General features: G+C 71.6%; 44 protein-coding genes (1 of these 44 only partly in view). 30 read left to right on the top strand and 14 right to left on the bottom strand.

Annotated elements, in window-relative coordinates; translation table 11 throughout:
* On the bottom strand, positions 1-1150 hold a 1150-nt coding region (locus tag G472_RS33720; protein WP_281173344.1), incomplete at its 3' end, for a calcium-binding protein.
* 447 nt (positions 1151-1597) lie between these two features.
* Here G472_RS33720 and G472_RS0116810 point away from each other — a divergent pair.
* Positions 1598-2383 carry an MlaA family lipoprotein gene (locus G472_RS0116810; protein ID WP_029009339.1) on the top strand — a complete coding sequence of 262 codons (786 nt, stop codon included), beginning with the start codon at positions 1598-1600 and terminating at the stop codon, positions 2381-2383.
* Here the strand turns inward: G472_RS0116810 and G472_RS0116805 are convergent.
* From G472_RS0116805 to G472_RS0116795, 3 genes are read right to left on the bottom strand one after another with little or no spacing between them, the layout of a single operon-like run.
* On the bottom strand, positions 2305-3651 hold the full coding sequence (locus G472_RS0116805) for a sensor histidine kinase (protein ID WP_029009338.1): 1347 nt from the start codon (positions 3649-3651) through the stop codon (positions 2305-2307). The two genes, G472_RS0116810 and G472_RS0116805, sit on opposite strands and share 79 nt — an antisense overlap.
* Positions 3648-4307 (bottom strand): response regulator transcription factor, encoded by a 660-nt coding sequence (locus G472_RS0116800; protein WP_029009337.1) that lies wholly within the window; start codon positions 4305-4307, stop codon positions 3648-3650. Before G472_RS0116800 ends, G472_RS0116805 begins: the two co-directional genes overlap by 4 nt.
* A gap of 4 nt (positions 4308-4311) precedes the next feature.
* Entirely contained in the window at positions 4312-4668 is a 357-nt protein-coding gene (locus G472_RS0116795; RefSeq protein WP_035692715.1) for a PepSY domain-containing protein, read from the bottom strand.
* Positions 4669-4788: 120 nt separating this feature from the next.
* Between G472_RS0116795 and G472_RS38870 the strand changes: the two genes are divergently transcribed.
* From G472_RS38870 to G472_RS0116745, 10 genes are all read left to right on the top strand, one after another.
* Positions 4789-4932 carry a hypothetical protein gene (locus G472_RS38870; protein WP_156927145.1) on the top strand — a complete coding sequence of 48 codons (144 nt, stop codon included), beginning with the start codon at positions 4789-4791 and terminating at the stop codon, positions 4930-4932.
* A 23-nt stretch (positions 4933-4955) separates the two neighbouring features.
* A complete protein-coding gene (locus tag G472_RS0116785) occupies positions 4956-5459 on the top strand; it encodes a hypothetical protein (protein WP_029009335.1) in 504 nt (167 codons plus the stop codon).
* On the top strand, positions 5456-5875 hold the full coding sequence (locus tag G472_RS0116780) for a DUF1924 domain-containing protein (RefSeq protein ID WP_029009334.1): 420 nt from the start codon (positions 5456-5458) through the stop codon (positions 5873-5875). The genes G472_RS0116785 and G472_RS0116780 overlap by 4 nt, the downstream gene beginning before the upstream one ends.
* An 11-nt stretch (positions 5876-5886) precedes the next feature.
* On the top strand, positions 5887-6309 hold the full coding sequence (locus G472_RS0116775) for a diheme cytochrome c (RefSeq protein WP_211100205.1): 423 nt from the start codon (positions 5887-5889) through the stop codon (positions 6307-6309).
* Between the two features lie 113 nt (positions 6310-6422).
* Positions 6423-7154 (top strand): ArsR/SmtB family transcription factor, encoded by a 732-nt coding sequence (locus G472_RS0116770; RefSeq protein ID WP_245593514.1) that lies wholly within the window; start codon positions 6423-6425, stop codon positions 7152-7154.
* A gap of 85 nt (positions 7155-7239) precedes the next feature.
* Positions 7240-8178 carry a DMT family transporter gene (locus tag G472_RS0116765; protein WP_029009331.1) on the top strand — a complete coding sequence of 313 codons (939 nt, stop codon included), beginning with the start codon at positions 7240-7242 and terminating at the stop codon, positions 8176-8178.
* Positions 8179-8285: 107 nt separating this feature from the next.
* The gene (locus tag G472_RS0116760) at positions 8286-9404 is read left to right on the top strand and encodes an ABC transporter ATP-binding protein (protein ID WP_029009330.1); all 1119 of its coding nucleotides are present in this window, start codon (positions 8286-8288) and stop codon (positions 9402-9404) included.
* 55 nt (positions 9405-9459) lie between these two features.
* Positions 9460-10614 (top strand): extracellular solute-binding protein, encoded by a 1155-nt coding sequence (locus tag G472_RS0116755; RefSeq protein WP_035692714.1) that lies wholly within the window; start codon positions 9460-9462, stop codon positions 10612-10614.
* Positions 10592-11479: an ABC transporter permease gene (locus tag G472_RS0116750; RefSeq protein WP_084536704.1), complete on the top strand. Its 888-nt coding sequence runs from the start codon at positions 10592-10594 to the stop codon at positions 11477-11479. The genes G472_RS0116755 and G472_RS0116750 overlap by 23 nt, the downstream gene beginning before the upstream one ends.
* Positions 11476-12285 (top strand): ABC transporter permease, encoded by an 810-nt coding sequence (locus G472_RS0116745; protein WP_051340917.1) that lies wholly within the window; start codon positions 11476-11478, stop codon positions 12283-12285. The genes G472_RS0116750 and G472_RS0116745 overlap by 4 nt, the downstream gene beginning before the upstream one ends.
* A 67-nt stretch (positions 12286-12352) precedes the next feature.
* On the opposite strand, the gene G472_RS0116740 is transcribed toward G472_RS0116745, so the two are convergent.
* From G472_RS0116740 to G472_RS0116730, 3 genes are all read right to left on the bottom strand, one after another.
* Entirely contained in the window at positions 12353-13057 is a 705-nt protein-coding gene (locus G472_RS0116740) for a glutathione S-transferase N-terminal domain-containing protein (protein ID WP_029009326.1), read from the bottom strand.
* A gap of 93 nt (positions 13058-13150) precedes the next feature.
* Positions 13151-14071 (bottom strand): DUF389 domain-containing protein, encoded by a 921-nt coding sequence (locus tag G472_RS0116735; protein WP_029009325.1) that lies wholly within the window; start codon positions 14069-14071, stop codon positions 13151-13153.
* Positions 14072-14167: 96 nt separating this feature from the next.
* A complete protein-coding gene (locus G472_RS0116730) occupies positions 14168-15613 on the bottom strand; it encodes a pyridoxal phosphate-dependent decarboxylase family protein (RefSeq protein WP_029009324.1) in 1446 nt (481 codons plus the stop codon).
* A 133-nt stretch (positions 15614-15746) separates the two neighbouring features.
* Between G472_RS0116730 and G472_RS0116725 the strand changes: the two genes are divergently transcribed.
* The 12 genes from G472_RS0116725 (at position 15747) to G472_RS33715 (ending at position 30078) form a co-directional block, all read left to right on the top strand.
* Entirely contained in the window at positions 15747-16235 is a 489-nt protein-coding gene (locus G472_RS0116725) for an Lrp/AsnC family transcriptional regulator (RefSeq protein ID WP_029009323.1), read from the top strand.
* 85 nt (positions 16236-16320) lie between these two features.
* Positions 16321-16914: a PadR family transcriptional regulator gene (locus G472_RS0116720; RefSeq protein WP_156927144.1), complete on the top strand. Its 594-nt coding sequence runs from the start codon at positions 16321-16323 to the stop codon at positions 16912-16914.
* 96 nt (positions 16915-17010) lie between these two features.
* Positions 17011-17748, top strand: coding sequence for an ABC transporter ATP-binding protein (locus tag G472_RS0116715; protein ID WP_029009321.1), 738 nt, complete (start codon positions 17011-17013; stop codon positions 17746-17748).
* Between the two features lie 7 nt (positions 17749-17755).
* Positions 17756-20119, top strand: coding sequence for an ABC transporter permease (locus G472_RS0116710; protein ID WP_029009320.1), 2364 nt, complete (start codon positions 17756-17758; stop codon positions 20117-20119).
* Between the two features lie 3 nt (positions 20120-20122).
* Entirely contained in the window at positions 20123-21346 is a 1224-nt protein-coding gene (locus G472_RS0116705) for an efflux RND transporter periplasmic adaptor subunit (RefSeq protein WP_029009319.1), read from the top strand.
* 163 nt (positions 21347-21509) lie between these two features.
* The gene (locus G472_RS0116700; protein WP_029009318.1) at positions 21510-22451 is read left to right on the top strand and encodes a hydroxymethylglutaryl-CoA lyase; all 942 of its coding nucleotides are present in this window, start codon (positions 21510-21512) and stop codon (positions 22449-22451) included.
* A 14-nt stretch (positions 22452-22465) separates the two neighbouring features.
* On the top strand, positions 22466-23683 hold the full coding sequence (locus G472_RS0116695) for a CaiB/BaiF CoA transferase family protein (RefSeq protein WP_029009317.1): 1218 nt from the start codon (positions 22466-22468) through the stop codon (positions 23681-23683).
* 43 nt (positions 23684-23726) lie between these two features.
* The gene (locus tag G472_RS0116690) at positions 23727-24734 is read left to right on the top strand and encodes a TAXI family TRAP transporter solute-binding subunit (RefSeq protein ID WP_029009316.1); all 1008 of its coding nucleotides are present in this window, start codon (positions 23727-23729) and stop codon (positions 24732-24734) included.
* A 27-nt stretch (positions 24735-24761) separates the two neighbouring features.
* Positions 24762-26672 (top strand): TRAP transporter permease, encoded by a 1911-nt coding sequence (locus G472_RS0116685; RefSeq protein WP_029009315.1) that lies wholly within the window; start codon positions 24762-24764, stop codon positions 26670-26672.
* The gene (locus G472_RS0116680; protein WP_029009314.1) at positions 26669-27598 is read left to right on the top strand and encodes an SMP-30/gluconolactonase/LRE family protein; all 930 of its coding nucleotides are present in this window, start codon (positions 26669-26671) and stop codon (positions 27596-27598) included. The genes G472_RS0116685 and G472_RS0116680 overlap by 4 nt, the downstream gene beginning before the upstream one ends.
* Positions 27599-28075: 477 nt before the next feature.
* On the top strand, positions 28076-29233 hold the full coding sequence (locus tag G472_RS0116675; RefSeq protein ID WP_029009313.1) for a homocitrate synthase: 1158 nt from the start codon (positions 28076-28078) through the stop codon (positions 29231-29233).
* The gene (locus G472_RS33715; protein WP_084536703.1) at positions 29230-30078 is read left to right on the top strand and encodes a DEAD/DEAH box helicase family protein; all 849 of its coding nucleotides are present in this window, start codon (positions 29230-29232) and stop codon (positions 30076-30078) included. The genes G472_RS0116675 and G472_RS33715 overlap by 4 nt, the downstream gene beginning before the upstream one ends.
* Positions 30079-30114: 36 nt before the next feature.
* Here G472_RS33715 and G472_RS0116665 read toward each other — a convergent pair whose 3' ends face one another.
* Positions 30115-31488, bottom strand: coding sequence for a hypothetical protein (locus G472_RS0116665; RefSeq protein WP_156927143.1), 1374 nt, complete (start codon positions 31486-31488; stop codon positions 30115-30117).
* Between the two features lie 262 nt (positions 31489-31750).
* On the opposite strand from G472_RS0116665, the gene G472_RS0116660 reads away from it, so the two are divergent.
* From G472_RS0116660 to G472_RS0116640, 5 genes are all read left to right on the top strand, one after another.
* Positions 31751-32524, top strand: coding sequence for a substrate-binding periplasmic protein (locus tag G472_RS0116660; RefSeq protein WP_029009311.1), 774 nt, complete (start codon positions 31751-31753; stop codon positions 32522-32524).
* A gap of 222 nt (positions 32525-32746) precedes the next feature.
* Positions 32747-34369 (top strand): methyl-accepting chemotaxis protein, encoded by a 1623-nt coding sequence (locus G472_RS33710; RefSeq protein ID WP_169732822.1) that lies wholly within the window; start codon positions 32747-32749, stop codon positions 34367-34369.
* Between the two features lie 185 nt (positions 34370-34554).
* A complete protein-coding gene (locus G472_RS33705; RefSeq protein WP_245593513.1) occupies positions 34555-35763 on the top strand; it encodes a hypothetical protein in 1209 nt (402 codons plus the stop codon).
* A gap of 95 nt (positions 35764-35858) precedes the next feature.
* A complete protein-coding gene (locus tag G472_RS0116645) occupies positions 35859-36212 on the top strand; it encodes a DUF1428 domain-containing protein (RefSeq protein ID WP_029009310.1) in 354 nt (117 codons plus the stop codon).
* A gap of 229 nt (positions 36213-36441) precedes the next feature.
* A complete protein-coding gene (locus G472_RS0116640; RefSeq protein ID WP_029009309.1) occupies positions 36442-36780 on the top strand; it encodes a hypothetical protein in 339 nt (112 codons plus the stop codon).
* Positions 36781-36793: 13 nt separating this feature from the next.
* Here the strand turns inward: G472_RS0116640 and G472_RS0116635 are convergent, their stop codons facing one another.
* Positions 36794-37486 carry a response regulator transcription factor gene (locus G472_RS0116635; RefSeq protein WP_029009308.1) on the bottom strand — a complete coding sequence of 231 codons (693 nt, stop codon included), beginning with the start codon at positions 37484-37486 and terminating at the stop codon, positions 36794-36796.
* A 184-nt stretch (positions 37487-37670) separates the two neighbouring features.
* Between G472_RS0116635 and G472_RS37290 the strand changes: the two genes are divergently transcribed.
* A complete protein-coding gene (locus tag G472_RS37290) occupies positions 37671-39641 on the top strand; it encodes a sensor histidine kinase (RefSeq protein WP_029009307.1) in 1971 nt (656 codons plus the stop codon).
* Positions 39642-40113: 472 nt separating this feature from the next.
* On the opposite strand, the gene G472_RS0116625 is transcribed toward G472_RS37290, so the two are convergent.
* Genes G472_RS0116625 through G472_RS0116615 form a run of 3 tightly spaced genes read right to left on the bottom strand, consistent with a single transcriptional unit; the run spans position 40114 to position 41548 of the window.
* Positions 40114-40554 carry a periplasmic heavy metal sensor gene (locus G472_RS0116625; RefSeq protein ID WP_029009306.1) on the bottom strand — a complete coding sequence of 147 codons (441 nt, stop codon included), beginning with the start codon at positions 40552-40554 and terminating at the stop codon, positions 40114-40116.
* A complete protein-coding gene (locus G472_RS33695) occupies positions 40551-40979 on the bottom strand; it encodes a hypothetical protein (protein ID WP_035692712.1) in 429 nt (142 codons plus the stop codon). Before G472_RS33695 ends, G472_RS0116625 begins: the two co-directional genes overlap by 4 nt.
* A complete protein-coding gene (locus G472_RS0116615) occupies positions 40976-41548 on the bottom strand; it encodes an RNA polymerase sigma factor (RefSeq protein ID WP_029009305.1) in 573 nt (190 codons plus the stop codon). The genes G472_RS33695 and G472_RS0116615 overlap by 4 nt, the downstream gene beginning before the upstream one ends.
* Before the next feature lie 286 nt (positions 41549-41834).
* Between G472_RS0116615 and G472_RS0116610 the strand changes: the two genes are divergently transcribed.
* Entirely contained in the window at positions 41835-42866 is a 1032-nt protein-coding gene (locus G472_RS0116610) for a hypothetical protein (RefSeq protein WP_029009304.1), read from the top strand.
* Between the two features lie 8 nt (positions 42867-42874).
* Here the strand turns inward: G472_RS0116610 and G472_RS0116605 are convergent, their stop codons facing one another.
* Both G472_RS0116605 and G472_RS33690 read right to left on the bottom strand, forming a co-directional pair.
* Entirely contained in the window at positions 42875-43156 is a 282-nt protein-coding gene (locus G472_RS0116605) for a hypothetical protein (RefSeq protein WP_029009303.1), read from the bottom strand.
* Positions 43146-43423, bottom strand: partial view of a sigma-70 family RNA polymerase sigma factor gene (locus G472_RS33690; protein WP_245593512.1) — the end only. 349 nt of this gene lie beyond the right edge of the window; the window shows 278 of its 627 coding nt (coding positions 350-627); the start codon falls outside the window, past its right edge — the gene reads right to left on this strand; it ends in the stop codon at positions 43146-43148. Before G472_RS33690 ends, G472_RS0116605 begins: the two co-directional genes overlap by 11 nt.

Genomic DNA, 43423 nt, shown 5'->3' with positions numbered 1-43423 from the left:
TGCCGCCGACCAGGGTGTCGAAGCCGTCGCCGCCCACCAGGGTGTCGTTTCCGGCCCCGCCATAGAGGATGTCGTGGCCGCCGAGCCCGCTGATGAGGTCGTGGCCGTCGCCGCCGAGAATGCTGTCGTTGTTTGCGGTACCGGTCACGGTCACGGCATCGCCGGTGGCCACGACGATGGACTCGATGCCGGTCATGCCGACGTTGGTCAGGTTGTAGGAGCCGCCGCTGTCGATGCGCAGCGTGTCGTTGCCGGCACCGCCGTTGTACACCTGAAACGCGCCGCCATAGAGATCGCCGGCCGACGCGAGGACCAGCACGTCGTCGCCATCGCCGCCGAACAGGCTGTCGATGCCGGTGCCTGCGTACAGGATGTCGTTGCCGGCGCCGCCGTAGATCAGATCGTTGCCGCTGCCGCCGAAGATCGTGTCGTTCCCCTCGAGCCCCTCCAGCCGGCCGTCGCCGCCGTAACCGTAGATGAGATCATTGCCGGCACCGCCAAACAGGACGTCAGTCAGTTCGCTGCCCCGGATGGTGTAACCGGCAGCATTCAGCCCGAGTATCCATACTCCCATGATCGACGAGAAGGCCGATCCCACCCGGATCTCCTCGATGCCGGACACGGTGGCCATCGAAAAGTCGAACTGTCCACCCGACAACTCGATGATGTCATGTCCATCGCCGCCGCTGATGGTGTCGTCATTCACCTCCAGCGGAGTCAGGTTGAAGATGTCGTCACCGTCGCCGCCGTGCATCAGGTCGGCGCCGTTGCCCCCCAACAGCGTGTCGTCGCCGGCGCCACCCGAAAGGATGTCGTTGCCGTTGCCGCCGATAAGCAAATCGTTTCCGCTGCCACCGATGATCGTATCGGCGTACCCATGCCCGCCCGTAAGAGTGTAGTTTCCGGTGAAGCCCGTTAGATCAAAAAGAAAAGATACGTCAGGATTGGTGAAAGCAAGTGATTCAGCGGAAAGCAAAGCTAGATTGGGAGGGGTTTGTGAAAAAATCCAAATCCCGCTGTCAAGAAGTATGCTGAAGGAAGTGTTGGTATTCAGGGTGTTTGCCAGCAGCGTGCTGCCCGTTCCGATGCGGACGTCGCCGGACCCATTAACGCCATTAAGGCCCTTGAAATACTGAAACACGCCGGGCATGATCGTAGATCCTCTCTGAATACCTTTGGAAAATCTCGACAAGCGGTCGCATTGCATGGATTGAATGCGACTGGATAGCGGCCGTACTGCACTGCGGACATGGGTTGTCCGTTGATGACGCTCTTGTTTAAAAGAGTGTCATTGATCTTTGACTCATTCGGCTGGTGCATTGACCTAATAAAGGTTTTGGCAGATCCAACCTTTGATCGTCAATGTGGGAAATGTAACAATTATAAACGCATCCATGACGGCGGATGCCTGAACGATCGGTCCCGCTCCCCGGTTGGATCGACCGCAGCCGGGTGATCGCCGCCGGCGGCTCCGGCTTCCCGGGGATGGACCCGGACACCGGCACCGTCCCCGCGTTCATCAGCCGTTCAGCCGTGCCGTCGTAAACGTAAGCGCCGCCGCCGTCGTGGCCGGCCGGCAAGGAAAGGAACGCACGCCATGCCGGGGATCCGCGCGATCGTTGCGGCGGCCATCATGACGGTCGCGATGGTGGCCCCGCTGCCGATCCATGCCGAAGAATCGTGGCTCGACCGGTTCAACGGCGCCATGTTCTCCTTCAACGCCGGTGTTGCCGGGGCCCTGGAGGGCGCCGCCGCGGTCCTGCCGCCCGTCCCGCCCGAGGTCGGGGAGGGCGCCCGGAATGTCGCGCTGACCTGGATCGGCGAGCCGTTGAACGCCGGCGCGTTCCTGGTGGCGGGGCGGACGGATCTCGCGGGCACGGCGCTGAACCGGATGTACGTGAACATCACCCGGGGCTGGCTCGGCGTCGTGGACCGCGCTGCCGGCGAAGGGATGCCGACCCGTTCCGTCGATTACGGCCTGGCCCTGTGCACCCGAGGCGTTCCGGCCGGCCCGTTCATCGTCGTCCCCTTCACCGGTGTCCGGACGGTGCGGGACTTCACGGCGGATTGGGTCGCCGCCCATGTGGTGCTGTACGCCGCCGTGTTCGGGGTCGCCGGTCTGCCGGTGTCGCTGGAGACGCTGGCCGCCGTGGAGGTGGTGGAGGAGGTGATCACCCTGTCCCTGGCCGGGCACCTCGGCGATGTGCCGCCCGATGCGAGGGTCGACCAACTCTCCGTGGCGCAGGAACGGTATCTGGCCGGGCGCGAGCGCCTGTGTTCGGAACTGGCCGGAACGGCGGGCGATCAGTCCGCCGCCGGCAGCCTCACCGTGGCCTTCAGCCCGCCGAGCGCCGAGTCCTCCAGCGCCAGCGTCCCGCCGTAAAGGCCGGCCACGTCGGTCACGACGGCCAGACCGAGGCCGGAGCCCGGCACCGCTTCGTCGAGCCGGACACCGGGGGCCAGCACCGCCGCCCGCTGTCCGGGCGCCAGACCGGGGCCGTCGTCCTCGACCGTCACCACCAGCCCGGCGGCGGGATCGGGCGCCACCGTGACCCGCACCCGCGTGTCGGCCCACTTGCAGGCGTTGTCCAGCAGATTGCCCAGCATCTCCTCCAGGTCCTGCCGTTCGCCCGCGAAGACGAGGCCGGGAGCGCAATCGACCGCAAAGGCGAGGACCCGTCCGGCGTGCAGGCGGGACAATGTGCGCACCAGCCGCTCGATCACCGGGGTCACCTCGGTCCGCACGCCGGGGACGCCATGGGCCGCCGCCGCGCGGGCGCGGGCCATGTGGTGGTCGATGGCGCGCGTCATCCGCTCCAACCGGCGGACGATCCGCTCCCCCCCGCCCGATGCCGGGTCGCGGGCGTCGTTGGCCAGCACGGCCAGGTCGGTCTTCAGCGCGTGCGCGAGATTTCCCGCCTGGACGCGGGCGCGCGCCACCACCTCCTCACCGTGGTCGAGCACGGCGTTGAGGTCTTCGGCCAGCGGCCGCACCTCCTCCGGCACATCACCCGACAGCCGGCGTCGCTGCCCCGCGCGGATGGCGGCCAGTTCGCGCCGCAGCCGGGCCAGCGGCCGCAACCCCACCGCGACCTGCACCAGGACCGCCCCGATCAGGGCGACGCCCAGCACCGCCAGCGATAGGGCCAGCGTGCGGTCGAAGGACGCCCGTGCCGCGGCCGTCTCCGCCTCGTCGCCGGCCACGGCGATGCGCACGGGCTCCGCCGCATCGGGCAGGAACACCATCCGCTCCAGCGCCAGAAGGGACTGCCCGTCCGGTCCGGCGATCCGGTGGCGGTGGATCTCCCCGTCGGCCAGCGCGTCGGGAGGCAGGGCCAGCGTCACGTCCCACAGGGAGCGCGAGCGCAGAACCGGTCGGCCGCCGTCCTCCACCTGCCAGTACAGGCCCGACAGCGGGCGGCGGAAGCGCGGATCGCTCAACGGGCGCGGCAGGGCCGGTGCCCCGTCCGCCCCCGTTTCCAGCGCGGCGGCGAGCTGGTCCAGATGGGTGGTCAGTTCCGCGGCGAAGCGGGTCTGCACGTGCTCGCGGAACAGGTCGGACAGGATGCCGCCGGCCAGCGTCAGGGCCAGCGCGATCCACACCGCCGCCCCGGCCAGCAGCCGGAAGCGGAGCGAACGGGACCATCTCATGGGTCCTCGCAACGGTATCCCTGGCCGCGCACCGTCCGGATGATGTCCGTCCCCAGCTTGCGGCGCAGCCGGCCGACGAACACCTCGATGGTGTTGCTGTCGCGGTCGAAGTCCTGAGCGTAGACGTGTTCGGTCAGTTCGGTGCGCGACACCACCTGCCCCTTGCGGTGCATCAGGTACGACAGGACGCGGAACTCGTACCCCGTCAGTTCCACCTCCCGCCCGGCGACGGTGACGCGGGCCGACCGGGTGTCGAGGACCACCGGACCGCAGGCGATCTCGGCCGAGGCGAACCCCTTGGCCCGGCGGATCAGCGCGCGGACGCGGGCCAGCAACTCCTCCGGGCTGAACGGCTTGGCCAGGTAGTCGTCGGCTCCGGCGTCGATGCCCTCCACCTTGTCGTGCCAGTGGCCGCGGGCCGTCAGGATCAGCACCGGAACGCTCACCCCTTCGCGCCGCCACCCGCGCAGCACCGTCAGCCCGTCCACCCTGGGCAGACCGAGATCGAGGATCACGGCATCGTAGGGCTCGGTGCTGCCGAGAAACCCGCCGTCCTCACCGTCCGCGGCATGGTCGACGGCGTAGCCCTCCCGTTCCAGCCGGCGGACGAGCTGGGCGCTCAGGTCGGGATCGTCCTCCACCACGAGCACGCGCATGGGATCACCTGTCCTTCCGGCGGGCCGGGCGGCCCCGGCTGGCCAGCAGATCACCGGTCCCGGCGTCGTAGATCAGCGTCACGATGTGCCCGCCCGGCACCAGCATCTTCACCTCGTAGACCAGCCGCCGGTCCCGGCCACGGCGGGATCCATGGTCGTCGTCTTCGATCTCCACGTCCAGCACCGTGCCGCCGAAGGCATCGGTGGCGCGGGCGACGATGGCTTCCAGCGGCAGCACCCGGCCGTCGCGCAGGGCCTGCCGGGCGCGGTCGTGGTCGTCGTCACGGCCGTCGTCGGCCCGGCCGGATGCCGGCAGCACGGCGAGGGCGATCGCAAGGGCGGATGGAACAAGGGCAAGCATGCCCAACCATGGGCTTCGCCGTCTGAACGGCGGATGAACGGCCGGCTCAGGCTCCGTTCAGCCGGCGCGGGTCACACTGCCCGTCATCGACCATCATCATTCCCGAAGAGGTATCCGCCCATGCTCCGCACGATGGTGCTGCACACGCTGGCCGCCGCGCTGCTGGTCGCCGCCACCGCCTTCTCCTGGCAGGCGCATGTCCACGGCGAGGGAGGCGCCGCCACCGTGCAATCGCTTGTGGCCGCCCTGGCCGACGATGATTGACGCTCCCCCCGAGGACCCCGACCATGCCCCCGCGCAAGCCGACCCCCGCCGAAACGGCGCTTCTCCTGACCTTCCACGCGCTGCTGTCGGGCGCGTTCATCGTCGCCCACCTGACCGGTGACGAGGACACCTATGGCATGCACGTCTTCTCCGGCTACGCCGTGCTGACCGTTCTGGCGGTGCGGCTTGGCGCCGGGCTGTTCGCCCCGGCCGGAACCCCGCTGGCCCTGCCGCGCCCGCGGGTCCGCCCCCCGGGGGGCTGGCTGGGTCGTGTGCCGGTCGGCGACGCCGCCGCCCGGCGCGAGCGCAGCCCGCTGGTCGCCTGGATGGCCGCGGTGCTGCTGGCCGGCCTGTCCGCCGCGGCGGTCAGCGGGGCGGTCGCGGATGCCGTCGTCTCCCTGGAAAAGCTGCACGAGGCCCTGGCCGAAGCCACGCTGCCCCTGATCATCGGCCACATCGTCGTGGTGCTCGGCCTGCACGGGCTGAAGCACCGGTCCGCACCCCGCCCGAAGGGAGTCATGCCGTGAAGACCGTCATCCCGCTCGCCGCACTGGCCGCCGTGTCCTTTGCCCATCCGGCCCCGGCCGAAGGGCCGCGCGATGCCATTCTCGCCGCCTACGCCGCTGCGGCCGCGGCAGAAAGCCCGTCCTTCGCCGGCTTCTCCGCCGAGCGCGGCCGGGCGCTCTACCTGGGACCGCACACCGGCGGCAAGCCGGAAACGCCGGCCTGCGCCACCTGCCACACCCCGGACCCGCGCGCCCGCGGCCGCCACGTCGGCACGGGCCGCGGCATCGAGCCGATGGCGGTGTCCGCCTCTCCCACCCGATTCACCGATGCCGCGGACGTGGAGAAGCGCTTTTCCCGCGACTGTCCCGCCGTGCTGGGCCGCCCCTGCAGCGCCGCCGAGAAGGGCGATGTCATCACCTGGCTTGCTCAACAATGAGGACCGAACCGATGCTTCCGATCCTTGCCGCACTTGCCCTGACCCTGACGGTTTCCCCCGCCCTGGCCGGCGAGAACGAACGGGTGCCGCCCGTCACCCACGCCGCGACGCTGAAGGAATGCGGCGAATGCCACATGGCCTTCCAGCCGGCCCTGCTGCCGGCCGAGAGCTGGTCGCGCATCATGGACGGCCTGCGGGATCATTTCGGTGACGACGCCGGCTTGCCCGACGACGTCGCCGCCGACATCCGCGCCTATCTCGTCGGTCACGCCGGCCGCGGCGACGGGCGGCTGATGCGCATCACCGAACAGCGCTGGTTCGAGCGTGAACACCGGTTCCGCGACGACGTCCGGAAAAATCCGGACATTCGCTCCAAGGCCAACTGCGAAGCCTGCCACCGCGACGCCGCCCGCGGCCGGTACGAGGACGATTGATACGGCCGCAACATGCTCGGATGCCGCCGGAATGATACGGCCGCGGCCGAAGCATCGCCCCCGTGCGCGCCGCCGCCGCCCGGTGTAGGCTCGGTCCCATGACGACGACCCCCATGACGACCGCCCCCATGACGACCATGGTGTCCGGAACCACGCTGGCGGCGGTGGCCGCGGTGATCGGGGACACCGCGCGGGCGAACATGCTGGTGGCGCTGATGGGCGGGCGCGCCCTGACGGCGGGGGAGCTGGCGTGGCACGCCGGCGTCAGCCCGCAGACGACCAGCGGTCATCTGACCAGGCTGCGCGACGCCGGGCTGATCGCGCAGATCCGCCAGGGCCGCCACCGCTACCACCGGCTGGCCGGGCCGGAAGTGGCGCAGGCGATCGAGGGATTGATGGCGCTGGCGGCCGTCGGGCCGCCGCGGCACCGGCCGGTCGGCCCGCGCGACGCGGCGCTGCGGGCGGCGCGCACCTGCTACGACCATCTGGCCGGGCGGCTGGGCACCGGGCTGGCCGATGCGCTCGCCGCTGCCGGCCATGTGGTCCCCGGCGACGGGGTGGCCCACGTCAGCGATGCCGGCCGGCGGTTCCTCGCCGACGCGCTGGCCATCGACCTGCCGGCCATCGGTTCGCCGGCGGAGAGCGGCCGGCGTCCGCTGTGCCGCACCTGTCTGGACTGGAGCGAGCGGCGGCCCCATCTGGCGGGTCGGCTGGGGGCGGCACTGCTCGACCGCTCCCTGGAGCGGGGCTGGATTCTGCGCTGCCGCGACAGCCGCGCCGTGACCGTCACGGCAGCGGGCGAGAGGGCCTACGCCGAGCTGTTCGGGCTGGCCCCGCAGGGATGATCGGTGCCGGAGCAAGAATCGGGCTGCGCCGCCGCGCCGGCCGGTCTATGCCGGAGAGGTGCGACCATCCGCGACCGGGGCCGTCATGACCGTACCGACCATCCACCGCGCCATGACGCCCCGGGAATGGGCGCTGTTGCTGACGCTCTCGATCCTGTGGGGCGGGTCCTTCTTCTTCGTCGGCGTCGCCGTGCGGGAGCTGCCGCCGCTGACCATCGTCGCGGCGCGGGTGGGACTCGCGGCGGTGGCCCTGCACGCGGCGGTGCGGTTTGTCGGCGCCGGCATGCCGACGGGACGGGCGGCGTGGCTGGCCTTCCTCGCCATGGGGGTGCTCAACAACGTCGTGCCCTTCACCCTGATCACATGGGCGCAGGGGCACATCAGCAGCGGCCTTGCCTCCATTCTCAACGCCACCACCCCGCTGCTCACCGCCCTGGTGGCGCACCGGGCGGTGCGTGACGAACCGATGAGCGCCGGCCGCCTGGCCGGTGTGCTGGTCGGGCTTGCCGGGGTTGCCGCGATGGTGGGCGGTGCGATACCCGGCGGCACCGGCACGCAAACGGCGGCGCAGCTCGCCTGCCTGGCCGCAGCACTCTCCTACGCCGTCGCCGGCGTCTTCGGTCGGCGGTTCCGCGCCATGGGAATCACGCCGTTGCAGACGGCGACCGGCCAGATCACCGCATCGGCGCTGCTGCTGTTGCCGGTGATGCTGCTGGTCGACCAACCCCGGGCGCTGCCGCTGCCGTCGGCGGGTGCGGTGGCGGCGGTGGTCGGCCTGGCGTTGCTGTCCACCGCACTCGCCTACATCCTGTTCTTCCGCATCCTCGCCACGGCCGGTGCCACCAACATCGCGCTTGTCACCTTCCTGATCCCGGTGACCGCGACGCTGCCGGGGATCGCGGTGCTGGGCGAGGTGGCGGAGCCCCGGTACCTTCTCGGCCTGGCGACGATCGGCCTCGGCCTGGCGGCCATCGACGGCCGGCCGTTCCGGGCGCTCCGCCGGCTGCGGCGTCCCGCCGCCTGACCGGCGGCGACCGTAGTTCACGCAAGCGTCACCGATCTCTCATCGCCGCGTCATGGTTCGCATCCTAAGGAAACTCCCGCTGGATCATCGGGGGATACCGCTGCGCCATGGCTTTTCTGTCGATCGACCGTCTGACCGTCGGCTACGGCGCGGCACCGGTGCTGGACGGGGTGTCGCTGAGCGTGGCCCGTGGCGCGTTCGTGGCACTGCTGGGCTCCTCGGGGTGCGGCAAGACCACGCTGCTGCGCGCCGTGTCCGGCTTTGTGCCGGTGCGGCAGGGGCGCATCGTCGTGGACGGGCGCGACGTCACCGCCGTTCCGCCGGAGCGGCGCAACACCGCCATGGTCTTCCAATCCTACGCCCTGTGGCCGCACATGACCACGGCCCGCAACATGGCCTATGGGCTGAAGCTGCGGGGCTGGTCGCGGGACCGCGCCGCGGCGCGGGTGGAGGAGCTGCTGACGCTGCTGAAGCTGGAGGGGCTGGGCGGGCGCAACGTCACCCAGCTTTCCGGCGGGCAGCGGCAGCGGGTGGCGCTGGGCCGGGCGCTGGCCGTCGATCCCGAAATCCTCTTGCTGGACGAGCCGCTGTCCAACCTGGACGCCCGCATCCGGCTGGAACTGCGCCACGAGATCCGCGCGCTGCAGCAGCGCCTGGGCATCACCGCCGTGCACGTCACCCACGACCGGGAGGAGGCCATGGTAATGGCCGACCGCATCGTCGTGCTGGACGCCGGCCGCATCGCCCAGGAAGGAACCCCGGAGGAGGTGTACCATCGCCCGGCCTCCGCCTTCGTCGCCAGCTTCATGGGCGCCGACAACGTGGTCGCCCTGGACGCCGCGCCGGAGATCGCGGCGCCGGGGATCACCGCACCGGGAGCCGGCGTGCTGGACGTCGCCGCAGGTCCCGACCACGACGCGGTGCGCCTGCCGCTGGGTGAGGGCGGGGTGCACCTGCCGGGCGGCCGCGGCGGCCGCATCCACGCCCATTTCCGCAGCGAGGCGGCGCGCCTCGCCGACCCCGGCGCGCCGGCGGACGGCGCCCTGTGCCTGCGCGGCCGCATCGTCCAGGCGTCCTATCCCGGCGGGGTGTGGCGCTACGCCGTCGACGCCGGCGGGCGCCGCTTCCTGGTCGACGACGCCGCCCGCCGCAGCCCCGGCGACGCCGTCGTCATCGCCATCCCGCCGTCGGCCCTGCACGCCTACCCCGCCGCCGGGGCGGCGTGAGGCCGCCCGCCATGCACCGTCATCACCGCCAGCCAGCAGGAAGAGGGAAAGACCGATGAAGCCGAGCCTCCTCACCGCCAGCGTCGCCGCCCTGGCGCTTGCCGCCGGCCTCGCTGCCGCGCCGCTCCGGGCCCAGACCGTGCTGAACGTCGTCACCGCCGGCGACCAGAACATGGTGGACTACATCAACGAGTTCCTGGCCCCGCGCTTCGAGACGCTGGCGCCGGGCGTCACCGTGCGCGCCGCCGGCACCGGGCCGGGCGACGCCGGGTCGCAGAAGATCTACGAGAAGTTGGACGCCCAGGCCAAGGCCGGGGCCGCCACCCGCGACATGGACGTGGCCGTCATCCACCAGAAGATGGCCGGCCAGATGGTGAAGGAAGGGCTGCTGGACGCCTATGTCGCCGACGTGGCGACGGGCGGGCTGGCCACCCGCGACAGCGTGCGCAACGCGCTCGGCGCCGACGTCACCGGCTACGTCCTGCCCATGTTCCACAGCCAGATCGCGCTGGCCTACAACCCCGACCTGGTGACGGCGCCGCCCAAGTCCTTCGCCGACCTGACGCAGTGGGTGAAGGATCACCCGAAAGCGTTCGGCTACAACGGCATCAAGGGCGGCATGTCCGGCGTCGGCTTCGTCACCGCCTGGGCCGCCGCCCACATGGACGACGCCGCGGTGCTGGAGAAGGGCCCCTACGACGCGGCCATGAAGCCGGCCATCGAGAAGGCTCTGTCCGGTCTGAAGGCGTTCAACACCGACGTCACCCTGACGCCCGGCAACGCCGGCACGCTGGACATGCTGAACCGCGGCGAGATCGCCATGGGCCCGGTGTGGGTGGACATGTTCTACACCTGGCAGGCCGACGGCCGCCTGAACCCCAACCTGAAGCTGGCCCTGATCGAGCCGGGGCTGCCCGGCCAGCCCATGTACTACGTCATCCCCGCCGGGGCGGCCGGTGCCGACCTCGCCCGCCGGTTCGTCGAACTGGCGACCGGCGCCGAGGTGCAGGCCGAGGGCATCGTGAAGCGCTTCAACTGGTACCCCGGCATCGACGCGCAGCACGTCCGTGCCAAGCTGGACGACGCCACCTGGAACCGCCTGTTCACCGACGTCTCGCCCGAAGACCTCGCGGCCAAGGGCAAGCCGTTCCCGCTGGCGCCGTACTTCACCGACATCCTGGAAGCCTATGAGCGCACTGTCGCAAACTGAACCGGCCATCGGGGGTGCGGCGCCGCCGCGCCCCCTGCCGCCCGCGCTGTGGGGCGTGCTCCTGGTCCTGCCCGCCCTGGCGATGGTGGCGCTGTTCTTCCTGTACCCGCTGGGGTTCTCGGTGGTCAGTGCCTTCCGGGACGGCGACGGGGCGTGGTCGGTCGCCAACTTCACCAAGGCGTTCGCGTTCTACGGGCGCGACATCCTGTTCACGCTGATGATCGTCGCCCTGTCCGTGGCCATCGTCGCGGTGCTGGCGGTGGCCATTGGCGGCTATCTGACGCTGGGGCGCAACACGACGGCGGTGGCGATCCTGCGCTGGCTCTACCGCTGGCCGCTGTTCATCCCCTTCATCGTGGCGGCGCAGATGATGCGCTCGTTCCTGGCCAAAAACGGGCTGATGAACGCCATGCTGGTCAACGGCGGCGTCATCGAGCCGCTGCAGGCGGTCAGCCTGCTGGACTGGCGCGGCATCGTGGTGACCTTCGTGTGGAAGCAGACGCCCTTCGTGGCGCTGATGGTGGCCGGGGCCATGGCCTCGCTGGACCGCTCCGGCATCGAGGCGGCGCGCGATCTGGGCGCCGGGCGGCTGCGCATCCTTGCCGACATCATCGTGCCGCAGGTCCGCCCCACCCTGGTGGTCGGGCTGATCCTCAGCTTCGTCACCATGCTGTCGGTGCTGTCGGTGCCGATGATGATCAATCCCAACAACCCCACCATGATCACCGTGGACATGGCCTACCGCATCAACGCCCATGGCGACTACGGCGTCGCCAACGCCCTTGGCGTGGTCTCGTACCTGATGGCCGGGCTGGTGGCCTGGATCTATCTCAGCCACGGCGTGCGCCGCGGGGCGGGATCGTGAGGGCGGACGCGCTGGCCTGGATACCCCGCGGCATCGTGCTGGGGCTGCTGGCGTTCGCGGTGTTCGGCCCGATCTCGAACCTGCTGCTGTGGGCGTTCGCCGAGAAATGGTACTTCCCGCACGCCCTGCCGCTGGAGTACGGCTTCGCCTTCTGGGAGCGGGTGTTCCGCCCACGCTCCAACGCCATGGAATCGCTGTTCACCAGCGTGATCATCGCGCTGTCGACGGTGGCCGTGTGCCTGGCCGTGTCGGTGCCGGCGGGCTATGCGCTGGCGCGCCTGCGGCTGCCGCTGCGCAGCCCGGTGCTGCTGATGTTCCTGCTGCCCCAGGCGTTCCCCGGCGTCGCCGTCTACATCAACGTGGCGCGCATCTTCTACACGCTGGGGCTGAACGGCACGGTGGCCGGGGTGGTGCTGGTGCACGCGGTGCACGGGCTGGTCTTCTCCGTGTGGATCACCACCGCCGCCTTCGCCGCCGTCGACCGCTCGCTGGAAGAGGCGGCGCGCAACCTCGGCGCCTCCCCCTTGCGGACCTTCTTCGAGGTGACGCTGCCCATGGCGGCGCCGGGGGTGATGGCCGGCGCCGTGTTCGTCTTCCTGGAATCGCTGGACGAGTTCACCGGCACCTATTTCGTCGGCGTGCCCGACGTCACCACCCTGCCGCTGCTGATGTTCAACGCGAGCATGGGCGGCAACTACCAGATCGCCGCCATCACCGCGCTGATCCTGCTGGTGCCCTCGGTCGGCTTCATGCTGGTGATCGAGCGGTTCCTGAAGGCCGACGTGCTGGCGCGGATCGGGCATTAGATCGGATCGCGTCCCATCGGAACCGATGGGATGCGATCCGATCGCCGATCAAAAGGTCGGTGCGGCGCTAGTCCCGCGGCGGGATCGTCAGGCCGCGCTGCACGGCGGGGCGGGCCAGGCCGCGCTCCAGCCAGGCGGCCACCCGGGTGAAGTCGCCGTAGCCGACGAGGTCGCCCGCTTCGTAGAAGCCGATCAGGTTGCGCACCCACCCCAGCAGGGCGATGTCGGCGATGGTGTAGGCGTCGCCCATGATCCAGTCGCGGCCCTCCAGCCGCCCGTCCAGCACGCCCAGCAGGCGCCGGGATTCGGCGCGGTAGCGCTCCAGCGGCCGCTTGTCCGCGATCTCCCGCCCGGCGAACTTGTGGAAATAGCCGAGCTGGCCGAACATCGGCCCGACGCCGGCCATCTGGAAATAGACCCACTGGATCGTCTCGTAGCGCGCCGCCGGGTCGGCGGGCAGGAACCGGCCGGTCTTCTCCGCCAGGTACTGGAGGATCGCCCCGGACTCGAACAGGGCCAGCGGCCGCCCGCCCGGCCCGTCGGGGTCCAGGATGGCCGGGATCTTGCCGTTGGGGTTGAGGGACAGGAACTCCGGCGTCCACGTCTCGTCACGGCCGATGTTGACGCCGTGCGCCTCGTAGGGCAGGCCGGTCTCCTCCAGCATGATCGAGACCTTCACCCCGTTGGGCGTCGGCCAGGAGTAGAGCTGCAGGCGCTCGGGATGGCGGGCCGGCCAGCGGGCGGTGACGGGGAAGGCGGACAGGTCGGTCATCGACGGCTCCTCGGGGGAACGGGTGCGGGGGCGGAAGATGCCATTTAGTCGCATGTGCACATAGGTTTCCAGGCCGACGGTCTCCGGCGCCCCTCAATCCTCCACCCGGCGCCGGTGCGCGGACCGGCGCTTCAGGGCGAGGGTGATGCCGCCCGCCCCCGCGACGCATGCGGCGTCGGCAGCCCAGCGCAGCAGGCCCCGGGCAGCGATGCCGGGCTCGCCCAGCACCAGCCCCATGCCGGCGATGGTGATGCCGGGGACGAGGGCCAACGCCACCATGACGCCGGCGGCGAAGACGGTGCGCCGCGACGCGAGGATGGCCACCCCGGCGACGCTGGCGATCACGGCCACGATCACGCCGGGGGCGCCGACCTGCGTCCAGTACCCGACGAGGGGGAGGTCCGACAGGCCGCCGTCGGGCACGCGGCCCAGCGCCTTCAGCAGGAGTGCGGCGGCCGCGGCGCCCGCAGCGAGGACGGCGTAGCCGGCGATCATGGAGCGCAGCCCGCTGACCGGGCCGGTGCCGGGCCCGCCGGTCAGCGCGCCGAAGGCGATGCGCAGGATCGGCTCGAACCCCGGAGCGAGCAGCATGGCCCCGACGACGATGTGGACCGTGCCTTCCACGATGCCGATGGCTGCGGTCGCACCGGCGGCGGCCATCAGAACGAGAAAATTGGGGCCGACGTTGGTGTCCCGGCGCAGTTGCGCCGCGATCTCCTCCCATGCCGCCTCGTTGCTTTCCCGGTCGATCGCCTCCCGGTCGGCGGGCGCGATGAGGGCGGTGGGCTCGCTCAGCGTCACCGATCCGTGGCACAGCACCCCGGCCTCGCCGAGGCGGGCGAGCACGGCCCGGGCCGCGTCGTTGCTCACCTGCACCGTCACGATGTCGCCGGGCGGGGAGAGCGAAGCGCCCGGCAGCACCGATATCCCGGCGATGCCGTTCACCCCCTTCAGCCCGTCCAGCAAGTCCGCACGCTGCTCCCCCGTCATGACCGCCCGGATGACGCGCGACATGGGTTCCCCCGCCTGTGGTCCCGCGGGCGGCGCGTGCCCGCACCGTCGTCAACGCCTGTGCGGCGGGAACGGCTCACACGGTTGGGGCGGTCGCCGTCAGGCCGGAGGGGCCGGCGACCGGATGCGCTCGATCGCCGCGATCAGCGCCTCGATGTCCGCGATCTCCGTGGCCGGGTTCATCAGCGCGAGGCGCAGCCAGCGCCGGTTGCGGAATTCGGTGGAGGAGACGTAGTGGCGCCCCTCCTCCGTCAGGATGCGGCGCACCCGGAGCTGGAGCGCGTCGTCGCCGTCGACGCGGAAGCAGACGATGTTGCTCTGCGGCTCCACCGCCACCGTGAACCCCGACTGCGCCCGCAGCCGCTCGGCCGCCGCCGCCGCCAGGGCGGTCTGCCGCTCGACGTGGGCAGCGACGCCCCGCTCGCCCTCGGCCGCCAGGGAGAAGAACAGCCGCAGGCCCAGCGCCGCCTTGGTGCACTCCACCGTGCGGTGGATGAAATCCATGCCGGGCTCGTCCTTGTCGTGGAACAGGTAGCTGGCCTCCTCCCGGAACGCGCCGTCGAGGTCGCGGTGGTCGCGCACCAGGACGGCGGCGCACAGGGCCGGCGTGCGCAGCATCTTGTGGGCGTCCCACACCAGGGAATCCGCCAGGTCCACCCCGTCGAGCAGCGTCCGGTGCCGCGGCGACACCAGCGCCGAGGCACCGTGGGCACCGTCCACGTGCAACCAGACCCCCAGGTCCCGGCACACGCCGGCCACCGCGCGCAGCGGGTCGTAGAGCCCGACGGCGGTGGAGCAGGCGTTGGCGACGACGGCCATGACCTGCGCGCCCTCGCGCCGCAGCCCGGTGATGAAGGTGGCGAGCCGGCCGGGGTCGAGCCGCCCGTCGGGGTCGGTCGGCGCCTCCCGGACCGCCCCGCAGCCCAGCCCGAGGATGCCGGCGGCGCGGCTGATGGAGTAATGGCAGCCCGCCGGCGCCACGATCACCAGGTTGCCGGGGGTTCCCTCCTCCCACGCCCGCGGCGCCATGCGGGCGCGGGCCGCCGCCAGGGCCGTGAGGTTGGCGAGCGACCCGCCGTGGGTCAGCACGCCGCCGCCATGGGGGCCGCCGTGGGCGCCGCCCCCGTCACCGGCGCCGGTGCCCGGCAGCGGTTCCGGCCGCCAGCCGACCTTTCCCAGCATCCAGGACAGCACGGCGTGTTCGATGGTCGCCGCCGACGGCCCCATCTCGTAGATGGCCATGGGGTTGTTGGTGAAGGCGTCCACCAGGGCGGCCACGGCGCCCAGCGGGTGCGGCACCGCCACCTGATGGGCCATGCAGGCGGGGTGGTGCAGGCGGGTGGCGGAGTCCAGATAGGCGGCGAGGAACGCCCGCAGGGCGTCGCCGGTGAGGCCGCCCGCGGCGATCAGGCGGCCGGGGTCCAGCCGCCGGTGCAAGTCCGCCATGGGCGTCTGGCGGATGACCGGGGCGTGGCGGTCCAGCGCCTCCCCGGCGAAGGCTTCCAACGCATCCACCGCGATCGCGGCGTCCGTCCGCAGGCTCATGGCGTCCTCCCGTCGTATCCCCCAAGGGGACGGAGGATGCACCCGCGGGGGGTGGCGTGTCCTTGCGACTTTTCACCGAACCTGCCAGGCAATTGGAGGAATCCACCGAAGCAAGCCCCCGATGGAGTGAAAGATGCTCAAAACCCCGGACGCCTTCGACCGCCGCATCCTGGAGGAGCTGCAACGCGACGGCCGCCTGCCCAACACCGACCTGGCGGAGCGCATCGGCCTGTCGGCGACGCCGTGCCTGCGGCGGGTGCGGGCGCTGGAACAGGCGGGGGTGATCGCCGGCTACCGCGCCGACCTCGCCCGCGCCCGCATCGGGCTGGGGCTGACCGTCATGGTCGGCGTCAAGGTGGACGGCCACCGCGACGACAACGCCACCGCCATCCAGGAAGCGTTCGCGCGCATGCCCGAGGTCATCTCCTGCCACCTCGTGTCGGGCGAGGCGGACTTCCTGCTGGAGGTCGTGGTTCCCGACCTGCAGGGGTACGAGCGGTTCCTGCTGGGCACGCTGCTGAAGCTGCCGATGGTCAGGGACGTGCGCAGCAGCTTCGTCATCCGCACCGTCAAGGACCGTGCCCCCCTGCCGCTGGAGCACCTGCGGCCGGACGGAGCGTGACGCCGGTCCGCTCGCCTCCGAAAGCTCTTGAAGTCGATCGTATTTTGACATATCTAAGATATATCGTAATAACGGAGACCGGGTCATGAATCCCTTTCCCGATCGTTTGGGCGAACACGGCTGCGGCAAGCGGCACATGCACGGGGGCGGGCCGCACCGCCACGGGCGCCGTGGCTTCGGCCACGGCCACGAGGGTGGCGAAGGCCGCGGCGGGCGCCGGCGCGTCTTCGATTCCGGAGAGCTGCGCCTGCTGCTGCTGAAGCTGATCGCCGACCAGCCGCGCCACGGCTACGACATCATCCGTGCCGTGGAGGAGCTGTCGGGCGGTGCCTACGCGCCGAGCCCCGGCGTCGTCTATCCCACCCTGAGCCTGCTGGAGGAGCAGGGCCTGATCACCCCGGCCGATCCCGAAGGCGGGCGCAAGGCGTTCACCGTCACCGCCGCCGGCACCGCCGAACTGGCGACCGAACAGGATGCGGTCGCCGCGGTGGTCAGCCGCCTGGGCGGGCTGGCGGAGCGGCGCGGGCGCACGGACGGCGCGCCGGTCCGCCGCGCCATGGAGAACCTGCGCAACGCGCTGACCCTGCGTCTGGGCCGCGAGGACGTGGACGCCGCGACCCTGCACGCCGCCGTCGACATCCTGGACGAGGCGGCCCGGCGCATCGAACGCCTGGCGTAAGCGCGAACGCGCGGCTGCTGCCCCGACAGGCCCGGTAGGCACGCCGGCCCCGCTGCCGTAGACTGCCGGCCGATCGGCGAGCGGTGGAGGACGAGCATGGCGGACCCGCCCGCGACAGCCCCGGACCGGCACGCCTGCGTGCTGTCGGTGCGCGGGCTGACCAAGGTGTACGGCACCGGCCCCCTGGCGGTTCAGGCCCTGCGCGGCGTCGACCTGGACCTCGGCGCGGGGGAGCTGGTGGTGCTGCTGGGCCCCTCGGGCAGCGGCAAATCGACGCTGCTGAACATCCTCGGCGGGCTCGACCGGCCGAGCGCCGGCGAGGTGCGGTTCCGCGACGCCGCCCTCACCGCCTTCGACGACCGGGGGCTCACCCGCTACCGGCGCGACCACGTGGGATTCGTCTTCCAGTTCTACAACCTCGTCCCCAGCCTGACGGCGCGGGAGAACGTGTCGCTGGTCACCGAGATCGCGGCCGATCCCATGACGCCGGAGGAGGCGCTGCACATGGTCGGGCTGGACGCCCGGCTGGACCATTTCCCCGCCCAGTTGTCCGGCGGCGAGCAGCAGCGCGTGGCCATCGCCCGCGCCATCGCCAAGCGGCCCGACCTGCTGCTGTGCGACGAGCCCACCGGGGCGCTGGACAGCCGCACCGGCGTGCTGGTGCTGGAGGCGATCGAGCGGGTCAACCGCGACCTCGGCACGCTGTCGGTGGTCATCACCCACAACGCGGTGATCGCCGGCATGGCCGACCGGGTCGTCACCTTCGGCGACGGGCTGGTGCAGAGCGTGCGCGCCAACCCGGTCCGCCGGCCCCCGGCCGAGCTGTCGTGGTAGGGCGGCCGTGCGCGCGCTGACCCGCAAGCTGCTGCGCGACGTCCGGCGCATCCGCGGCCAGGCGCTGGCCATCGCCGTGGTGATTGCCTGCGGCGTGGCGACCGTGGTGCTGTCGTTCGGGGCACTGCGCTCGCTGGAGGAGACGCGCATCGCCTATTACGAGCGCTACCGCTTCGCCGACGTGTTCGCCACCCTGACGCGGGCGCCGGAGCCGGTGGCCGACCGGGTGCGCGCACTGCCCGGCGTCGCCCGCGCCGAGACCCGCATCGTCCGCTCCGCCACCCTGGCCATGCCCGGCGTGGCGGAGCCGGTGTCGGCCCGCCTGGTCTCCCTGCCGGAGCGGGGGGAGCCGCTGCTGAACGCGCCGGCGGTGCGCGCCGGCCGGCTGCCCGACCCGCTGCACCCCGACGAGGCGCTGGTCGGCGAGGCGTTCGCCGAGGCGCACGGGCTGTCCCCGGGCGACACGGTGGAGGCGACGGTCAACGGGCGGCGGCGCACCCTGCGGGTGGTCGGCATCGCCCTGTCGCCGGAGTACGTCTATTCCCTGGGTCCCGGCCAGCTCATGCCCGACAACCGGCGGTTCGGGGTGTTCTGGATGGGCCGCCGGGCGCTGGCGGCGGCGTTCGACCTGGAGGGCGCGTTCAACGACCTGTCCGTCGCCCTGATGCGCGGCGTACCGGAGGCCGACGTGATCGCCCGGATCGACTCCCTGCTGGCGCCGTACGGCGGCATCGGCGCGTACGGGCGCCGGGACCAGATGTCCGACGCCTTCCTGACCGGCGAGCTGGACCAGCTCCGCATGACCGGCACCATGATCCCGCCGGTCTTCCTGGCGGTGGCGGCGTTCCTGCTGCACATGGTGGTGTCGCGCCTGATCGACACGGAGCGCGAGCAGATCGGCCTTCTCAAGGCGTTCGGCTACGGCGACATGGCGATTGGCCTGCATTACCTGAAGCTGGTGCTGGCGCTGACCCTGCCGGGGGTGGCGCTGGGCTGGGCGCTGGGAAGCTGGCTGGGGTACGGGCTGACGCACCTGTACGCCGAATTCTACCGCTTTCCCGTGCTGCTGTACCGGCCGGACCCGACGGTGTACGCGTCGTCGGCCCTGGTGGCCGTCGCCGCCACCGTGGCCGGGACGCTGCTGGCGGTCCGCCGGGCGGTGGCGCTGGCCCCCGCGGTGGCCATGGCGCCGGCGGCGCCGGTGCTCTACCGCCGCGGCGGCGTCCTCGGCGCGGCGCTGGGGCGGGTGGTGGACGGGCCGTCGCGCATGGTGGTGCGCCACATCGTGCGCCGGCCGCTGCGCGCCGCCATGACGACGCTGGGCATCGCGGCGTCGGTGGCACTGCTGATCGGTTCCACCTTCGGCCTCGACGCCGTGGAGCTGATGGTGGAAACCCAGTACTACCGGGCCAACCGGCAGGACGCCACCCTGGTCTTCACCGACGTGCGCCACGACGGCGTGCTGCACGAGGTGGCCCGCCTGCCCGGCGTGCGCAGTGCCGAGGGATTCCGCAGCGTCGCCGTGCGCCTGCGCGCCGGCCATTACGTGCGGCGCGCCGAGATCCGTGGTTTGGACGGCGACGCCGCGCTGAGCCGGGTGCTGGACACCGAACTGCGGCCGGTGACGCTGCCGCCGGCCGGGCTGGTGCTGTCGTCCAAGCTGGCGGCGCTGCTGCGGGTGGGGGCCGGCGACACGGTCACCGTGGAGGTGCTGGAGGGCCGCCGCCGCACCGTCACGGCACCGGTCACCCTGGTGGTGGAGGAGTTCATCGGCGCCGGCGCCGCCATGGACCGGGCGGCGCTGAACCGCCTGCTGGGAGAGGGCGGGGTGGTGTCGGGGGCGCACCTGATGCTCGACCCGCTGCACGCGGGCGACCTGTTCCGCCGGCTGAACGAGATGCCGGGGGTGGCCGGCATCACCCTGCGCGCTGCCGCGGTGGGCGGCTTTCGCGACACCATCGCCGAATCCATGGGCATGATGCTGACCCTCTACATGCTGTTCGGCGGGGCGATCGCCTTCGGCGTCCTCTACAACAGCGCCCGCATAACCCTGTCGGAGCGCGGGCGGGAGCTGGCCAGCCTGCGCGTCCTGGGTTTCACCCGCGGCGAGGTCGCCTACATCCTGCTGGGCGAACTGGCCGTGCTGACGGCGGCGGCGCTGCCGCTGGGCTGCCTGCTCGGCTACGGTCTGGCCGCGGGGTTCGCCGCGGGGCTCGACACCGAGCTGTTCCGCGTGCCACTGGAGGTGGAGGATCGGACCTACGGGCGCGCCGTCCTGGTCGTCCTCGCCGCTGCCGTGACGGCGGGCGCGGCGGTCGGCCGGCGCGTCGTGCGCCTGGATCTGATCGCCGTGCTGAAGACGAGGGAGTAGCCCATGCGAGCCGGTGTCCGCCGTGCGCTGGCGATCCTGGCCGTCGTCCTGCCGGTGGCGGCGGGGCTCGTCTATCTGTTCCGCCCGCAGCCGGTGCCGGTGGACCTGGTGACGGCGGCGCACGGCCCCATGGAGGTCACCGTCGACGACCAGGGGTGGACGCGGGTGCGCGACCTCTACGTGGTGTCGGCTCCGGTGGACGGCCGCATCCGCCGCGTCGACGTGCGCGCCGGCGACGCCGTCACCGGCGGTGCCGGCGTGGTCGCCACCATCGAACCCGCCGACCCGTCCTTCCTCGACGTCCGTTCGCGCGTCCGGGCGGAGGCGGAGGTGGCGGCGGCCGAGGCGGCGCTGGCGCTGGCCGACGCCGAGGTGGCCCGGGCGCAGGCCGAACTGGGCTTCGCCCGCGCCGAGCTGGACCGTGCCGCGGAACTGGCGCGCACGCGCACCGCATCGCCGCGCGCCCTCGACCTCGCCACCCTGGACGTCGCGACGCGCGAGGCGGCGCTGGCCACCGCCGAGGCGGAGCGGCGGGTGCGCCACCACCAGCTCACCACCGCCCGGGCGGCGCTGATCGACCCCGCCGCCGCGGCCGCCCGCGCCGCCGCCGGCGAGGCGGTCTGCTGCCTGCCTGTCACCGCCCCGGTCGACGGGCAGGTGCTGCGGGTGCTGACCGAGAGCGAGGGCGTCGTCACCGCCGGCACGCCCATCGTCGAGATCGGCGACACCGGCGACCTGGAGGTGGTGGTGCCGCTGCTGTCCACCGACGCGGTGCGGGTGGCGCCGGGGGCGCCCGTGCGCATCGTCCGCTGGGGCGGCGAGGAGGAACTGGCCGGCCGGGTGCGCCGCGTCGAGCCCTACGGCTTCACCAAGGTGTCGGCCCTGGGCGTCGAGGAGCAGCGGGTCAACGTCATCATCGACCTGACCGACCCGCCGGGGCGCCGGGCATCGCTGGGCCACGGCTTCCGGGTGGAGGTGCGCATCGTCGTGCGGGCCAGCGACGACGCGCTGATGCTGCCCGCCGGCGCCCTGTTCCGCGACGGCGACCGCTGGGCCGTCTTCGCCGCCACCGGAGGGCGGGCGGAGCTGCGGCATGTGACGGTCGGGCTGGTCAACGAGCGCGCGGCGGAGATCCGCGACGGGCTGGAGGCCGGGACCCCCGTCGTCCTGCACCCGGGTGACCGCGTGGCCGACGGCGTCCCCCTGGTGGCCCGGACCGGCGGGTAGACGGTGGTCGCCGGAATCATACAAGTATATTCATTCCGCGAGAAATCGCGGAAAAAGTGCCGGAATGTGCGGGATTGACGCGGTGCGGTGCAGATGGCATCGTTCATTTACACCATTAAGTTCATGAGATGAGGGCGGTGGACGCCGGCCGGGGGAGTTCGCGTTGGTTTCCGACACCGTCGAGATTTGCGAGGTGGGGCCGCGGGATGGCCTGCAGAGCGTGAAGGATTTCGTGCCGACCGCCGTCAAGACGGCGTGGATTTCCGCCGAGGCGGCGGCCGGCGTGCGGGAGATCGAGGTGTGCTCCTTCGTGCCGGAGCGGGTGGTGCCGCAGTTCGCCGATGCGGCGGCCGTGGTCGCCCTGGCCCGCACCATCCCCGGCCTGACCGTGGCGGCGCTGGTGCCCAACCTGCGCGGGGCGCGGGACGCCGTGGCCGCGGGCGTGCACAAGCTGACCTTCACCCTGTCGGTCAGCCGCAGCCACAGCCTGGCCAACGTCCGCCGCACGCCGGACGAGCAACTGGCCGAGTTCGTCCGCATCGTCGCCTTCCTCGCGTCGCTGGAGCCGGAGCGGCGGCCGCAGCTGTCCGCCGGCCTGTCGACGGTGTTCGGCTGCGTCTACGAGGGGGCGGTGGACGAGCGGGAGGTGTGCCGGCTGGCGGCGGCGCTGGCCGAAGCCGGGGCCGACGACGTCAGCCTGGCCGACACCACCGGCCACGCCGACCCCGCGCAGATCCGCCGCGTCGTGACGGCGGTGCGCGCCGGGATCGGGGAGCGGCTGACGGCGCTGCACCTGCACGACACCCGCGGCCTGGGCCTGGCCAACGCGCTGGCCGGGCTGGAGGCCGGTATCCGCTCCTTCGACGCGGCGCTGGGCGGCCTCGGCGGCTGCCCCTTCGCCCCGGGGGCGCTCGGCAACATCGTCACCGAGGATCTCGTCTACATGCTGGAATCCATGGGTCTGCGGACCGGAATCGACATCGGCCGCCTGCTCGACGCCCGCCGCGCCCTTGAGGCCGCACTGCCCGGCGAGCGTTTCGTCGGCCACATCCACCGCGCCGGATTGCCCAAGGGATTCCGCGGCGCACCGCCTGCCACCGCGTGAACGGAACGACCGCCATGACCGCCGAAACGCAGGCTCCGCTCGCCGGAATCCGGGTGATCGAACTGGACCACATGGTCATGGGGCCGTCCTGCGGCCTCGTGCTGGCCGACCTGGGCGCCGACGTCATCAAGGTCGAGCCGCTGCCCGGCGGCGACAAGACGCGGACCCTGACCGGGTCGGGCGCCGGCTTCTTCGCCACCTACAACCGCAACAAGCGCTCCGTCGCCGTCGACCTCACCCGGCCGGAGGGGACGGCGCTGGTGCACCGCCTCGTCGGCGGCGCCGACGTGCTGGTGGAGAACCTGCGTCCGGGCTCCATGGAGCGCATGGGCCTGGGCTACGACACCCTGTCCGCCGCCAACCCCGGCCTCGTCTACTGCTCGCTCAAGGGCTTCCTGCCCGGCCCCTACGAGAACCGCACGGCGCTGGACGAGGTGGTGCAGATGATGGGCGGCCTCGCCTACATGACCGGCCCGCGCGGGCGGCCGCTGCGCGCCGGCGCGTCGGTGAACGACGTCATGGGCGGGCTGTTCGCGGCCCTGGCCGTGCTGGCGGCCCTGCGGGCGCGCGACCGCGACGGCCGCGGCCGGCTGGTGCGCGCCGGCCTGTTCGAGAACAACGTGTTCCTGATGGGCCAGCACATGGCGCAGTACGCCGTGACCGGCGTCCCCGCCGCCCCCATGCCGGAACGGCTGGCGGCCTGGGCGGTGTACGACGTCTTCACCACCGCCGACGGCGAGCACCTGTTCCTGGGCCTTGTGAGCGACGGTCAGTGGGCCGCCTTCTGCCGCCATTTCGGCCTGGAGGCGCTGCTGGACGATCCGACGCTGGCCACCAACCCGCTGCGGGTGGCGGCGCGCGACCGCATCCTGCCGGCGGTGGCGGCGGTGTGCCGGGAGCACGGTCGCGACGCGCTGGCGCAGACCTTCGAAGCGCTGGGGCTGCCCTTCGCCCCCATCGTGCGGCCCGACCAGCTCTACGACGATCCCCATCTGGACCGGTCCGGCGGCCTGCTGGACGTCGGGCTGCCGTCGGGCGCGCGCACGCGCCTGCCGGCCCTGCCCGTCGAGTTCGACGGCCGGCGGCCGGGCGTCTACCGCGACGTTCCCCGCGCCGGCCAGCACACGCGGGAGGTGCTGGCCGACCTCGGCCTCGATGACGCGGAGATCGATGGGCTGAGCGCGGAGGGCATCGTCGGAATCACCCCGGCCCCCGCACCCACGTCCGTGTGAACGTTCCGCCGGCCCGCCCGTCCTTTGGAGGAGACACAGACCCGTGCCCCACACCCTTCGCCGCTCCATCGCCGTCTTCCTGCTGTGTGCCGCGGCGCTGCTGCGGCCGGGCCCCGTCGCCGCGACCGAGCTGACCATGGCCACGGTGTCCCTGACCAGCGAGGACTTCCAGCTCGCCATGGCCTGGTCGGAGGTGCTGGGGCGGCAGAAGACCGGCCTGCGCATCACCCCCATCGCCACCGGCACCGCCAAGGGGCTGAGGCTGCTCTCCCTGGGGCGGGCCGACCTGTCGCTGATCGGCGCGCCCCATTACCTGGACGCGCTCGGCAGCACCGGCAGCTTCAAGGAGGACCCGCCGGAACTGGTGGAGGGCTACCGCCGCCTGCGGGTGCTGTTCGCCATCGACACGGGCATGGGCCAGTACGTGGTGCGCGACGACAGCCCGGTGCGCACGCTGGCCGACCTGAAGGGACGCCGGGTCAGCATCGGCCGTCCCGGCGGCAACGCCGGCCGCGTCTCCACCCATCTGTTCAAGGTGCACGGAATCGACCCCGACCGCGGCGACGTGAAGACCGAGTATCTGGACTACGGCGCCTCCCTGGACCGCCTCGGCAACGGCCAGATCGACGCCACGCTGGTGTGGGGCAGCGTGCCCCAGGCCGGCATCGACCAGGCGTCGCGGGGCACCCGGCTGCGCTTCGTCTCGCCCGACCCCGGCAGCCTGCCGGCCCTGCAGGCGGCCATCGAGAACGGCGCCCATTACGTCTATCGGACCATCCCCGCCGCCCGCATCGCCGAGGCCTACGGCGGCCGCGTCGCGAGCGACGGCGACGTGCGTTTCTGGACCTTCCCCTTCATGGTGGTGGTGCGCGCCGACATGGCGGAGGACACCGCCTACACCCTGTGCCGCACCTTCTGGGACCAGGTGGAGGCGGTGCGCGCCGGTTCCGCGGCGCTGGCGATGGTGGATCCGGCCAATGCCGCCTCCGGCCTGTCGGCGGAACTCCACCCCGGCGCCCGGCGCTGCCTGGCCGACATCGGCGCGCTGTAAGCGGCGCAGGCCGACGGAATCCGCGGCATGACCCTGACGACATCGACCATCGAAACGGCGTCCACCGTGGAAACGGTGCGCCGGTGGATCGGCCTGACCCTGTGCGGCGCGCTGTCCCTGTTCATCCTGATCGCCGCCGTGCACGGCCGTCTCACCGCCTGGGTGCAGTACGAGGTGGTGCTGATCCTGGCGCTGGGCGCTCTCTTCGCCCTGCGGCCGGGGCCGCTGCGCGACCGGCCGCTGGCCGATGCGCTGCTGTCGCTGGCGCTGGCCGCTGGCGGTGCGGTCTCCGGCATCTACATGATCGAGAACTACCGGGACATCGCGGCCTTCCGCGACGGTTTGCCCAACGCGCGGGACATGGCGGCGTACGTGGTGGGCACGCTGGTGGTCCTGGAAGGCGCGCGGCGGGCCGAGGGCTGGGCGCTGCTGTCGGTGGTGCTGGCGGCCATGGCCTACATGATGCTGGGCGGGCTGCTGCCGGGTTGGATCGGCCATCGCGGCCTGTCGGTCGGCGAGACGTTCGAGCTGGCCTACGGCAGCAACGGCATCTTCGGCGTGGCGCTGGGGTCGGTGGTGGAGATCGTCTTCATCTACGTGATCTTCGGCGCGGCGCTGCGGGTCACCGGGGCGGCGTCCTTCTTCGACTGGGCCGCCGGGGTGCTGGCGATGGGCCGGCGCTCGGGCTCGGCCCAGTGCGCCATCGTCGCGTCGGCGCTGTTCGGCTCCATCAACGGGTCGGCGCCGGCCAACGTGGTGGCCAACGGCGCGATCACCATCTCCATGATGCACCGCGCCGGCTTCTCCAGGGCCTACGCCGGGGCGGTGGAGGCGTCGTCGTCGGTGGTCGGCCAGCTCATGCCGCCGGTGATGGGGGTCGGTGCCTTCATCATGGCGGAGGTGACCGGCATCCCCTACGCCAACATCATGCTGGCGGCGCTGGTGCCGTCGCTGCTGTTCCTGTTCTCTCTGTCCTGCGTGACGGCGCTGGAGGCGGCCCGGCTGGGCATCCGCCCGCCCGAAGGGGTGGACGGGGTGTGGACGGCGGAGCGGCGCGCCCAGATGGCGGTGGTGTCGGGGGCCTTCGCGGTGCTGCTGGTGCTGCTGTTCGCCGGCTATTCCGTCGACCTCTGCGGCCTGGGGGCGATCGCGGCGCTGCTGGTGCTGTCGGCGCTGTTCCCCGAGACGCGGCCGGGGCCGCGCCGGATCGCCGCCATGCTGGTGGAGGGCGGGCGCGACGGGCTGGCCGTGGCGGTGGCCTGCGCCGCCATCGGCATCGTCATCGGCGCGGTGTCGTCCACCGGACTGGCGATCAAGGTCAGCCAGGGGATCGTCGCCCTGGGCCGGGCCGACCTGCTGCTGGCGCTGATCGCGGCGGCGGGCTGCGCGCTGCTGCTCGGCATGGGGCTGCCGACGGCGGCCTCCTACCTGCTGGTGGTGTTCGCCGCCGGGCCGGCGCTCAGCCAGCTCGGCCTGCCGACCCTCACCACCCATTTGTTCGTCTTCTACTTCGCGGTGATGTCGGCGATCACGCCGCCGGTGGCGCTGGCCGCCTTCGCCGCCGCCGCCATCGCCGGAGAACCGGTGCTGAAGATCGCGGCGCACAGCATGCGGCTGTGCATCGTCGCCTTCGTCTTCCCCTTCCTGTGGGTCTACCAGCCCGAGCTGATGCTGCAGGACCTGTCGCCGGCGGCGCTGCCCGGCGTGGTGCTGGCCATCGGCGCGCTGACCCTGGCGGTGCTGCTGCTGGCGGCGGCGGTGGCCGGCTATTTCGCGGGCCGGCTGGGGGTGGCGGAGCGGCTGGCGCTGGCCGCATCGGCGGCGCTGATCTACGCGCCCGAGCCGCTGACCACGTCCATCGGCTTCGCTCTCGGCGGCGGGCTGCTGCTGCGCCGCCTCTATCTCTCCCGTCGTCGAACCGTGGACGTGACACCATGAACCTCTACCCGCCACCCGAGATCCTGAAGGCCGAGGTCTTCGCCCGCCTGCCCGACAGCCTGCGCCGCATCGGCCGGCGCAGCGCCTGGGCAGACGCCAACAAGCGGGGGGAGGAGCTGCACTCCTTCCTGGAAGGCCCGGCCTTCGACGCGGCCGGCAACCTCTGGCTGGTGGACATCCCGTGGGGCCGCATCCTCCGCCTGTCACCCGACGGCGTCTTCACCGTGGTCGCCGAATATGACGGGGAGCCCAACGGCCTGGCCTTCCACCGCGACGGCCGTCTGTTCATCGCCGACTACAAGCTGGGCATCCTGGTGCTGGACCCCGCCACGGGGCGGATCGAGCCGGTGCTGGAGCGCAACCGCGGGGAGCGCTTCAAGGGCGTCAACGACCTGGTGTTCTCCGCCGGCGGCGACCTCTACTTTACCGACCAGGGGCAGACCGGACTCCACGATCCGACCGGGCGGCTGTACCGCCTGTCGGCCGACGGCCGTCTGACCTGCCTGTTCGATACGCTGCCCAGCCCCAACGGGCTGGTCCCCAACCGGGCGGAAACGGCGATCTACGTCGCCGTCACCCGGGCCAACGCCATCTGGCGCGTGCCGCTGGCCATGGACGGCACCACCTCCAAGGTCGGGCTGTTCATCCAGATCTCCGGCGGGCTGTCGGGTCCGGACGGGCTGGCGCTGGACGCCGACGGCGGCCTGTGGGTGGCGCACGCCGGCAACGGCTGCGTCTGGGGCTTCGACCGGTTGGGTGCGGCAAAATGGCGCATCGTCTCCGAGGTGGGCCTGTTCACCACCAACATCGCCTTCGGCGGCCCCGACGGACGCTGGCTCTACATCACGGAATCCGAAAGCGGGACGGTTCTGCGTTGTCGACTGACGGTTTCGGGTAAGTCCTTGTTCGGCCCGGAAAACCCCTGAGCGGGCCGGGGCGCGAATCGGGCGCCGGGGGTCCCGGGCGGCGGCGGGCGACCGTTGCCGCGGGGCTTCCGGCTGCCCCGCCCCATTCTAAAGTTCCAAATTTACCATTTGTTCAGGAGCGAAGTTTCGCTCAACGGGTTTTGCAACCCGCGCGATCTCATATATACGTATGATAACATTTGCGTTGCATTTGTTCAAATTGTGTCATACACAAAATGGGTGAGGCGTTGGTGGTGCGTCCCAGTAACGGGCCCGCGATCCGGCTTCAACAATTGAAAACATGACCTTCTCGGGTGATTGCTCGCGTGTTTCGGAAGAAGCAGGCTGGTGAACAGCAGTCGGTCGCAATGACGGCGGAATAACTCCCGCCCGGATAGCCGCCGTCAACTTCGTTTCAGACCCAATAACGCTCGGCGATTTCGGTCGGCCGGAACCCGGCCGCTCGTCCCGACGTACCGCCAACGAGGAAGCCGTACGATGTCGTTGAATCATTGCCTGATTGTTGATTCCACCCTGCGGGAAGGTGAGCAGTTCGAGCACAGCCATTTCACGCTGGCCGACCGCGTCGAGATCGCCGCGGCGCTCGACCGGTTCGGCGTCGATTTCATTGAGGTAACGTCGCCGGCCGTCAGTTCCGAGTCGCGCCGCGCCTGCGAGGCGCTGGTGGCTATGGGGCTGCGGGCCCGCATCGCGGCCCACCTGCGCTGCCACCCCGACGACGTCCGGCTGGCGATCGATGCGGGCATCACGGCCTTCCACCTGTTCATGGCGTCGTCGCCGATCCTGCGCGCCTCCAGCCACGGCCGCGGGGTGGAGGAGATCGTCGCCCGGGCGACCGAGGTCGCCACCATGATCCGCGCCGCCGTTCCGGACGCCATCATCCGCTTCTCCTGCGAGGACGCTTTCCGCAGCCCGCTGGACGAGCTGCTGGACATCTACCGCCCGCTGGCCGCCACCGGCCTGTTCGACCGCTTCGGAATCGCCGACACGGTCGGCGCCGCCAGCCCGCTCCAGGTCATGGAGACGGTGGCCAAGGTCCGCCGCCTGCTGGGTCCCGACGTGGGCATCGAGTTCCACGGCCACAACGACACCGGCTGCGCCACGGCCAACGCCTGGATGGCGGTGCTGGGCGGTGCCACCCACATCGACACCTGCGTGCTCGGCCTGGGCGAGCGCAACGGCATCACGCCTCTGGAGGCGCTGGTGGCCGCCATGTACGCGCAGGACCCCGAGGCGACGCGCGAGCGGTTCGACCTGCCCGCCCTGATGCCGCTGGCCGAGGCGGTCGCCGCCCGGGCCGGCATCGAGATCCCCTTCGACCACTGTGTCGTCGGATCCAGCGCCTTCACCCACAAGGCCGGCGTGCACAGCAAGGCGATCCTGGCCAACCCCCGCACCTACGAGGTGCTGGACCCCACCGACTTCGGGCGCGACCGCACCGTGATGGTCGCCCACGCGCTGGTGGGCCGGAACGTGCTGCGGGCGCGGGCCGATCAGCTCGGCTACGAGCTGGCGCCCGAGGCGCTGAAGGAGATCACCGCCCGGCTGAAGGAGATCGCCTCCCGACGCCGCGTCTCCAACGACGACGTGGACGCGCTGATCGCCGCCGCCGCCGACCGGAGGGCCGCGGCATGACCGCTCCGGCCCCGCATCCCTTCACCGCCATCGCTCCCGGCATCGCCCACGGCGCGCCGCTGCCCGCGGGATGGCGGTCCCTGGCCGACGCCGACGTGCTGGTCCTGGTCGGTGTCACCGGTGCCGGCAAGTCGACCGCCCTGGCCGCGCTCGACGCGCGCGGGGTGGAGTACACCCTGCTGCCCGACCGCCGCGTGGTGACCGACCGCGTCATCATCCCGCGCTACGCCGGCGGGCCGGTGGCCGACCGGGTACAGCGCTTCGCCATCACCCGCGCCTTCACCCGCGACGTCCCCGGCGGCATGGCCGCCGTGCTGGGCGAGCTGGCCGCCGACGGGCCGCGCTGCGCCCGGCCGCTGGTCTTCGACGGGTTGCGCGGCGAGGCGGAGGTCGCCCACGCCGTGGCACTGCTGCCGCGCGCCCGCTTCCTGGCCCTGACGGCGCCCGACCCGGTGCGCATGATGCGCCTGCTGGGCCGCGGCGACGCCTTCGACAGCGTCGCGCCGACCGGCGCCGCGGCACCGGCCGGTGCCGCGGAGCTGGAGCTGGCAGACCCCGACGGCATCCTGTCGCCCGCCGACGTGGAGCGGCTGCGCGTCGAGGTGGCCGCCGGCCGGCTGGACGCCGCCGAGGTGCGCGCCAAGTTCGCCATCATCGCGGCGGAGCGGCGCAACTACGACCCCGACCGCACGGTGGCGGTGCTGCGCACGCTGGCGCCCGAACGCTCCGCGGTGGTCGACACCACCCGTGCCGGGCCGGGAGAGGTGGGCGCCGTGCTCGCCCGCCTGCTGGTCGGCCTGCCCGCCACCTCCCCGGTTGCCGCCCCGGCCGCCGTCGCGGCGTAGGGGAGGGCGGGACGCCCTCCTCCCGGCGCCGGACGGTCAGGGGAGGAGGAGGGCGCCGCTGCGCACCATGTGCAGCAGCGCCAGCCCGGCGGCGCTGAGCACGCCCACCGCCAGGGCTCCCGTCAGGTTGCGGCTGAGCAGCAGGCGGGGGTAGGGCACCGCGAACATCTGGCCCGCCACCATCACCGTGACGCCCACGGGCGAGATGGTCACCGCCAGGCTCCAGCCGATGATCAGCGCCTGGGCGAGCGCCAGGCGGTCCACCGCTCCCGGCAGGCTGTCGAAGACGCCGAGCAGCACCGCGGCGGAGATGGCGGGGTGGAACCCGGCGGCCCCCGCCGCCAGCATGATGCCGATCGCCGCCAGCAGCAGGGGAAAGGCGGAGAGCCCCTGCAACAGCGGGGTGACGGCGGCGACGAAGCCGGGCAGCCCGGTCAGCACCGCCGCGAACACGTTGGCCCCCACCACCAGCAGCAGCTCGTCGCTGCCGTAGACGATCCCGGCCACGCTGGTGCGCAGGATGGCCGGCGCCTGCCGGATCCCGCGCAACGCGATGAGCGCGGCGGCGACCAGCGGCACCCCGACGACGACCGCACCCATGGCGCTCATGCCCGTCACGGCGATGATCGCGGCGAACAGGGCGGCGATGGCCGCCGATACCGGCAGCAGCGGCAACAGGCTGTGCAGGATGCGCACCAAACCGCGCGGTCCGGTGCCCGACAGGGCCAGGTCGCCGGCCAGCGCCGCCGCGGCGCAGGCGAGCCCCAGCGCAATCACCGTCGCCGTCGGCACGTCGCTCATCCGGTGCGTCACGAACGCGACCCCGACGAAGAAGGGCGACCAGAACGCCGCGAAGCTGATGCCCCGGATGGAAGCCAGTGCGGCGTCCCGCCGGCGCCGCTCGTCGGCATCGGAGGCCAGCAGCGGCGCCAGCACGGCGTGCGCGCCGAACGACAGGAAGCAGCCCAGCCCGAACGCCCCGACCGCGAATCCGGCTCCGGCCTGCCGGTTCTTCAGCCGGGCCAGGCGGCTGCGCACCTCGCCGATCGCCGGGCCGGCGTGGGTCACCGTGCGCAGAAGCTGGAGCACGCACAGGAAGGCGCCCAGCAGCATGGCGTTGTGCAGCCCCTGCCACACCGGGGCCAGCGTGCCGATGTGCAGGCTCACCCCCGCCACCGCCAGGGCCAGCACGGAGAAGAGGACGCGCGTCGCCCGCCGCGCCCGCAGCACCGCCGGCGGAACGAACAGCGCCAGAAGCACCGAGGCCGCATCGCCCAGCGGGCCGCTCCACGCCGGGACGACCAGCGCCGTGAACGCCAGCAGTGTAAGGCCCAGCAGAAGCATCCGGATCAGGGTGGCGACGGCGCCCCCCGGCTGGTCCGTCACCGCAGTGGTGGTGGCAGTGCGCACGCATCCCCCTTATGGTTGCCAAACCATGAATTATTTATGAATGGCACTCGCGGACTGTGACCATTGCGCTCATGGCACGACCATGTTTGACGCGCCTAGCGTGTCAGTATAGCATTTCCGCATAGCCGCCAATGCATAGCGCGGTATGTCGGATAAAAAGCCCGTCATAGGTGCGTCAATCCGTCCCAGTTTCCTTCGGCAGGCCTGTATCGGAAGGTTAGTTACGCGTCGATTACAACCTTTGGTCAAGTGAGGAACAAGAATGTTCAGCAGCAAGGAACGGAATCCGTTGGCATCGGCGTTCGGCGCCGCCGCCCGACTCGTGGCCGCCGGGGTGCTCCTGGCCGGCGCGTTCGGCGTGCAGCCGGCGGCCGCCCAGGTGACCCAGGCGGTCACGGCGAGCTTCGCCCCGCTGACCGACGAGTCGTCGCCCGACCGGAAGGGCCTGATCCACGACGTCGTCGCCGAGATGCTGAAGCTCCAGGGCATCAGCGCGCCGATCCAGTTCATGGCGTGGAGCGAGGCGGTGAAGATCGCCGACGGCAAGCCCGGCACCATCATCTTCCCGATGACGCGCACGCCGCAGCGGGAGGACAAGTACCTCTGGCTCGCCAAGGTGTTCGACATGAACCGCTCGTTCGTCACCCGTCCCGGCTCGCCGGCGGTGAACACGGTCGAGGCGGCCAAGGCGCTGAAGGCGGTCGGCACCACGGAGGCGAGCGCCTCGCTCACCTTCCTGAAGGCCAAGGAATTCACCAACATCGTCGAGATCAAGTCCTCGCGCGAACTGATGCAGGCCCTCAAGGACGGCAAGGTCGACGCGGTCTACCAGCCCAACCCGTTCGCCAAGGCGGACTGGAAGGCGGTCGGCGGCGACGGCGCGCTCACCGTGGGTGAGGTCCAGGAGGTCGCGGCGGCCTATCTCGCGGCCAACAAGCAGTCGTCCCTCAACCCCGACGACTGGCAAGGCGCGCTGCAGGTCCTGGAGCAGGACGGCACCTTCGAGAAGCTGGTCCAGGCCTACGGCATGAACTGATCCGGTGGCGTGCCCGCTTCCCCGCGGGGGGCGGGCACGCCGATCCGCCCGGGGTGGCTCCCGGTCGCGGATGCGAGGTGACATGGTTGCGGCGTCTGCGGCACGCCATGGCTTGAAGTGTGGCGCCCGGTGCCGCGGTGACGGCGGCGTCCCGATGGGAAGAGGAATCTCCAGATGTCGGTCGGTGATATGGCGGGAGCGGCCCCCCGGGGTTCGTTCCTCATGCGGAGCATCAATCAGAAGATCATCGCCTGCGTCGTGATCCTGCTGGCGCTGGGCCTGGGCGGCCTCATCACCTATCAGTCGATGCAGGCGCGCGACATCGCGCTGCGCGCGTTCGACCAGGGGTTCACCCGGGTGACGAAGCTGCTGGGCGACAACATGTCGGCCGCGGTGCGTTACGCGCGCGTCGAATCCATCCGGGGCGCCTATGACGGGCTGGCCCGCGATGCGGACGCCGGACTCGACGCCGTGCTGGTCTTCGACAAGTCGGGCAAGCTCCTCAATTCCTATGTCCGCGACGGCCTGGACGATGCGGTGATCACGCGCTTTGCGCAAGAGAGCCTGGCGCAGGCCGAAACGGGCAGCGTCGTCCAAACCTCCGACACGCAGACGCTGGTGATGGCCGCGGTCACCTCCGGCGCACAGAACGAACGGGTGGGCTACGTCGCCGCCGCCTGGAGCCGGCTGGCCATCATGGAGCAGATCGCCGCCAACACCCGCACCTCGGTCATGATCTCGATCGGCGTGGTGGCGGTTCTGGTGGCGGTGCTGTTCCTGGTGATCCGCTCCCTGATCATCGCGCCGACCCGCGAGATCTCGGACGCCATGCAGCGCATTTCCGACAACGACCTGAACATCCACCTGTCGTGCCTGCGGCGCACGGACGAGATCGGCACCATCGCCCGCGCCGTCGAGGTGTTCCGTGACAGCACCGCCAAGGTGCGCCAGCTCGACGCCGAGCGGGAGCGCATGGAGGCCGAGGCCGAGGCCAAGCGCAAGGCGCTCATCACCCGCCTGGCCGGGGAGTTCGAGGCGAACGTCTCCGGCCTGGTCGACAAGGCGCTGATGTCGGCGGGCGAGATGGGTGAATCCGCCCGCCTGATGGCCGGCCGCATCGCGCAGGCCGAGAAGGGCGCCGTGGAGATCGCCAGCGACACCAGTCACACCCTGCAAAGCGTGGGCAGCATCGCCTCGGCCACCGAGGAGCTGTCGGCCACCACGTCGGAGATCGCCCAGCGCCTCAACCAGTCGGTCGAGGGGGCCCGCGACACCGCCAACGCCGCCGACCAGACCAGCCACACCATCGAGGCGCTCGCCAGCCAGGCTCTGCGCATCGGCCACATCGTCAAGCTGATCAACGACATCGCCAGCAAGACCAATCTGCTGGCCCTGAACGCCACCATCGAGGCGGCGCGGGCCGGCGACGCCGGCAAGGGGTTCGCCGTGGTGGCCAGCGAGGTCAAGCAGCTCGCCAACCAGACCGCCAAGGCGACCGAGGACATCACCCTTCAGATCAACGGCGTCCAGGAAGCCACCCAGCGCGCGGTGGAGGAGATCAAGTACATCTCCAAGGTCGCCGAGGGCGCCCGGGAGATTGCCACCGGCATCGCCGCCGCGGTGGAGGAGCAGAGCATTGCCACCCAGGAGATTTCCCGGGCGGCCAGCACGGCCGCAACGGGAACCCAGGCGGTCGCCAGCAACATCGGCCTGGTGACCGATGAGGTGGTGGACGCCAGCCAGATGGCCAAGGATCTGCTGGACACCAGCCGCCGCGTGTCGGAGCAGTTCGACACCCTGCGCCAGCAGGTGGCGGAGTTCCTGAGGCACGTCCGCGCCGCCTGATCGGGCGCACCCCCCTCGACGCGCTGCCCGGCCCGGCCCATCTTCGGCAGGCCGGGTGGCGGGAAACAGGGGGAAGGAACGTGAGGAGTGCGCAAGGAAAGGGTCGGCGGCGGACGGGCGGATGGACGCGGTTCGGTCGTCCGGCGGTTGTCGCCCTGATCCTTGCCGGTGCAGCGGGGTCCGCGGTGGCGGCAGACGGGCTGCCGGGCGCCGGGTCACCGCTTGCGGAGCAGACCTGCGCCGCGCTGGCGGCGCGGGTGGACGGCGCCCCCGGCGACGGGCCGGTCTTCCTGCGCAGCTTCGACGGACCGGATGGGCAGGGGGAACCGGGCGAGCCGGCCCTGCGCTCGGCCGCCTTCAGCTACGACAACGCCCTGGCGGCGATCGCCCTGGTCGCCTGTGAGCGACCGGCGGCGGCGGTGCGGATCGGCGCCGCCTTGCTGGCCGCCGCGACGGATGATCGCACCGGGGAGACCGGCCGTCTGCGCAACGCCTACCGCGCCGGACCCCAGCCGGACCGGCCGGTTCCGCCCATGGGGTGGTGGGACGCCGCGGCGAACCGCTGGGCGGAGGACCCCTACCAGGTGGGCACCGCCACCGGCAACGTCGCCTGGGCGGCTCTGGCCCTGTTGACCCTGCACGAGGGCACCGGCGACACCGCGTTCCTGGAGGGCGCCGCCCGGCTGGCCGGCTGGATCGCCGCCAACGCCCGCGACCCGCGCGGGCCCGGTGGCTTCATCGGCGGCCTGCACGGCTTCGACGGGTCGGCCCGGCCGCTCACCTGGAAATCGACCGAGCACAACGCCGACGCGGCCGCCGTTTTCGGCTGGCTGGCCCGCACCGGCCACCCCGGCCCCTGGACGGAGCGGGAGGCGGAGGCGCGCTCCTTCCTCGATGCGGTGTGGCGGGCCGGCGAGGGGGGCTTTCCCATCGGCACGGCCCCCGACGGGGTGACGGTCAGCCATGCGGCATCGGGGCTGGATGCCCAGCTCTGGCCGCTGCTGCTTCGCGACGCCCCGGCGGCGTGGCGGCGGGCCATGGACCATGCCGAGCGCGCCCATGGGGTGGGCGACGGCTTCGACTTCAACGACGACCGCGACGGTGTCTGGCTGGAAGGCACGGCGCAGGCGGCGCTGGTCTACCGGATGCTGGGACGCGCGGCCGAGGCGGACCGTCGGCTGCGGCTGGTGGCGGCACACGTCAGTCCCGGCGGCTATGTGTGGGCGGCGGACCGGCCGCGCATCACCACCGGACTCGCCATCGGGCCGGACAGCACCACCGACGACTTCCACTATCACCGCTGGCCTCACCTGGGGGCCACCGCCTGGGCGGCGCTGGCCGCGCGCGGCTGGAACCCGTTCACCGGCCAGCCCGTGTCCGCCGCCCTTCCATGAGGGCGACGGCGGTTGATCGGCGGCAAATGCGTTGATATCAACCTATAAGCCGACCGCTCCGCTGCGGGGCGGCAGCCGGAGAGGGAGAGCACGCCATGGCTTACATTGATGGATTCGTCGCCGCCGTTCCCACGGCCAACCGGGAGGCGTTCCGCCGGCACGCCGAAGCCGCGGCCGCCGTGTTCCGGGAGAATGGCGCCCTTCAGGTGGTCGAGTGCTGGGGGGACGACGTACCGGAGGGCGAGATCACGTCCTTTCCCATGGCGGTGAAGCGGCGCGACGACGAGACGGTCATCTTCTCATGGGTCCTTTGGCCGTCCCGCGCCGTCCGCGACGAGGGCATGAAGACGGTAATGGCCGATCCGCGTGTCCGGGCCGACGTCAACCCCATGCCCTTCGACGGGAAGCGGGTGATCTTCGGCGGTTTCGACGTCCTCGTCGAAGCCTGACGCCCGGCTCCGGGGGAGGGGGCGAGCCCTCGCGTCATACGGTTTCCCCCTGAAGACTTCTACCGTATGCCCCTTTCAATGAAGGCCGGCGGCCTTCATCTGTCGGGTTCGACGGCTTCCAACAGATCCTGCGGATCTGCCGGAAGCCGCATCATACGACGTCGGATTGACGGCGCCCTCTCGCTCACGGGATACTGTCGGGACCGAACACGACGACACGAGCCGGCCCATGTTCGATCTTCACGGGGCGCTGCTGAAAAAGCAGGAGCACGAGTGCGCCCGGCTTGACGCGTTCCGGTTCCGCCACCGGGCGCGCACCATGCGCCTGCTGGCCGATTGGGCGCGGTCCCGGCTTCCCGCCGGGGGCGGCGCGCCCGATCCCGGTACTCTGGCCGAGGCGGTGGCGACCACCGCCGACGGGGCGCTGCTCGACGACCTGCACCGGCACCTGGAGCCGGCCGGCGTTTCGCGCCGCCAGCTCGACCGCCGCTACGAGCGGGCCCGGGCAGAGGCCTATCAGCAGTTGGTCGCCGAATTCGGCGACCCCAACCCGCACCCCCTGGCCTGATGCCGGTAACGGGCTACGGCAGCAGGATCGCGGAGAACACATAGCCGGAGGCGTACAGGGCCTGCACCGGCAGGGCGGTGCCGCACGCCCGCTCGACCTTGGTCTTCAGGCGGCGCACCAGCGCATCCAGGGCCCGGCTGTCGTGGTCCAGGGACGTGCCGTAAACGGCGAGGGACAGGGTGTGGCGGTCCACCGGCGTCTCCGGGCTGTCGGCCAGACGCAGCAGGAAGCGCATCTCCAGCTTGGTCAGGCGGATGGTGGTGCCCGAGGGCGCCACCAGGGACCAGCCCGTCCGGTCCAGCCGCCAGCACGGTGGCGGCACCGCACCGGATTCCGCGACCGGCACGGACCCCAAACGGCGACCGAGGGCGCGGACATGGGCTGCCAGTTCACGGAAGCTCACGGGCTTCGACAGGTAGATGTCCGCCCCGGCATCCAGCCCGGTCAACCGGTCATCCTCCATGCGGCGGGCCGTCAGCATGATGATGCCGAGATCGGAGGTGGCGCGCAGGCGCGCGGCGATCTCGAACCCGGACTCCCCCGGCAGGTTGACGTCCAGCACGACAATGTCGGCGCCTTCGGCGAGCACGGTATCGAGATCGGCGCCGCACCCCGCCTGGTGCACTTCGTGCCCCTCGGCCTGCAGGTACAGGGCCAGATCTTCCCGCAGCGCTGCTTCATCCTCGACGACGGCGATCCGCGCCATGGTTGCTCCGCCCGTTCCCGGTTCCCACCGCTCTCTCCGACGTATGGGCCATGGCGACCGCTTTCGTCAAAGCGATATTTTCGCGTTATTGAAACGCTTTGAAACGCCGGTGTCCTGACACTTGACCGAAGGTCGGGATTGACTTCTTCTCCTGCGGCCGACCGGGTCCCGTGGGAAGGTTCGCGTGAAGATTGCCGTCCTCGTTGCCATATTCCTGATTGCGGTCTCCGGCCTGTGGTCCCGTCCTGCCGCCGCCGCCGCCGTGACGGTCGCGGCCGGACCGGGAGCGACGGACGTGGTGGCCCTGGTCCCCGCCCTGGAGGTGCTGTTCGACCCCGACGGGGTGCTGTCCCTTGACGACGTCGCGCCGGAACGGGGCGGCGGCGGTGGGTTCCGCCCGCTGGCCGAAGGACCCTCGTCGTTCGGCCAGACGACCGGCGCCCTGTGGGGGCGAGTCCGTCTCGACCTGCGCGACGCCGCGGCAGCCGACCGCTGGCTGCTGGCCATCGAAACCCTGCTGATCGCGCGCGCGGACATCCACCTGGTCGGCGACGACGGCGCGGTGCTGCTGCACGCGGTGCGGGGGCTCGCCGTCGACGCCGTGCCGGCGGGGGAGATCCAGGACCGGGTGGACCTGACCCCCTTCGCGGGCCGAGAGATGACCCTGTACCTGTCCATCCGGTCGCGCTTCGCCCTGGTGATGACGCCGGTTCTGCGCACGGCCCTGGCCCAGATGCGGCATGAGGCGGAGATGCTCCGCATGCATGCCCCACTGGCCGGATCGATGGCCAGCGTGGCGCTGCTGTTCGGGGCGCACTGGCTGTTGCTGCGCATCCGGCTGTACGGCTACGCCTTCGGCGCCGCCCTCGGCATCCTGGCGACGTCCGTCTTCGGCTCCGGGCTCAACCGCGCCTACGGCCTGTCCTGGGCCGACAATGCCGACTGGTGGATTCTCGAAGGCGGCGGCGTCCTCGGCTTGTACTGCCTGCCTCTGTTCGTTGCCACCTATCTCGATCTGCCCGAGCATCGTCCGGTGGTTCACCGCCGGCTCCATCGTGTGGTGGCGGCGATGACCGCCGCCAACCTCGCCCTGATGGTGATGCTGCCGCACCGCCTGCTGACCGGCCTCACCGTCACGTTCTTCGCCGTGGCGGCGATCTCGCTCTGGCTCATGCTTTTGCAGCGCGGCGTCGGCGGGCGGGAACGCGGGTCGCTGCTGCTGGCCATGGGGCCGTTCCTGGTGCTGACCTCGCTGCACCTGGTGGCCTTCAACCGGTGGGCGCCGGAGTTGCTGCCGTGGCGGGGATGGGTGCGCGAGCTGTTTACCATGGGCCTCGCCACCCTGCTGATCGGCTTCGCGCTGGCGGTGGCCGACCAGATGCGCGTCCGCCTGGAAACCCTGGTCGCCCGCCGCACCCGCGAACTGACCGAAGCCAACGCCCGCACCGAGGAAGCGCTGGTCGCCGAGCAGGCGGCGCGCCAGCGGCTGCGGCAGTTCATCCGCATGGCCGCGCACGAGTTCAAGACGCCCCTGGCGGTGATCGACGGCGCGGCGCAGGTCCTTCCGCTGCTGGTGCAGCCGTTGGCCGATGATGCCCGGCGCCGGCTCGACAACATCCGGGCCAACGTGCGCCGGCTGCTGGGGCTCATCGACGCGTGCTTCGCCGAGGACCGGCTGGACGAAACGGGGCTGGTCCTGCACACAGCCCCCTTCGACCCGATGGCCATGATCGAGGATGTGGTGCAGCACCATCGCCTGCTGCACGCCCGGACCATCCGCGTGCGGATCGGGACGCCGCCGCCGAGCATTGACGGTGACGCGACGATGCTGCGCATGGTGTTCAGCGCCGTGCTCGACAACGCGGCCAAATACTCGCCGCCGCCATCGCCCATCGAGGTGAAGATCGGCGGCGCTCCCGACCGCCTGGAGGTGCGCATCCTCGACCGCGGCTGCGGCGTTCCCGCGGCGGATCGGGAGAACCTGTTCCGGCGCTATTTCCGCGCGTCGAACGTCACGGCGGTGCCGGGGACCGGGCTCGGCCTGTACCTGGCCAGGGCCATCGTCGTCCGCCACGGCGGCAGCCTGTCCCTGGACGACCGTGACGGCGGCGGCACCGCCGTGACGATCCGGCTGCCCGCCGCCGGCCGGGAGTGACCCGGCGGCATCGGACCGCTCGTCCGGAGGCCGGGAAGGCCGACGGCCCGACCTTGCCGTCCGGCAGCCGATGGGCGAAGCCGTGGATGAGCGATCAGGCGCCGGCGGCACCTCCGCGATCGGGCGGGCGTCCGGCGGGAATCCGACCTCCGGCGGTTCGTGGACGGGGCGGTGGCGCGGTACGGCAGCCTCCACGTCGCATTCAATTGTGGAAGCCTCTCCTTGATCGGATGGCCGGGACGAGCAGCCGGCCGTACCCGGTGATGCCGTCGAGAGCCTTCCACCCGCGCCGCCGAGCGCTCGGTCAGTGCTGCCTGCTTCACGAGCAGCGCGTGTCCCTCTCCGCGTCAGTCAGGCGATAGCGGGGCGGCGCTCGACGACATCCGCCGCGGCATCCGGGTCGACGCGCCGCTTCCGGGTTCCACCGACACCGCCCCTGTCCGCGGGATCGCGGGCATGCTCGACGCTCCTCTCACCGGCCGAGATCCGCGAGGCGGTGGCGGCCCTCGTCGGACAGGCGGTTCAGGGTTTCGACCACCCGCGCGTCCACCCGACGGCGCAGGTCCAGTTCCATCGTCCGGGTCCGGTCGAAGGTGCGCGCCAGCGCGTCGGCGTCGAAGGTATCGGCGGTGAGGCTCTCGCGCAGCTTGAGGCGCAGCACCTCGATGTTGGCGTGTATCGCCGCCAGGCTGGCACGCTCGGTGGCGAAGGCTTCACGCAGCAGTTCGGCGTCCGCCGGTCCCAGAACGCCCGACGCGCGCTCGATGAACTGCTCGAAGCGATGCTCGGGGGAGGGCGGCGGCCGATGGTGCCATGCCCGAGCGGCGAGGACGACGCCGAAGAACATGTTGAGCCCCAGCGAGGCAACCAGCAGATACCATGGCCAGCGGCACCGGACGGTCGGCCGGATCATCGCATCATCTCGGTGTAGCCGCTGGTCACCACGATGTCCCAGCCGGAGACGGCGCACGCCGTCTGCGCCGGCCAGAGACCCTGGCTGGTGGCGGCGATCCCGGCCATCGCCATGATCGCCAGCAGTCCCGCCGCCGGCCAGAAGCGCACCGGGGCGGCGGCCGCGAACAAGGTGATCCCCGGTGACGGCGGGGGCCCGTCGATGTGCCGGGCGATGGCGTCGAGCACGCGCCGTTCGCTTGCCTGCGCCATCACGGGTGCGGCCCGGTCGAGAAGGGTATCGAGCGCCACGGCTTCCGCCAGGATGGCGCGGGCCTCGTCCGAGGTCCGGAGCAGGGACATGGCCTCGCCGCGGTGCGGCGCCGGCCAGCGGTCGATGGCGCCGCCGTAGAGGTCGGCGCAGTGATTGAACTCTTTGAGTGTCATGTCGGGTCGCCGTCCTTCTGACGGTTCATGAAGTGAAGCCGGGAACGGACCATCCGTCGCGCCCGGACCAGCAGGCTTTCCATTGCCGGTATCGAAACCTGAAGAACCTCCGATGCTTGCGCGCAACTCATCCCCTGATAATAGCACAGGCTCAGTGCCGCCCTCTGGCGTTCGGGAAGGGCGGCGATGGCGGCATCGACTGCCGCCGCCATCTCGCGTGCGGCGATGGCGGTGTCGGCGGCGGCGGCGGGGTCCGGCACCTCCGCGGCCTCTTCGAGGGGCCGGAAGTTCCGCCGGCGCCGCTGGTCGATGGCACGGTTGACGACGATGCGGTAAAGCCACGTCGTAAACCGCGTGCCGTCGCCCCGCCAGCGGTCGGCGTGCGTCCAAATCCGCAGAAAGGCGTCCTGGACCACCTCCTCCGCGTCGGCGTCGCTGGCGACGATGCGCCGCGCCAGCGCCAGACTGCGGCGCAGGTGACGGCGCACCAGCGCATCGTATGACGCCCGGTCGCCGGCGGCCGTCCCGGCCATCAGCGTTTCATCGTCCGCCTCGTCGAACCCCTTCACGCGACGTCCCTTGTGCCCGGTGTCTCCGCCGGGCGGGCCGGGCCGCCGCGGGGTGTGTCCCCATGATACGCCCCGCCGGCGCACTTCCAGCGCCCCACGGCGAAAATTTTCGACTTATTGTCGGAATTTTTCTTTCATGCGAGCGCTGGACTCCGGCCGGCGACGCGTCAAACCGGTCATCGGACCGCGAGGGGCCGGACGGCGGACTCCGCCGGCCCCTTGCCCCCGGTTCCCAACGGCCGGATTCTCAACGGCCGGATTCCCAACGGAAGGACGCAACCGGTTCATGAACACCGCGGACGGATCCGGGACCGACGGTCCCATGGCGGGCGGCTGGCAGACCTGCGACCGCCGCTTCGAGATCGGCCGCGCCGGGCGGCAACGGCGCTTCGCCATTCCGCAATGGGCGGGCGAGCCCCTGGAGGGCAAACGGCTGTTCATCTGGCGCGAACAGGGGGCGGGGGACGAGTTCCTGTCCGCCTCCTGCTACGCCGACGCCATCCGCCGGGCGGCGCAGGTGATCATCGAATGCGACCGCCGCCTGGTGCCGCTGTTTTCCCGCTCCTTCCCCCGCGCCGTGGTGCGGGCCGAGCAGCCCGTGCGGGGCCGTCCCGTCATCGAGGGGGTGGAATGCGACGTCCACATCCCCGCGGGATCGCTGCCGGGGCTGCTGCGGCCGGTCCTGCCGGCGTTCCCGCCGCGGTCGTCGTGGCTGTTCCCGGACGGCGGTCGCCTGTTGGACTGGCGCATACGGGTCGACGGTCTGGCCGACGGGCTGCGGGTCGGCATCGCCTGGCGCAGCCGCTTCATGACGCCGGCCCGCCAATGGAACTGTGTGGCGCCGGAGGCGTGGGGGCCGGTGCTGACGGTGCCGGGCGTCACCTTCGTGAACCTGCAGCACGACGACTGCGACGCCGAGATCGAGCGGGCGGAAGGCCGGTACGGCACGCCGATCTACCAGATGTGCCGGCTCGACCTGGCAAGCGACGTGGAGAACACGGCGGCGCTGGTCGCCAACCTGGACCTGGTGATCGCTCCCGCCAACTCGGTGGCGGAGCTGGCCGGTGCCCTGGGCGTTCCGGTGTGGCGCTTCGGAGAGCGCGACCGGCCGGGCAGGGACGCCGGCCTCCGCTACCCCACCATGCGCGTCTTCACCCCGCGGCCCGGCGCGTGCCCGGCGGACGCGCTCGCCCGCATCGCGCGGGAGCTGGGCCGCGCGGTCGCGCTCGCCCGCTCCGCCGCGGCCGCGGCACCCGCCCCGGCCCGCCGGCAAACCGCCGGCCGCCGTGCCACGCCGGGCGTGTCGAAGCCCCATTGACGCGGGAATCACATGACGTCGCGGCGGTGTTCCGGTGTTCCGGCAACGCCGTCGCCGGGCGCGGCGTCGGTGCCGAAAGCGGCGTCGAAGATCCGGTCGGCGAGATCGGCGGCGGGCTCGCAGTCCGATTCCGCAAGGGCCAGTTCGATCGCCACCATCTCGTCCAGCATCGCCCGGGCGACGGGCGATCGGGCCAGCAGGCGGCGCGCCTGCCCCAGCGTCGGGCGCGGCCAGCGTTCCGGATCGCCGCCGTGGCGGTCGAGCAGCGCGCGAAACTCGTCATCCGTCATCGAAGCTGTCCCTGGCGGCGGCGGCGCTGGCCCGCAGCAGGATGCGGAGCTGCTGGCGGGCGCGCTTCAGAAGCGACTCTACCGCAGTCACGCTGATTTGCATAACGGATGCGACCTCGGCGTTGCTCAGGCCCTCGTAATAGAACAGGGCCAGCGCCGCGCGCTGCTGCGCCGGCAGCTTCTCTCGGGCGTCCCGCAGGCGCGCCGCGACCTGGCGGCGCTGGATGGTGCTGACCGCATCGGGCGCCCCGTCCGCCCGTTCGTCCA

The sequence above is a fragment of the Azospirillum halopraeferens DSM 3675 genome (assembly GCF_000429625.1).
Lineage (GTDB): Bacteria > Pseudomonadota > Alphaproteobacteria > Azospirillales > Azospirillaceae > Azospirillum > Azospirillum halopraeferens.
Note: the sequence above shows the minus strand (reverse complement) of the source record. Positions and strands in the feature narration are given on the sequence as shown.

Excerpts from the sequence above, each read along its gene's own strand:
- G472_RS0116810 (WP_029009339.1), top strand. The coding sequence starts at position 1,598 with ATGCCGGGGATCCGCGCGATCGTTGCGGCGGCCATCATGACGGTCGCG.
- G472_RS0116805 (WP_029009338.1), bottom strand. The coding sequence starts at position 3,651 with ATGAGATGGTCCCGTTCGCTCCGCTTCCGGCTGCTGGCCGGGGCGGCG.
- G472_RS0116800 (WP_029009337.1), bottom strand. The coding sequence starts at position 4,307 with ATGCGCGTGCTCGTGGTGGAGGACGATCCCGACCTGAGCGCCCAGCTC.
- G472_RS0116795 (WP_035692715.1), bottom strand. The coding sequence starts at position 4,668 with ATGCTTGCCCTTGTTCCATCCGCCCTTGCGATCGCCCTCGCCGTGCTG.
- G472_RS38870 (WP_156927145.1), top strand. The coding sequence starts at position 4,789 with ATGCTCCGCACGATGGTGCTGCACACGCTGGCCGCCGCGCTGCTGGTC.
- G472_RS0116785 (WP_029009335.1), top strand. The coding sequence starts at position 4,956 with ATGCCCCCGCGCAAGCCGACCCCCGCCGAAACGGCGCTTCTCCTGACC.
- G472_RS0116775 (WP_211100205.1), top strand. The coding sequence starts at position 5,887 with ATGCTTCCGATCCTTGCCGCACTTGCCCTGACCCTGACGGTTTCCCCC.
- G472_RS0116770 (WP_245593514.1), top strand. The coding sequence starts at position 6,423 with ATGACGACCGCCCCCATGACGACCATGGTGTCCGGAACCACGCTGGCG.
- G472_RS0116765 (WP_029009331.1), top strand. The coding sequence starts at position 7,240 with ATGACCGTACCGACCATCCACCGCGCCATGACGCCCCGGGAATGGGCG.
- G472_RS0116760 (WP_029009330.1), top strand. The coding sequence starts at position 8,286 with ATGGCTTTTCTGTCGATCGACCGTCTGACCGTCGGCTACGGCGCGGCA.
- G472_RS0116755 (WP_035692714.1), top strand. The coding sequence starts at position 9,460 with ATGAAGCCGAGCCTCCTCACCGCCAGCGTCGCCGCCCTGGCGCTTGCC.
- G472_RS0116750 (WP_084536704.1), top strand. The coding sequence starts at position 10,592 with ATGAGCGCACTGTCGCAAACTGAACCGGCCATCGGGGGTGCGGCGCCG.
- G472_RS0116740 (WP_029009326.1), bottom strand. The coding sequence starts at position 13,057 with ATGACCGACCTGTCCGCCTTCCCCGTCACCGCCCGCTGGCCGGCCCGC.
- G472_RS0116735 (WP_029009325.1), bottom strand. The coding sequence starts at position 14,071 with ATGTCGCGCGTCATCCGGGCGGTCATGACGGGGGAGCAGCGTGCGGAC.
- G472_RS0116730 (WP_029009324.1), bottom strand. The coding sequence starts at position 15,613 with ATGAGCCTGCGGACGGACGCCGCGATCGCGGTGGATGCGTTGGAAGCC.
- G472_RS0116725 (WP_029009323.1), top strand. The coding sequence starts at position 15,747 with ATGCTCAAAACCCCGGACGCCTTCGACCGCCGCATCCTGGAGGAGCTG.
- G472_RS0116720 (WP_156927144.1), top strand. The coding sequence starts at position 16,321 with ATGAATCCCTTTCCCGATCGTTTGGGCGAACACGGCTGCGGCAAGCGG.
- G472_RS0116715 (WP_029009321.1), top strand. The coding sequence starts at position 17,011 with ATGGCGGACCCGCCCGCGACAGCCCCGGACCGGCACGCCTGCGTGCTG.
- G472_RS0116705 (WP_029009319.1), top strand. The coding sequence starts at position 20,123 with ATGCGAGCCGGTGTCCGCCGTGCGCTGGCGATCCTGGCCGTCGTCCTG.
- G472_RS0116695 (WP_029009317.1), top strand. The coding sequence starts at position 22,466 with ATGACCGCCGAAACGCAGGCTCCGCTCGCCGGAATCCGGGTGATCGAA.
- G472_RS0116685 (WP_029009315.1), top strand. The coding sequence starts at position 24,762 with ATGACCCTGACGACATCGACCATCGAAACGGCGTCCACCGTGGAAACG.
- G472_RS0116680 (WP_029009314.1), top strand. The coding sequence starts at position 26,669 with ATGAACCTCTACCCGCCACCCGAGATCCTGAAGGCCGAGGTCTTCGCC.
- G472_RS0116675 (WP_029009313.1), top strand. The coding sequence starts at position 28,076 with ATGTCGTTGAATCATTGCCTGATTGTTGATTCCACCCTGCGGGAAGGT.
- G472_RS33715 (WP_084536703.1), top strand. The coding sequence starts at position 29,230 with ATGACCGCTCCGGCCCCGCATCCCTTCACCGCCATCGCTCCCGGCATC.
- G472_RS0116660 (WP_029009311.1), top strand. The coding sequence starts at position 31,751 with ATGTTCAGCAGCAAGGAACGGAATCCGTTGGCATCGGCGTTCGGCGCC.
- G472_RS33710 (WP_169732822.1), top strand. The coding sequence starts at position 32,747 with ATGCGGAGCATCAATCAGAAGATCATCGCCTGCGTCGTGATCCTGCTG.
- G472_RS0116645 (WP_029009310.1), top strand. The coding sequence starts at position 35,859 with ATGGCTTACATTGATGGATTCGTCGCCGCCGTTCCCACGGCCAACCGG.
- G472_RS0116640 (WP_029009309.1), top strand. The coding sequence starts at position 36,442 with ATGTTCGATCTTCACGGGGCGCTGCTGAAAAAGCAGGAGCACGAGTGC.
- G472_RS0116635 (WP_029009308.1), bottom strand. The coding sequence starts at position 37,486 with ATGGCGCGGATCGCCGTCGTCGAGGATGAAGCAGCGCTGCGGGAAGAT.
- G472_RS0116625 (WP_029009306.1), bottom strand. The coding sequence starts at position 40,554 with ATGATCCGGCCGACCGTCCGGTGCCGCTGGCCATGGTATCTGCTGGTT.
- G472_RS33695 (WP_035692712.1), bottom strand. The coding sequence starts at position 40,979 with ATGACACTCAAAGAGTTCAATCACTGCGCCGACCTCTACGGCGGCGCC.
- G472_RS0116610 (WP_029009304.1), top strand. The coding sequence starts at position 41,835 with ATGAACACCGCGGACGGATCCGGGACCGACGGTCCCATGGCGGGCGGC.
- G472_RS0116605 (WP_029009303.1), bottom strand. The coding sequence starts at position 43,156 with ATGACGGATGACGAGTTTCGCGCGCTGCTCGACCGCCACGGCGGCGAT.